The 57,671-nt window shown below is 54.3% G+C and carries 51 protein-coding genes and 1 riboswitch (2 of these 52 only partly in view); of the genes, 14 read left to right on the top strand and 37 right to left on the bottom strand.

From position 1 onward, the window contains the following. Both ACYQ8U_RS03255 and ACYQ8U_RS03250 read left to right on the top strand, forming a co-directional pair. Positions 1 to 757, top strand: the 3' portion of a protein-coding gene (locus ACYQ8U_RS03255; RefSeq protein WP_459944079.1) for a M24 family metallopeptidase. Its footprint begins 344 nt before the window's first position; the window shows 757 of its 1,101 coding nt (coding positions 345–1,101); the start codon falls outside the window, past its left edge; it ends in the stop codon at positions 755 to 757. A gap of 75 nt (positions 758 to 832) precedes the next feature. Next, positions 833 to 1,165, top strand: a complete 333-nt coding sequence (locus ACYQ8U_RS03250; protein ID WP_459944078.1) for a hypothetical protein — start codon at positions 833 to 835, stop codon at positions 1,163 to 1,165. A gap of 18 nt (positions 1,166 to 1,183) precedes the next feature. On the opposite strand, the gene thiE is transcribed toward ACYQ8U_RS03250, so the two are convergent. The 5 genes from thiE to thiS are packed head-to-tail and all read right to left on the bottom strand — an operon-like array spanning position 1,184 to position 4,494. Further along, on the bottom strand, positions 1,184 to 1,846 hold the full coding sequence (gene thiE, locus ACYQ8U_RS03245; RefSeq protein ID WP_459944077.1) for a thiamine phosphate synthase: 663 nt from the start codon (positions 1,844 to 1,846) through the stop codon (positions 1,184 to 1,186). Further along, a complete protein-coding gene (thiF, locus tag ACYQ8U_RS03240) occupies positions 1,843 to 2,391 on the bottom strand; it encodes a sulfur carrier protein ThiS adenylyltransferase ThiF (RefSeq protein ID WP_459944076.1) in 549 nt (182 codons plus the stop codon). Before thiF ends, thiE begins: the two co-directional genes overlap by 4 nt. Continuing rightward, positions 2,391 to 3,497, bottom strand: coding sequence for a 2-iminoacetate synthase ThiH (thiH, locus tag ACYQ8U_RS03235; protein ID WP_459944075.1), 1,107 nt, complete (start codon positions 3,495 to 3,497; stop codon positions 2,391 to 2,393). The genes thiF and thiH overlap by 1 nt, the downstream gene beginning before the upstream one ends. A gap of 19 nt (positions 3,498 to 3,516) precedes the next feature. Continuing rightward, the gene (locus ACYQ8U_RS03230; RefSeq protein WP_459944074.1) at positions 3,517 to 4,287 is read right to left on the bottom strand and encodes a thiazole synthase; all 771 of its coding nucleotides are present in this window, start codon (positions 4,285 to 4,287) and stop codon (positions 3,517 to 3,519) included. A gap of 3 nt (positions 4,288 to 4,290) precedes the next feature. After that, positions 4,291 to 4,494: a sulfur carrier protein ThiS gene (gene thiS, locus ACYQ8U_RS03225; RefSeq protein ID WP_459944073.1), complete on the bottom strand. Its 204-nt coding sequence runs from the start codon at positions 4,492 to 4,494 to the stop codon at positions 4,291 to 4,293. A gap of 93 nt (positions 4,495 to 4,587) precedes the next feature. Next, positions 4,588 to 4,686, bottom strand: a riboswitch (TPP riboswitch). Positions 4,687 to 5,030: 344 nt separating this feature from the next. On the opposite strand from thiS, the gene ACYQ8U_RS03220 reads away from it, so the two are divergent. The 5 genes from ACYQ8U_RS03220 to ACYQ8U_RS03200 are packed head-to-tail and all read left to right on the top strand — an operon-like array spanning position 5,031 to position 9,565. Beyond that, positions 5,031 to 5,519 carry a ferritin-like domain-containing protein gene (locus ACYQ8U_RS03220; RefSeq protein ID WP_459944072.1) on the top strand — a complete coding sequence of 163 codons (489 nt, stop codon included), beginning with the start codon at positions 5,031 to 5,033 and terminating at the stop codon, positions 5,517 to 5,519. Further along, positions 5,516 to 6,565, top strand: coding sequence for a 4Fe-4S dicluster domain-containing protein (locus ACYQ8U_RS03215; protein WP_459944071.1), 1,050 nt, complete (start codon positions 5,516 to 5,518; stop codon positions 6,563 to 6,565). Before ACYQ8U_RS03220 ends, ACYQ8U_RS03215 begins: the two co-directional genes overlap by 4 nt. Then, positions 6,566 to 7,468 (top strand): FAD/NAD(P)-binding protein, encoded by a 903-nt coding sequence (locus ACYQ8U_RS03210; RefSeq protein WP_459944070.1) that lies wholly within the window; start codon positions 6,566 to 6,568, stop codon positions 7,466 to 7,468. Beyond that, complete coding sequence (locus tag ACYQ8U_RS03205; protein ID WP_459944069.1) at positions 7,465 to 8,286, top strand: NADH-quinone oxidoreductase subunit B family protein; 822 nt, start codon at positions 7,465 to 7,467, stop codon at positions 8,284 to 8,286. The genes ACYQ8U_RS03210 and ACYQ8U_RS03205 overlap by 4 nt, the downstream gene beginning before the upstream one ends. Continuing rightward, positions 8,273 to 9,565, top strand: coding sequence for a Ni/Fe hydrogenase subunit alpha (locus ACYQ8U_RS03200; protein ID WP_459944068.1), 1,293 nt, complete (start codon positions 8,273 to 8,275; stop codon positions 9,563 to 9,565). The genes ACYQ8U_RS03205 and ACYQ8U_RS03200 overlap by 14 nt, the downstream gene beginning before the upstream one ends. A gap of 100 nt (positions 9,566 to 9,665) precedes the next feature. Here ACYQ8U_RS03200 and ACYQ8U_RS03195 read toward each other — a convergent pair whose 3' ends face one another. From ACYQ8U_RS03195 to ACYQ8U_RS03185, 3 genes are all read right to left on the bottom strand, one after another. Beyond that, a complete protein-coding gene (locus ACYQ8U_RS03195; protein ID WP_459944067.1) occupies positions 9,666 to 10,385 on the bottom strand; it encodes a LysM peptidoglycan-binding domain-containing protein in 720 nt (239 codons plus the stop codon). A gap of 251 nt (positions 10,386 to 10,636) precedes the next feature. Beyond that, positions 10,637 to 13,771, bottom strand: coding sequence for an efflux RND transporter permease subunit (locus ACYQ8U_RS03190; RefSeq protein WP_459944066.1), 3,135 nt, complete (start codon positions 13,769 to 13,771; stop codon positions 10,637 to 10,639). Then, a complete protein-coding gene (locus ACYQ8U_RS03185; protein WP_459944065.1) occupies positions 13,768 to 14,772 on the bottom strand; it encodes an efflux RND transporter periplasmic adaptor subunit in 1,005 nt (334 codons plus the stop codon). The genes ACYQ8U_RS03190 and ACYQ8U_RS03185 overlap by 4 nt, the downstream gene beginning before the upstream one ends. Positions 14,773 to 14,847: 75 nt before the next feature. Here ACYQ8U_RS03185 and ACYQ8U_RS03180 point away from each other — a divergent pair, with 75 nt between their 5' ends. After that, positions 14,848 to 15,033 (top strand): hypothetical protein, encoded by a 186-nt coding sequence (locus tag ACYQ8U_RS03180; RefSeq protein WP_459944064.1) that lies wholly within the window; start codon positions 14,848 to 14,850, stop codon positions 15,031 to 15,033. A 110-nt stretch (positions 15,034 to 15,143) separates the two neighbouring features. Here the strand turns inward: ACYQ8U_RS03180 and ACYQ8U_RS03175 are convergent, their stop codons facing one another. From ACYQ8U_RS03175 to ACYQ8U_RS03150, 6 genes are all read right to left on the bottom strand, one after another. Further along, positions 15,144 to 16,040 (bottom strand): alpha/beta fold hydrolase, encoded by an 897-nt coding sequence (locus ACYQ8U_RS03175; RefSeq protein ID WP_459944063.1) that lies wholly within the window; start codon positions 16,038 to 16,040, stop codon positions 15,144 to 15,146. Between the two features lie 14 nt (positions 16,041 to 16,054). After that, a complete protein-coding gene (gene ggt, locus ACYQ8U_RS03170) occupies positions 16,055 to 17,791 on the bottom strand; it encodes a gamma-glutamyltransferase (RefSeq protein WP_459944062.1) in 1,737 nt (578 codons plus the stop codon). A 165-nt stretch (positions 17,792 to 17,956) separates the two neighbouring features. Further along, entirely contained in the window at positions 17,957 to 18,394 is a 438-nt protein-coding gene (gene rbp / locus ACYQ8U_RS03165) for an RNA-binding regulator (RefSeq protein ID WP_459944061.1), read from the bottom strand. An 86-nt stretch (positions 18,395 to 18,480) separates the two neighbouring features. Then, entirely contained in the window at positions 18,481 to 18,780 is a 300-nt protein-coding gene (locus ACYQ8U_RS03160; protein ID WP_459944060.1) for a chaperone modulator CbpM, read from the bottom strand. Positions 18,781 to 18,783: 3 nt separating this feature from the next. Beyond that, a complete protein-coding gene (locus ACYQ8U_RS03155) occupies positions 18,784 to 19,746 on the bottom strand; it encodes a DnaJ C-terminal domain-containing protein (protein WP_459944059.1) in 963 nt (320 codons plus the stop codon). A gap of 176 nt (positions 19,747 to 19,922) precedes the next feature. Further along, positions 19,923 to 21,293, bottom strand: coding sequence for a dihydrolipoyl dehydrogenase family protein (locus ACYQ8U_RS03150; protein WP_459944058.1), 1,371 nt, complete (start codon positions 21,291 to 21,293; stop codon positions 19,923 to 19,925). A 160-nt stretch (positions 21,294 to 21,453) separates the two neighbouring features. Between ACYQ8U_RS03150 and ACYQ8U_RS03145 the strand changes: the two genes are divergently transcribed. Continuing rightward, the gene (locus tag ACYQ8U_RS03145) at positions 21,454 to 21,663 is read left to right on the top strand and encodes a hypothetical protein (protein WP_459944057.1); all 210 of its coding nucleotides are present in this window, start codon (positions 21,454 to 21,456) and stop codon (positions 21,661 to 21,663) included. Between the two features lie 678 nt (positions 21,664 to 22,341). Here the strand turns inward: ACYQ8U_RS03145 and ACYQ8U_RS03140 are convergent. The 6 genes from ACYQ8U_RS03140 to ACYQ8U_RS03115 all read right to left on the bottom strand — a co-directional run bounded on the left by ACYQ8U_RS03140 (position 22,342) and on the right by ACYQ8U_RS03115 (position 28,429). Next, the gene (locus ACYQ8U_RS03140) at positions 22,342 to 22,680 is read right to left on the bottom strand and encodes a tRNA-binding protein (RefSeq protein ID WP_459944097.1); all 339 of its coding nucleotides are present in this window, start codon (positions 22,678 to 22,680) and stop codon (positions 22,342 to 22,344) included. A gap of 27 nt (positions 22,681 to 22,707) precedes the next feature. Further along, a complete protein-coding gene (locus ACYQ8U_RS03135; protein WP_459944056.1) occupies positions 22,708 to 23,580 on the bottom strand; it encodes a DMT family transporter in 873 nt (290 codons plus the stop codon). 25 nt (positions 23,581 to 23,605) lie between these two features. Beyond that, positions 23,606 to 24,355, bottom strand: a complete 750-nt coding sequence (locus ACYQ8U_RS03130; RefSeq protein WP_459944055.1) for an esterase family protein — start codon at positions 24,353 to 24,355, stop codon at positions 23,606 to 23,608. Positions 24,356 to 24,389: 34 nt separating this feature from the next. After that, complete coding sequence (locus ACYQ8U_RS03125) at positions 24,390 to 25,550, bottom strand: ATP-grasp domain-containing protein (protein ID WP_459944054.1); 1,161 nt, start codon at positions 25,548 to 25,550, stop codon at positions 24,390 to 24,392. A gap of 175 nt (positions 25,551 to 25,725) precedes the next feature. Next, positions 25,726 to 26,979 carry a (Fe-S)-binding protein gene (locus ACYQ8U_RS03120; RefSeq protein ID WP_459944053.1) on the bottom strand — a complete coding sequence of 418 codons (1,254 nt, stop codon included), beginning with the start codon at positions 26,977 to 26,979 and terminating at the stop codon, positions 25,726 to 25,728. A gap of 37 nt (positions 26,980 to 27,016) precedes the next feature. Continuing rightward, positions 27,017 to 28,429 (bottom strand): FAD-binding oxidoreductase, encoded by a 1,413-nt coding sequence (locus tag ACYQ8U_RS03115; RefSeq protein WP_459944052.1) that lies wholly within the window; start codon positions 28,427 to 28,429, stop codon positions 27,017 to 27,019. A gap of 221 nt (positions 28,430 to 28,650) precedes the next feature. On the opposite strand from ACYQ8U_RS03115, the gene ACYQ8U_RS03110 reads away from it, so the two are divergent. Next, positions 28,651 to 30,426: a gamma-glutamyltransferase family protein gene (locus tag ACYQ8U_RS03110; RefSeq protein ID WP_459944051.1), complete on the top strand. Its 1,776-nt coding sequence runs from the start codon at positions 28,651 to 28,653 to the stop codon at positions 30,424 to 30,426. Next, positions 30,410 to 30,847 carry a hypothetical protein gene (locus tag ACYQ8U_RS03105; RefSeq protein ID WP_459944050.1) on the top strand — a complete coding sequence of 146 codons (438 nt, stop codon included), beginning with the start codon at positions 30,410 to 30,412 and terminating at the stop codon, positions 30,845 to 30,847. The genes ACYQ8U_RS03110 and ACYQ8U_RS03105 overlap by 17 nt, the downstream gene beginning before the upstream one ends. An 84-nt stretch (positions 30,848 to 30,931) precedes the next feature. On the opposite strand, the gene ACYQ8U_RS03100 is transcribed toward ACYQ8U_RS03105, so the two are convergent. From ACYQ8U_RS03100 to ACYQ8U_RS03050, 11 genes are all read right to left on the bottom strand, one after another. Continuing rightward, positions 30,932 to 31,594: a lysophospholipid acyltransferase family protein gene (locus ACYQ8U_RS03100; RefSeq protein WP_459944049.1), complete on the bottom strand. Its 663-nt coding sequence runs from the start codon at positions 31,592 to 31,594 to the stop codon at positions 30,932 to 30,934. A gap of 28 nt (positions 31,595 to 31,622) precedes the next feature. Next, complete coding sequence (locus tag ACYQ8U_RS03095) at positions 31,623 to 32,939, bottom strand: glycosyltransferase (RefSeq protein WP_459944048.1); 1,317 nt, start codon at positions 32,937 to 32,939, stop codon at positions 31,623 to 31,625. Then, complete coding sequence (locus ACYQ8U_RS03090) at positions 32,936 to 35,188, bottom strand: glycoside hydrolase family 15 protein (protein ID WP_459944047.1); 2,253 nt, start codon at positions 35,186 to 35,188, stop codon at positions 32,936 to 32,938. The genes ACYQ8U_RS03095 and ACYQ8U_RS03090 overlap by 4 nt, the downstream gene beginning before the upstream one ends. Positions 35,189 to 35,296: 108 nt before the next feature. Next, positions 35,297 to 37,033 (bottom strand): cache domain-containing protein, encoded by a 1,737-nt coding sequence (locus ACYQ8U_RS03085; protein WP_459944046.1) that lies wholly within the window; start codon positions 37,031 to 37,033, stop codon positions 35,297 to 35,299. A gap of 165 nt (positions 37,034 to 37,198) precedes the next feature. After that, on the bottom strand, positions 37,199 to 37,729 hold the full coding sequence (locus tag ACYQ8U_RS03080; RefSeq protein ID WP_459944045.1) for a YcbK family protein: 531 nt from the start codon (positions 37,727 to 37,729) through the stop codon (positions 37,199 to 37,201). Positions 37,730 to 37,796: 67 nt separating this feature from the next. Next, positions 37,797 to 39,341: a L,D-transpeptidase family protein gene (locus ACYQ8U_RS03075; protein ID WP_459944044.1), complete on the bottom strand. Its 1,545-nt coding sequence runs from the start codon at positions 39,339 to 39,341 to the stop codon at positions 37,797 to 37,799. Positions 39,342 to 39,763: 422 nt separating this feature from the next. After that, positions 39,764 to 41,011, bottom strand: a complete 1,248-nt coding sequence (locus ACYQ8U_RS03070) for a CapA family protein (protein ID WP_459944043.1) — start codon at positions 41,009 to 41,011, stop codon at positions 39,764 to 39,766. After that, positions 40,984 to 42,987 (bottom strand): MBL fold metallo-hydrolase, encoded by a 2,004-nt coding sequence (locus tag ACYQ8U_RS03065; RefSeq protein WP_459944042.1) that lies wholly within the window; start codon positions 42,985 to 42,987, stop codon positions 40,984 to 40,986. The genes ACYQ8U_RS03070 and ACYQ8U_RS03065 overlap by 28 nt, the downstream gene beginning before the upstream one ends. 41 nt (positions 42,988 to 43,028) lie before the next feature. Beyond that, positions 43,029 to 44,276, bottom strand: a complete 1,248-nt coding sequence (locus ACYQ8U_RS03060) for a lactate racemase domain-containing protein (protein WP_459944041.1) — start codon at positions 44,274 to 44,276, stop codon at positions 43,029 to 43,031. Continuing rightward, positions 44,273 to 46,369 carry a TRAP transporter permease gene (locus ACYQ8U_RS03055; protein WP_459944040.1) on the bottom strand — a complete coding sequence of 699 codons (2,097 nt, stop codon included), beginning with the start codon at positions 46,367 to 46,369 and terminating at the stop codon, positions 44,273 to 44,275. Before ACYQ8U_RS03055 ends, ACYQ8U_RS03060 begins: the two co-directional genes overlap by 4 nt. A 64-nt stretch (positions 46,370 to 46,433) precedes the next feature. Next, complete coding sequence (locus ACYQ8U_RS03050; protein WP_459944039.1) at positions 46,434 to 47,456, bottom strand: TAXI family TRAP transporter solute-binding subunit; 1,023 nt, start codon at positions 47,454 to 47,456, stop codon at positions 46,434 to 46,436. A gap of 313 nt (positions 47,457 to 47,769) precedes the next feature. Between ACYQ8U_RS03050 and ACYQ8U_RS03045 the strand changes: the two genes are divergently transcribed. Both ACYQ8U_RS03045 and ACYQ8U_RS03040 read left to right on the top strand, forming a co-directional pair. Next, positions 47,770 to 48,123, top strand: coding sequence for a hypothetical protein (locus tag ACYQ8U_RS03045; RefSeq protein ID WP_459944038.1), 354 nt, complete (start codon positions 47,770 to 47,772; stop codon positions 48,121 to 48,123). Between the two features lie 38 nt (positions 48,124 to 48,161). Beyond that, a complete protein-coding gene (locus ACYQ8U_RS03040; RefSeq protein WP_459944037.1) occupies positions 48,162 to 48,659 on the top strand; it encodes a hypothetical protein in 498 nt (165 codons plus the stop codon). Between the two features lies 1 nt (position 48,660). Here the strand turns inward: ACYQ8U_RS03040 and ACYQ8U_RS03035 are convergent, their stop codons facing one another. From ACYQ8U_RS03035 to ACYQ8U_RS03010, 6 genes are all read right to left on the bottom strand, one after another. Then, entirely contained in the window at positions 48,661 to 51,066 is a 2,406-nt protein-coding gene (locus ACYQ8U_RS03035; RefSeq protein ID WP_459944036.1) for a Lon protease family protein, read from the bottom strand. A 364-nt stretch (positions 51,067 to 51,430) separates the two neighbouring features. Then, complete coding sequence (locus ACYQ8U_RS03030) at positions 51,431 to 52,183, bottom strand: SDR family NAD(P)-dependent oxidoreductase (RefSeq protein ID WP_459944035.1); 753 nt, start codon at positions 52,181 to 52,183, stop codon at positions 51,431 to 51,433. Positions 52,184 to 52,358: 175 nt separating this feature from the next. Further along, positions 52,359 to 54,242 carry an aryl-sulfate sulfotransferase gene (locus ACYQ8U_RS03025; RefSeq protein WP_459944034.1) on the bottom strand — a complete coding sequence of 628 codons (1,884 nt, stop codon included), beginning with the start codon at positions 54,240 to 54,242 and terminating at the stop codon, positions 52,359 to 52,361. A 16-nt stretch (positions 54,243 to 54,258) separates the two neighbouring features. Continuing rightward, on the bottom strand, positions 54,259 to 54,567 hold the full coding sequence (locus ACYQ8U_RS03020) for a thioredoxin family protein (RefSeq protein WP_459944033.1): 309 nt from the start codon (positions 54,565 to 54,567) through the stop codon (positions 54,259 to 54,261). Positions 54,568 to 54,581: 14 nt separating this feature from the next. Beyond that, positions 54,582 to 55,511: an NAD(P)/FAD-dependent oxidoreductase gene (locus ACYQ8U_RS03015; RefSeq protein ID WP_459944032.1), complete on the bottom strand. Its 930-nt coding sequence runs from the start codon at positions 55,509 to 55,511 to the stop codon at positions 54,582 to 54,584. 59 nt (positions 55,512 to 55,570) lie between these two features. Beyond that, a complete protein-coding gene (locus tag ACYQ8U_RS03010; RefSeq protein WP_459944031.1) occupies positions 55,571 to 57,106 on the bottom strand; it encodes an SLC13 family permease in 1,536 nt (511 codons plus the stop codon). A gap of 251 nt (positions 57,107 to 57,357) precedes the next feature. On the opposite strand from ACYQ8U_RS03010, the gene ACYQ8U_RS03005 reads away from it, so the two are divergent. Beyond that, a protein-coding gene (locus ACYQ8U_RS03005) for a Crp/Fnr family transcriptional regulator (RefSeq protein ID WP_459944030.1) crosses the window boundary here: on the top strand, positions 57,358 to 57,671 show its start. It continues 367 nt past the right edge of the window; 314 of the gene's 681 nt are visible here — the first part of the coding sequence; the start codon lies at positions 57,358 to 57,360; its stop codon lies beyond the right edge, outside the window.

Below are 57,671 nucleotides of genomic sequence, written 5' to 3'. Positions count from 1 at the left end.
CAAGATGATGACCGCGCTGGCGAAACAAGGCATTAAAAGTGTGCCGACCGATGGCCTGGTCGAAGCAATGCGGCTAGTAAAGGACGAGGAGGAGATAGCTCTCATCCGCCAGGCCGTCCGCTTGAACGAGAAAGTCTTTATCGACGTTTACCGCACGCTCTTAGACTACCCGACGGAAATCGATGTCGCCCTGGCCATCGAGACGGCCATGCGCCGCAAGGGAGCCGAGGCGCCAAGTTTTTCGACAATTGTCGCCAGCGGCAAAAACGGCGCACTTCCGCACGCAGTCCCCGGCAGCAGTCTGGTGGAAAAAGATGGTTCGCTGACCATCGATATGGGCCTCATCCTCAATGGCTACTGCTCGGACATGACCCGCAATCTGGTGCCCGGCACCGCAGATAAACAGTACCTCCAGCTGCACCGGCTGGTGCGCAGGGCGCATCTGGCCGGAGTTGCAGCAATCCGGGCCGGGGTCAAGTGCTGTGATGCCGATCGGGCCGCCCGTCATATCATTGCCGAGGCCGGTTACGGTGACTATTTCGGCCACTCGCTCGGCCACGGCGTCGGCCTGGCCGTGCACGAGGGACCACGACTTTCCGGCCGCAGCAGCAAAAAACTGCAGACCGGCATGATCGTCACCGTTGAACCGGGCATCTATATTCCCGGCTGGGGCGGCATCAGGCTGGAAAATATGTATGTTGTGCGCGACGAGGGCTGTGAAAACCTGAACAGCGATACCACCTGGCTGGACATATGAAATCACCGACCACGGCACTTTATTTTTTATTCTTACGACCAGCAGCAGCTGCTGTTTTTTACGAGGATTGACCCTATGCGACAAGTTGTCATTGATGAACTCTCACCGATGGAGCGCGACAATATCGACTCCTACCTGAAAAGATCGCTCAAGCAGGGTCCGATGATCGGCCTGTACTGGATGCAGCTGCCGGACGACCTGCTTTCGCCAACCCAGCTGGATCATAAAGAACACGGTCCTTTTCACCTTGCCGTGGAAGTGACCAACACCGCAGTAAAATTTGAGCTTCTCGTGCGCAGTCAGGTCAATCTGCACTGCAGCTGCATCGCCCACGCCACTGCTGCCCAGCGCCAGTACGTCCTCGACTTTATCGATAAAATGGTCGAAGAAGAGTTCATTGCCTCATAAAAATTCGCCCCACTTTTTTCAGGACGTGGGCGGCAGAGCAAGGGCCACATGGACCTGGCGGATCCTGGCGACAATGTCCGGCGCACTGACGATTTCGGTGACCAGGCAGATAGATTTTGCCCCCCGCCGGACGATCTGGTCGATGTTGTGCAGCTTGATACCGCCGATGGCGACAAAGGGCAGGGAAATATTTTCCACTACCCATTCAAGATAGCTGCAGCCAACGGGATCACAGACATCATCTTTTGTCTGCGTGGCAAAGACCGGGCCTACGCCGATATAGTCGGCACCGGCCCGTACCGCGTCCTGTGCCTGGCTGGGCGAATGGGTCGACAGCCCGACTATTTTCTCTGGGCCGAGCAGCCTTTTCACCTCGCTGACCGGCAGATCATCCTGGCCGACATGCACGCCGTCGGCATCGACCAGCAAGGCGATATCGACATAGTCGTTGACGATGAAGGTGACTCCGGCCGCCCGGGTCAATGCCCGAATCTGCCGGCATTCTTCAAGAATGGTCCGGTAACTTTTCGCCGGTCGCTTTTCCCGGTACTGGATGATCTGTATGCCGCCCTGGATCATCTGTTCCACCACCTGGATATTGCTGCGCCCGTCGGAGAATTTTTCAGCGGTAATACCGTATAAACCCACCGGCAGTACTACGCTTTTTTCTTTATCATTCATAATCGGTATCCCGTTTTTATAACACAATCCGCCATCATGGCGGCAATGACTGCTATCTTTGGACCATATAAGCTGTCTGTCCGGAAATCGGATTGAAAATCGCCGATAATGGTACAACGGCCAAGCCGGTGCACCCGGATCGTCTCAAGTTTCCGGCCGGCGATGCCTGAAGCGGAAACAATCGGTATGTCCAGGTCGGCAAAGGTTTCCAGCAGCATTTTTTTCGCCTCCTGATCGTCAAAGCCCTCGACCAGAATTCGGCAATCTCTGAAGGTGTCGAGCATGTTCTCGGGCGCGAGCCGCACCAGCGCCGTCTCAATGGCCGCGTCCGAGTTGATTCTCAAGAGATTTTCCCGCAGCATATCAACCTTGTATTTCCCCAGCTGATCAATGAAATAGAACTGCCGGTTCAGGTTGGACAGTTCCACCCGGTCAAAGTCAACAAGCTTCTGGGTAATGCAGCCGGCACGGACCAGGTGCATGGCGACATTCGAGCCGATCCCCCCGACCCCGGCAATGCCTACCCGCATCAGATTATCATGCATCAGATCATATCCCAGTCTTTAAATACCGGTTGATACCCGGCATCGCGTATGGCCATGACCACCTCCTCGACGCTTCGCTCGTCGGTAATTTCAAACTGCGGCGTACCGGTGTCCTGCTGTTCACCATAACCGCCCACCCCAGTGCATGAACCGGCGGAAAAGCGGGTGGCCCCCAGGCGGATAAGGTTATCGCGAAAGGCGGCACTTTCCCTGGTAGACACGGTAATGCCGGCCCGTGGCAGAAAGCAGCGCAGTGCGGTCATGAACTGCACAAAGGTCCGGTCATCGGCGAAAAATTCCGGTTGATAATTCCCCTCCGCCGGATTCATGCGCGGCAGGGACAGGCTGATCTCCGTCTGCAGAAAAGTGTCGTCGAGATATCTGGCGTGCAGCCCGCAAAAGAACATCTCGCTGCGCACCTCGCCAAGACCGAGCAGCGGGCCGATGTTGACCATGCGCAAACCGGCTCGCGCGCCGCGCTCCGGGGCATCGAGCCGATAGCGATAGTCGGTTTTCCGGCCCCCCTTATGCACCAGGCCATATCGACCTTCATCGTAGACCTCCTGAAACAGCGTCAAACCATCGACCCCGGCGAGGCGCAGCCGACGATAATCGTCTTCATCGAGCGGAAAGATTTCGATGGAGACCGAGGCGAAATATTTCTTCAACAGCCGAACGGCATCTTCCAGATAGTCGATGGGTGTGACACCCGGCGCCTCGCCGGTCAGGAGCAACAGATGGCGTATGCCGGTCGCGGCGATCGCTTTGGCCTCAACCTCAATTTCCGCCAGACTGAGCTTTTTTCGGCTGATAGCATTACCCCGATGAAAGCCGCAGTAGACACAGAGGTTGGCACAGAAGTTGGAAATATAGAGGGGGATAAACAGCTGGATGGTGTGGCCGAAATACTGCCTGGTCAGCTGATGGGCCTTGGCCGCCATCTGTTCGAGAGAACCGGCGGCGGCAGGACTGAGCAGGACCAGGAAATCCTGTTCCGAGAGTTTTTCCCTGGCCAGCGCCGCCTCCACCCGATCCGGGGTAACCCCGAAGAAAAATGACTGGAAGTCGAAATGTGCATATCGCTTGATTTCATTATAAAATGACATAATTTTTCCCCACGCCCCTTCAGTTGAGAAAGCCGGTTAACGGTGACGAGGCCTGGGCGGTCGCGCTCTCCATGCCCATCCGCGCCAGATAGGCCATTCGTCCGGCCTGGACGGCCAGGGAGAACGCGCGACCCATCAGGGCCGGATCTTCCGCCGTGGCAATGGCCGTGTTCACCAGGACCGCATCGGCGCCCATTTCCATCGCTTCCGCCGCCTGGGAGGGCCGGCCAATACCGGCATCAACCACCACCGGGACCCGGCAATTCTCGATAAGCAGGGCAATCAGCGACTTCGTTTCAAGGCCTCGGTTGGTGCCGATCGGCGCGCCAAGGGGCATGATGGCGGCGGCACCGGCCTCTTCCAGTTTTCTGGCCAGGGTCAGATCGGGCAGGACATAGGGCAGGACGATGAAATCCTCACGGGCGAGAATTTCCGTAGCCCGCAACGTTTCGTAGTTATCAGGCATGAGATACTTCATGTCGGTGATCACCTCGATCTTGATGAAGTTGCCGCAGCCCGCCTCCCTGGCAATCCGGGCGATGCGCACCGCCTCTTCGGCGGTCCGGGCACCGGAGGTGTTTGGCAGCAGCACGACATTTTTCGGTATAAAATCGAGAATATTTTCATTGGTGCCGCCACTGTCGATGCGCCGGAGCGCCACGGTGATCATCTCCGATTCACTTGCCGCAAGCATTTTGGGAATCCAGCTTTTTGCGGCAAATTTTCCCGTACCGGTCAACAGACGGCTGGTAAAGCCATGTCCACCGATTATCAATTGTTCCTCCTGCATGGCTCAACCTCCTCCGACAAAATTTAACAATTCAAGGACATCTCCCGGCCTGAGCACCACTGTGCGCCAATCGGCCTGTTTGACGATCCGGCCGTTGTGCTCGACCACCAGGGAAGCGGCAGCCAGCCCCTTGACGGCAACCAGGCCTTCAATCGTGCACTCCTGCAGCTGCTCCTCCTGTCCATTGATACGTAGCGCAATTTCCATAGCTGTTCCTCTGGGCAAAAAGCAAAAAAAAATACCGCCTCCCCATACAACAGGAAAGCGGCATCTGGCCATTTTTCGTGCTCCGAAATTTCGGTTCCAAGCAGGCCGCTTCCCTTCGCCGGCATTACCCGGATCAGGTTCATAGGGTTGGATAGATTCCTCTCAGCATGCACTGCACCCCTAGCGATACAAACTTTTTTATTCGACTCGGCCGCATTTGTCAACGCCTGTTTGCCGATTGCCCTGCGAGAGTTACCGGCAAGACGATGCGGAGAGACCAAGAGTGCCTGGGCTTAAGGATGTGGCATGGATATTGTAAGGAATAGAGCAAAGGTGGGGAGATTGTGGCTCCTCCGCCTCTTTGAAGTGGATTCCGGGTCAAGCCCGGAATCCATACATCCTACAGACAAACTGTGTTTTCAAGTCGCCGAAGGATTGCATGATATTCCTATGCAACAAGAAATTGTCCTGCAGGGCAAGACACCATTGTTGATTCCCTGTCCTGCACATTACAGAACAGGAGGAGACAGCTGGTCATGACCACATCGACCTTTCGGGCCGGAGAAGTTCTGGATATGGCGATCCGCATTGAAAACCAGGGAGTTGATTTCTATAAGGCCTGCCTGGATACAGCATTGCCCCCGGAAGTGAAAAAGGTCTTTCAGTATCTGCTCGACGAGGAACACGACCATATCCGAATATTCGAGATTATGCGCCAGGACCTGTCCGATTATCCGCTTCCCGAGAGTTATACCGGTGAAACCGAAAGCTATATGAAATCTTTTGTCAGCGGCAAGGTCTTTACCCAGCCTCACAAGGCTGCCGGAGCAGCCGAGGGCATCACCGATCCCTTCGAGGCGATCGATTTCGGCATTGAATTTGAAAACCGGTCGATCACTTTTTATCAGGAGATGAAAAAGGTGGTACCGAAATCGGAACAGGCGGCCATCGAGGAGGTGATCGGCCAGGAGCTGATGCACAAAAAACGTTTAGCAGCACTACGCCAGGAGATCGCAGGGAAATGACGGCAAGAGACATCCAGGTCATCTCAGGCCCGAACTTCAACCGGTTGCTCGAGGCAATTATGGCCGATCAACCGGTCTATGGCCCAAAGGAACGTGGTGACCAGCCTGGATATTATCTGTTTAGCCGACTGCAGCGAGCGGAAGATTTCGCTCCCGGCTACCAGACGACAACCCTTCCGCCCAAAAAAATCCTCGCCTCGCCAAAGGAAAAGCTTTTCGACTTCACTTTCGAGAAGCCGCCCAGGCTGCGTCTCCATGTCGACGCGTCGCCTTTGGTCCTGCTCGGGGTTCATCCCTGCGATCTCGCCGGCATTAACGCTCTCGATCAGGCCTATGCCCAACCTCCGGCAGAGGTGCGCTGGAGTGCCAACCGCCGGCGGGCAACCATCATTGGTGTCGATTGTCAGCCGGATGCCTACTGTTTCTGCACCAGCGTCGGCACCGATGGCGCCCGCATCCCCTGCGACCTCTTTCTCACCCCGATCGATCATGGCTACCTGGTAGAAATCCACTCCCATACGGGCAGACACCTCCTCAAAAAAGCTGCTACCCGCCATGCCGGAGCAGAAGAGCTGGCTGCCGCAAAACGTTGGCGGCAACAAAAGGCCGAACGGATCACGGCAAAGTTCGATGCACCTATAGAAAAACTTGCCGACATCCTCGAAACGGGTGGCTTGACGCCGATCTGGAAAGAAACCGCCGAACGATGCTACAGCTGCGGTTCCTGCAATACCGCATGCCCGACCTGTTTCTGCTTCGACATGGTCGACGAATTCGATGCTGACCTCCATGGCGGCGCGCGATACCGCACCTGGGATTCATGCCAGCTCCTTGATTTCGCCGTGGTCGCCGGCGGACACAATTTTCGGGGAGAGAGGTGGCAGCGGGTCAGACACCGGTGGCAGCGAAAATTTCTTTACCTCTTCAAGCAGTTCGACCGTCCCTACTGCACCGGCTGCGGTCGATGCAGCCGCGCCTGCACGGTCGATATTAATATCGTCGATGTGACCAATCAGCTCATCGCTGCCGCCAAAATGGAGGGATAAATGGCTGAGCCGGATCGCCAACAGGCCGCTGATACCATGCGTATCTCCTACATGCCGAAACGAGCGAAAGTGGTCAGCACGTACCGTGAGCCTTCCGCGACAACTATCGAACTGGTTCTCGAAGACGGACGACCTCTGCACCACTCTCCCGGCCAGTTCGTGCAGGTGTCGGTCTTCGGCTACGGCGAGGCCCCGCTGTCGATCTGCTCGTCGCCGACCAGACCAGGGAGTTTTACTGTCTGCGTCCAACCGAAAGGAAATGTCAGCCGGGCAATCACCGCCCTCTCCTCCGGCGACTGGGTCGGCATTCGCGGGCCGTATGGCCAGGGCTTTTTTCCCATCGATCGAATGAAGGGCAAGAATGTTCTGCTGGTGGCCGGCGGCATCGGCATCGCTCCCCTGCGCGGCCTGATCCATTTCATCTGCGATACGCGAAAAGACTATGGACGGCTGCAGGTTGTCTACGGGGCAAAAACTCCGTCGACTCTGCTGTTCCAACAAGAGACGGCGCAGTGGACCGAGAACCCTCATCTCGACTTCTACCTGACTGTCGACAAACCGGACGAGGCCTGGCAAGGCCGGACCGGCGTGGTGACGGAACCGCTCCGGGAGATGGATCTTGACCCCGATAACACCATCGCCGCCATCTGTGGTCCTCCGGTAATGTTTCGCTTTGTCGCCATGGAGCTTTTGCAAAAAGGAATGTCCGGGCAGGACATCTATTTTTCCCTGGAGAGGCGTTGTAAATGCGGCATCGGCAAATGCGGCCATTGCCAGCTCAATGATCTCTATGTCTGCCGGGACGGTCCGGTGTTGCGGTATGCCGACCTTCTCACTCGTACGGAAGCCGGGGAAGTCTGGGTTCCGGAAAAAGATCAGGACGCAGCCAAAGAGGAGAAATGATGATACCGTTTGCAAGAAAACCGCGAGTGGCCTTTTTCGATTTCGCCTGCTGCGAGGGCTGTCAGCTGTCCATCCTCGAACTGGATGAGAAACTTCTTGATCTCCTTGCCCATGTCGAGGTGGTGGCCTGGCGGGAAGTGATGTCCGAGACAAGCGAAGAGTATGATATCGCTTTTTGCGAGGGGTCCATCACCCGGCAACAAGATAGAGACAGAATCAAGGCCATCCGTGATAAAGCCGAAATTGTCGTCTCGTTAGGAACCTGCGCCACCATCAGCTGCCACAACGCGCTGAAGAACAAATGGGCTAGGAACGAGCTGTTGGCACTGGTCTACGGCGAGCACGGCGACCATATCGACACCATTCCCGCCAGGCCGATCGCCGATGTGGTCAAGGTCGATTATCAGATTCTTGGTTGTCCGGTGAGTCTGCCGGAGTTTGAAACGGTCTTCAAGCGGATTCTGACCGGCCAGGCTTATACGCCACCCAATCAGCCGGTCTGTGTCGAGTGTAAACGCAACGACAGCCTCTGTGTCCATGAAAAGGGCATGGTCTGTCTCGGGCCGGTGACCCGGTGCGGCTGCAATGCCATCTGCACCGCCTTCGGCGACGCCTGCCGGGGGTGTCGTGGGCTGATCGACGAGGCCAACCTTGAAGCACCCGCCCGGGCACTCTTCAGGGAAATGCTTCATCCGATAATGGCTGAGGTAGCCCGGAATAATCGGCTGACCCGGGAGGAAATCATGGCCGGATTTTCTCTATACAACGACACACGCCGTGTCGACAAGGAGGAAGAAGCTTCCGATGGCACAACATAAATCCATTGATGTCCACCATGTCACCCGCGTCGAAGGACACGGCGATATCACTGCGAAAATCAAAGACGGAATACTGCAGCAGGTCCGTTTTTCCGTGGTTGAAGCACCGAGGTTTTTCGAAGCCTTTGTTCGCGGCCATCACTTTACCGAGGTGATCCATATGGCCACGCGGGTCTGCGGCATCTGTGCGGTAAGCCACAAATGCGCCGCCCTGAAAGCCACCGAGTCGGCTCTGGGATCGACGATCAGCCGGCAGACCAGGCTGTTACGGCGCCTGGCCTACCACGGAGAAATACTGAGCAGCCATATTCTGCACATCTATTTTCTGGCCGGCCCGGACTTCTTCGGTGTTCCGAGCATCCTGCCGCTGGTGGAAAGGGAACCGGAATTGGTCCGGCGGGCCATGCGACTGAAAAAACTGGGCTATGATCTGAGCGCAGTGGTGGTCGGCCGCCACACCCATCCGATCGCCATGACGGTGGGAGGCTTCACCTTCACCCAGGAAATCGCCCACCTGGCCAAGATGCAGGACCGAGTGACACAGGGGCTGGAAGATCTTCACGACACCGTTCGAACCCTGCGCAAGATCAAGCTGCCGCATCTGGAACGGGAAACCGAATACGTCTCCCTCACCCATGCCGATCGATACGCTTTCTATGACGGCGAGATTCTCTCCAGCGACCTGGATGAACCACTCTCCCCCGACAAGTACAGAGAGGTGATTAAAGAATACGTCGTCGATTATTCCACCGCCAAGTATGCCAGGTGGAATCGACCGGAATACATGACCGGAGCCCTGGCCCGTTTCAACAACAACTATGACCAGCTGACCGACGGCGCCAAGACAGCGGCAGGCGAACTGGGGCTGGTGCATCCCTGCCACAAACCCTTCATGATCACCATCGCCCAGCTGGTGGAGTGCGTCCATTGCCTGGAAGACGCCGGCGAAATTCTGCAGACGCTTTTGGCTCAGGGAATTCAGGTTGATACAGAACATGAAAAGGTAAAGGAACGTGCCGGAACAGGAGTAGGGGCCGTTGAAGCTCCCCGGGGCATCCTCTTTCATGAATACCAGTACGATGAGCGCGGCAAATGCCTGTCGGCCAACATGATCATCCCGACTGCCCAGAATCTTGCCAATCTTGAGGCGGACATGCGCGCTTTTGCTCCGACCATCGCCCATGAGTCTGCCGAGACCATTACCCATCTGCTGGAGATGCTGGTTCGGGCCTACGACCCGTGCATCTCCTGTTCGACCCATGTCATAGATCGGAGATAATCGAGGTATCGACGAGGCAACTGCTGTGACTGGAGTGACGGGAAATCAGCGCCGCAAGAGGGGGAAAGACATGGTCGCAAGGCAAAGGGATGCTGCGGAATTATTTCACCAGCAGTTTTTGATCGGGCTGAATTGAGGCATCGGCGGGAAGATTGTTTAATTTTCTGAGCTGATCGACCGTAAGGCCGTACTTGAGGGCGATGCGATACAGATTTTCGCCTTTTTGGACAACGTGATAAACCGCCTCGGCCGATGTGGCCACCTCGGCTTTTTTGATTACCTCGATTTGTTTGATCACTTCAGCTTGTTTGGCCGGTTTGGCTGTTTTGGTAGCTTTGACTGCTTTAATTGTTTCCCTGACGGCATCGGTTTTGTCTATTTTGCGTGGCTCTGCTGTTTCTAATGGTTCTATTTCTGCAGGTGTTTCGAGTGGTTGAAGCATTTCAGGTTTTTCAGGTGGTAGAGCTGAGTCCTCGATAGATTCCTCGATGGCGATGCGAAGTAAAGCAAAATTTTTATCCTGGGTGTTCTGCAGTTCCGTTCGCAATTGTTCAACTGCCGTCACCGTGACAAAATTTTTCTTCATATTGGACAATTCATCGTAAATACTCTGCAGTTGTTCTTCTGTCTTGTCATCCGATGCTGACATTTCTTTGAGGATTGTCAATTGTGACTCAAGTGCTGCCAACCGACTTTCCACTGCTGCTATTTGTTTCGGATCAACACCCTTGCCCCTGCTCGCGCCAATGGCATAAAAAATGAGGGAAAAAATAACAATACCGATGAGCGAGTAGCTCATATTTCGATTAAGACTTTTCATGATGGGGGATTTTATCTCGGGTTCCTTATAATTTTTTTGCCATTCCGGCGCCAACCTCAAACATCAGCCATATATTTCCACTGCGCTTCCAGCTCTATTTCATGCAACATAGACATACAGGTTTCTGATCTATGCCTTAATTAATCAACAGGACAATGCCAATTTTTGCAATGATATAACCGCAAGAAGCACGATTTAATACCTCAACTCCCTCTGGACATCACCACGGCCGTCCCGGCACATCTTCTCGCTCATTTCGGCAAAATCCTGTTTTTTGCCCTCTCAGCCGATAATGACTCTTCCTGATGCAGACGTCTTGCCACTGAACCGGGCAAGCTGGTTTGTCGGGAAAGCAGGGCGTAGGCAACCGGCACGACAAACAGGGTAAAAAGAGTTGCCGACAAGACCCCGGCCAGAACGACAACCCCGATGACCATCCGGGTCTCTGCCCCGGCTCCGGAAGAAAGAATCAAGGGGATCGTTCCGGCTGCGGTGGTGATACCGGTCATGACGATAGGACGCAGCCGGATTTCCGAGGCTTTCAGGACGGCATGATAAAAAGACAGCCGCTGCTCGCGCAGCTGGTTGGCAAACTCGACGATGAGGATGCCGTTTTTCGCCGCCAGGCCAATGAGCATGACCAGGCCGATCTGACTGTAGAGATTCAATGTGCTGCCGGTAAGATACAGCCCAAGCAGTCCGCCGACTATCGCCAGGGGAACCGTGAGCATGATAACCAAGGGATCAATATAGCTCTCAAACTGCGCCGCCAGAACAAGAAAGACGACGAGAATTCCGAGGAGAAAAACGAAGATGACCGACTGGCCCGATTTTTTAAAATCCCGCGACTGCCCTTTATAGTCGATGATAACCTTTCCCGGCAGATGCTTTTCAACAAGCTCCTCCATAGAGGTCAGGGCGTCGCCGAGGACCAGTCCATCGTCCAGATTTGCCTGCAGGGTTATCGCTCTGACCCGGTTATATCTGTTGAGTGCACTCGAGTCGGCAAATTCCTCCAGGGTAACCAGGTTGGCCAGCGGAATAAGATCGCCGCTGCGTGAGGAACGTACATAAATATTCTGCAGGTCGGTCGGGGTGCGCTGCGCATCGCGCTCACCCTCGAGTACCACATCGTACTCTTCACCATCATTGATATAGGTCGTTACCCGGCGGGAGCCGAGCATTGTTTCCAGGGTCCGGCCGATTACCCCGATGGTCACGCCCATTTCCGCCGCACGATCATAATCGATGTTCACCTGCACCTGGGGTTTGGTTTCCTTATAATCCCAGTCAATCTCGATCAGGCCGGGATTATCCGCTTCGATCTGTTCCAGGAGGATGTCCCGCCACTGCGCCAGCTCCTGATAGGTGCTGCCGCCGATGACAAACTGCAGCGGTTTTTGAATAGCCGCCCCGAAACCCTGCCGCATCACCGGAAAGGCGCGCACCCCGGGGAGACCTGCGAGCCGGCCGCGCACCTCCTGCATTATTGCCCAGGCCGGCCGTCTTTCGCTCCAGTCACTCAGAACGAAGATGGCAATGCCGGAGTTGAAATTGGCAATATTTGCAAAACCCCGCGGCGCACGCACCAGCAGGCGGGTGGCTTCACCGCTTTCGATAAACGGCATGAGACGCCGCTCGATTTCGTCCATATATTCTTCCATGTAGTCAAAGGTCGCACCTTCCGGCCCGTTGACCAGGACAAAAAAGGCCCCGCGGTCTTCCTTGGGCGCGTATTCGGACGGAATCTGCCCCAACAGCCAGAGTGTCGCGCCGAGCAGCAGGACAAAAACGCCAAGGACCACGACCGGGTACCGTATGGCTTTTTTCAGCACCCGCCGGTACCGCTTGCGTATGCCGCGGTAAAAGCGGTCGATACGCCGATTGCTTCGTTGCTCGCCGGATCGCTGCTTGAGAATTTTCGATGCCAGCATCGGACAGAGGCTCAGGGCGACGACACTGGAAAAGAACACCGCTGCGGCCATGGTCAGAGCAAACTCGGAAAACAGCCGACCGATATCCCCCTGCAGAAAGGCGATGGGCACAAACACCGCGATCAGCACCAGCGAGGTGGCGATGACCGCAAAACCTACCTGGCGGGTCCCTCGGTAGGCCGCCACCAAAGCGGACTCCCCTCTCTCATCCATGCGCCGATGGATATTTTCCAGCACGACAATGGCATCATCGACGATCAACCCGATTGCCAGAACCAGCGCCAGCAGGGTGAGTAGATTGACCGAAAAACCAAGGGCATCCAGGGCGATAAACGTAGCGATAAGAGAAATCGGCACGGTCACGGCAGGTACCAGCGTGGCCCGAACGCTGCCGAGAAAAAGAAAGATGACCAGAACGACCAGACCAATGGCGATCAACAGGGTTTTATACACCTCGTTGATCGCCCCTTCGACAAAAACCGAGGTGTCATAACTCTGTCTGATTTCCATGCCCTCGGGCAGGCTCGGATTGAGGCGAAGCATCTCCGCCCTGGCGGCGCGGGCCACCTCAATGGTGTTGGCCGTCGATTGTTTGATGATGCCCAGGCCAACCATGGGCACGCCGTTGCCCCGAAAGAAGGTGCGATCCTCTTCCGTTCCCCGCTCGACCCGGGCGATATCTCCCAGACGAATGATATGCCCGTCGTCGCCGCGCTTCAAGGCCAGGCGCTGAAATTCCTCCGCCGTTTGAAAGGCACGCTGGACACGCACCGTGAAAGCACGTTTGGCCGATTCGATGCTGCCCGCCGGCAGTTCGAGGTTTTCGGTGCGCAATGCGTCCTCAATATCGCCTACCGTCAGCCCTCTCGCTGCCATGGCCTGGCGGTCGATCCAGACACGCATGGCAAAGCTCTGGCCGCCGCCGATTCGCACCGTGGCAACTCCGCGCAGCACAGAGAAATAATCGACCAGATACCGGTCGGCATAATCTGTCAGCTCCGGTACGGTCATACGGTCACTGGTCAGATTCAGCCACATGATGACATCGTCGTTGGAATCGACTTTCTGTATTTCGGGCGGGTCAGCTTCATCCGGCAGGTCATCGAGGATGCCGGAGACCCGGTCGCGGATATCGTTGGCCGCCCCGTCGACATCCCGTCCGGTGGTAAATTCGATGGTCACCAGGGAGCGGCCGTCTTCACTGGTTGACTCGATAAACTGAATGTCTTCAACGCCGGAGATCCGTTCTTCGATGAGCTGGGTAATCTGCGTTTCGACCACGTTCGCCGAAGCGCCGGGATAAATGGTCTCAATGGTGACAACCGGCGGATCGATATCCGGATACTCACGCAACGGCAGCCTGTTGAACGCCACAAGCCCAAAAACCACCAGGAAGAGGGAGATCACCGAGGCAAATACCGGCCTTTTGACGGAGATATCGGATAAAATCATGTGCCCGGACCTCCGCTCCCCTGCTGCAGCAACTGTTCCAGTGATTCGTCGGCCGTGGCCACGGCGATAATCCGCACCTGCTGGCCCGGACGTGCGTGAAGGGTGCCATGAATAACGACAAATTCACCTGCCTTGAGACCGTCTCGTATCTCCACTTCCCCGGGCCGGCGAGCACCGATGGTCACCTCGCGGCGTTCGGCAACCAGGGGGTCGGTGGAGCGATCGACGACCAGCACATGGTTTTTCTGTCCGGTCGGAATCAGGGCTTCCTCGGGAATAACGACCACCTCGCGTGGATTTTTCAGGAGTTCTACATGCATGAGCAGACCGGGCTTTAACAATCGGTCCGGATTAGGCAGAATGGCTCTGGCGACAATGGAACGGGTTGTCTGATCGATTCGACTGTTAATGGCGGTAATCTCTCCGGAAAATGTACGCCCGGAAAAGGACGGCGCCCTGGCCTCTACAGGCACACCTGTTTTCAGTGTCGCCAGATGCATCGCCGGCACGGTGAAATCGAGCTTCATGACGCTGTCGTCATCGAGAGTCGTAATGATGTCTCCTGGCTCAATAAGGGCACCGACACTGATATTTCGCAGGCCGACCACCCCAGCAAAAGGTGCAACAATCAAGCGGTCCTGCAACCGGGACTCGATCGCCCGGTAGCGCGCCCTGGCGGTGTCATAATCGCGCCGCTGCTCGTCAAGCTGCGATCTGGCCGCCGCTCCCCTTGCGACCAGGGGCTTCACTCTGTCATATTGTTTTTGTGCCTCGAGCAGGGTCGACCGAGCCTCTTCCAGCAATGCGTGCTCCTCGGTGCTGGTCATCTCGATTAAGATATCCCCCGCCTGTACCCGCTGACCGTCGTCGAAATGAATGACTGTTACCGTATCGGTGACCGTTGCCGAGAGATCCACGGTTTCGTTGGCCCGCAGGGTGCCGAGAGCGGCAACACGGTCGACGAAGCGATCGATCTTCGCCTCCTTGACGATAACGGGCACTGGTTGCCCCGGTTGCTGTCCTTCTGCGGAAGAAACGCATAGAAGCACAAAAAGACAAAGGAAAGGAAACAGAAAATGGTGCTGAAAATACAACTGGATATGTGTCATTTTCAATCCTCCGAAGCTCCCTGGAACGCTGACCCTGAACGCGGTGAACTGCATACGAAAATCATCCAACATTGCACTGCCGCCGTACGATACACCCGGGACAATACGGTCTGGTTCATCAGCTCTACCTGCAGCCACGACAGCTGCAATTGAGCATTAAGATAGAGTCGATTAACAGAAAAATCCAGAAAAGCTGAAGGGATAAACAGGAGAAAATTTTTATGCTGGCAATGAAGTGGACGGGCAAATTACAGAGGGATGCTTCAAAGAAGTGACTGCACCGCCGCGGCAAAATCGCCGGGCGCCTCCTGGGGCACATTATGGCCAATCCCGTCAAGCATCCGGCTTTGATACCTTCCGGTGAAAAAGGGCTGGTGGTGTTTCGATCCGTCCGGGGGGAGGACCCCATTAGTTTTGCCATCAAGGGCAACGGTCGGTACGGATATTTTCGGTTGTCTACCCAGGCGCTGCTCTATTTCCTCCAGGGCAGGATCACCGGGTACGAGGGCAAAGCGATGCCGGTAAGAATGGATTACCACGTCGATGAAATCAGGGTTATGAAAAGAGGCAGCGGTACGCTGGTAGGTTTCTTCGGAAAAGTTCCAACCGGGAGACCAGAGCCGCCAGAGGAGCCGACAAAAATCCTGGCGATGTTGCGTCAGGCCTGCCCGCCCGCGCTCGGAATGAAAATAATACTGGTACCATAAGCGGTATTCGTTTTCCGGTAAATCAGGGTGTATCGATTTGCGAATATTTTGAATATTGTACCCTCCTCCCGACACAAGCCCGCGCACGCGGTCAGGCCAAAGAGCGGCGACGATGCAGGCGGCACGCCCTCCCCAATCATATCCAGCGAGGACGGCACTGGGCAGCGACAGGGCATCCATAAAGGCACGCAGATCATAGGCCAGTGCCGCCTGCTGCCCCGAGCGTGGCGTGTCCGCCGAAACAAAGCGTGTCGGACCATATCCGCGCAGATAGGGGACGATCACCCGACACCCTGCTGCAAGCAGGAAAGGACTTACCTCGTCATAGGCATGCACGTCATAAGGGAAGCCGTGCAAAAGCAGCACCGGGGTACCGTCTGCAGGCCCATTGTCACTATAGGTGACATGCAGAACTCCCGCTTCAATGGATTGCAACGAGGTATGTTGCGACATATCTGATCTGCCGATCAGAGCCCGGCGGCAAGCGCCGTAGACCTGCGCGGATCGGCGCCGCCATACATCATGCCATCCTTGACCATAATCGACTGGATAGCGCCCATTGCCGATTTCTGCTGCACCGCGTGCCCTTGCTCCTGAAGTATTTTAATGGTATCGACACTGATGCCTTCTTCTATACGCAGCTCATCGGGAAGCCACTGATGATGAAAGCGGGGGGCCGCGACAGCACTCTGGATATTCAGACCGTGGTCAATGACATTCATGATCACCTGAAGGGTGGTGGTGATAATTCTTGAACCGCCCGGGCTGCCGGTAACCAGGAAATTTTTGCCATGCTGTTTGACGATAGTCGGCGACATGGAACTGAGCATCCGCTTGTTGGGTTCAACTTTGTTCGCCTCCCCGCCGATTAGGCCGTAGGCGTTCGGCACCCCGGGTTTTGCTGAAAAATCATCCATCTCATTGTTCAGCAGAAAGCCGGCGCCTTCGACGACAATACCGGAACCATAGCTGAAATTGATAGTATAGGTGTTGGAGACGGCGTTGCCGAATTTATCGACTATGGAAAAATGCGTAGTCTCGTGACTTTCAAAGGGTAGCGGCTTGCCGGGTGCAATGGTGCTGCTCGGGGTCGCCTTGTTCATGTCGATACCTTCACGGATTTTCCTCGCGTAATCTTTGGAAGTAAGGCCTTGCAAGGGAACTTTGACGAAATCTTCATCGCCCAGATAAAAGGACCGATCGGCATAAGCCCGTTTCATCGCCTCGGCCATCAGGTGAATGGTCCGGGCGGAATTATGGCCATATTCCGCAATAGGGTAGCCTTCGAGAATATTGAGGATCTGCACTATATGCACACCGCCCGAACTTGGGGGTGACATGGAGTAGATATCGTAGCCGCGATATTGGCCATGCACGGGTTTACGCATGGTCGGAGCGTAGTTTTTCATATCCTCCATGGTGATCAATCCGCCGTGTCTAGCCATTTCCGCCACGAGCAATTCAGCGGTTTTTCCCGCATAGAATTCCTGTGCACCCTGTTCGGCAATACGCTTTAATGTTGCGGCGAGATCTTTCTGCACAAAGAGTTCCCCCGGCTCATAAAAGCTGCCGTCCGGCTTATAGAAAATTTTACTGGAGGAATCCCATTTTTTGAGCATTTCCTGCTTGTCTTTCAGACCGTCACTAAAACGCGGCGTAACAACAAATCCTTCCTCGGCAAGTTTGATTGCCGGAGCCATCGCCTCTTTTAAACTGATGCTGCCATACATCTCGAGGGCTAAAGCCAGCCCGGCCACTGTCCCCGGTACGCCGGCCGCCAGATGGGAATACCTTGACAACTGGCTATCGGCATTGCCCTCTTTATCGAGGAACATGTCGACGGTTGCCCCCGCCGGCGCCTTCTCGCGATAATCAACGGCCACCACCTCGTTTTTTTGCTCCGAGGAGATGAGCATAAAACCGCCACCACCGATATTGCCCGATCGAGGCTGGGTGACAGCGAGTGAAAAGGCCGCGGTAACCGCCGCATCGATGGCGTTGCCTCCTTTTTTCAGAACATCCTGGGCGGATTGGGTGGCGAGGAAGTGACTGGTGACGACCATTCCTTCCCTGCCCTGTACCGGTGACATCCTTTCGCCTTCAAGGATCGCCGCGGCATGGGCCATGGTGCCTAGCAGCAACATCACTCCCGCCATGATGACGACAGCTTTCTTCCGGCTCAACCGATTAAGTAGTGTGCACATACAACTTACCCGATTCTTAAATGAGGCAGCATGATTTGCTGCAGTGAGAATTGCTTACAACGACAATAAATGAAAGAATGACACCTCAACCTGCCAAAGCTGGAAACACCAGCAATTTCGGCAGGTCGATTAGTTGAGGAAATTACTACGAGGTGTTTACCCGAACTATCTATCCCCGCCGCGTCCCCGGCCACCGCCGCCAAAGCCGCCGCCTTTTCCACCGCCGGCACCACCGGCACCACCCCGACCACCGCTGAAGTTCCCTTTATTGCCCTGCCCGCCTCGGCCTCCGCCACTGCCGAAGCCTCCCTTGCCGCCTCGGCCTCCGCCGGCGCCGCCTCCCCGATCGTCCCGGGTTTTTGTCTGGGGCTTGGCTTCATTGACGGTAAGCGCCCGTCCCTTCAATTCCTTGCCGTTCAAACCGCTGATGGCAGCCTCCCCGGCTTCTTTCGTCGACATTTCAACAAAACCAAAACCTTTCGATCTGCCACTGAATTTATCCATGATTATACTGACTGAGTCAACCTGGCCAAATTCGCCAAACGCCTGCCGCAAATCGTCTTCTTGAACATCATACGACATGTTGCCAACATAGATTTTCATTTAATACTCCTTTAAAAGTGGTACTCCAGTTCACCATCATTAAACAGCGAGGTACAGCATGCAATAAGGTTGTTACGTTATTTTTTTCAAGATATCTTTCTCAGCTGGGAGCGCAATTCCTCGAGCTCATCCAGCAGATCAAGCGCCAAGGCGGCGCCCGGGAGATTGACTCGAAGATCTTTTTGCAATCTGAGCGTTACTTGAATTCTTTTAATGGCCACCGCGCTAAAACGCCATGTTTCCGGTGATGTTCCCTCCGGGATCAGTACCCCTTCGTTGACCATCTCGTTGACCAGTTCAACACCTACCCGGCAAAGAGTGCAGATTTCGTTTACTCCCAGAGTCATGCTGTCGTCCAGGACGATGTAGTGAAATTCCTGGTTCATATCTCAACCTCCAAGCTCGGACCGGGGATTATAGGGCATGATTTTTGCCATCTTTTCATACAATTGCTGCTGTTCAGCTGTTTCTGCCGGCGGTGTATAAACGGCAAGAGTGACATATTGATGCCCGGCCTGGGTTTTCGATGAAAGGCCACGGTTTTTCAGGCGGAGTTTTCGACCGGTCTGGGAGTTGGCCGGCAGTTTCAGATCGACCTTGCCGCCCAGTGTCGGTACGGCAACGGTTGCTCCCAGGGCGGCTTCCCAGGGGGTCACCGGCAGGACCAGGAAAACGTCGCGTTTACTGACGGTGAAAAGCGGGTGCGGTTCAAAGACAATCTCCAGGAACAAATTACCATGCGCTCCCCGACCATAGCCGACATTGCCCTGTCCTTCGAGCCGGATCTGCTGGCCTTCGATTATCCCTTTAGGGATAGTTACCTGCAGCGACTGGGGCTGGATGGTCAGATGACCTCTGCCGTCATCCGTCGTTCTGTTTAAGGTGATGGTTCTTTTGGCGCCGTGGTAACTGTCTTCCAGGGTAATGGAGACCTTCGCATGCAGATCATCGCCTCGCGCATGTTGCTGACGGCCGAAAGAAGAAAAATCTTCCGCCCCAAAAGGACTCCGTCCTCCGCCGAAGAGCGACTCGAAAAAATCGCTGAAATGCTCAGTCGATGCCCCTTCCGGGCCGGTGCTTGTTCTATGATAACGACTTTTCCAGTTCGGCGGTGGTTTAAACTCCTGATCGGCCCGCCAGTCGCTGCCGAAGGTATCGTAGGCCTTGCGTTTTTCGACATCCTTCAATACCTCGTAGGCCTCACTTATCTCCTTGAATTTTTTCTCGGCATCGACATCTTTATTTACATCGGGATGGAATTTACGAGCCATTTTTCGATAAGCTCTCTTCACCTCCTCCTGCGATGCGTCTCTGGAAATATTCAAGGTCTTGTAATAGTCCTTGTAATCCATACTTTTTCCCACCCCAACCGGTTACGACTCGTTGAGTTACATTGATTTGTCGACCTTCTGCGGTTCTCTCCGCACCCTGATCCGTCAATTCAAAAATTTGTCAGAAACATTATAAACATTCCTCCCCATCGGTACACTGATAATTTAACAAAAAATCTGCAGGCGGCTCATTATATCTAATCGAGCAGCGGTTCCAGCATATAGACGATATCGCTCTCCCGTGACGGATAAGGGCTCATGATGTTCGCCTTATGCAGTTCGGCCACGGTCGTGCCGTCGAGCATTGCCTGTTTGAAGGTATTGATCAGGCCGGTGGCGTTGTCGGCAAGGATATGTGCACCAAGAATTTTACTGTCGCCATCGACAAGAATTTTATAGGCGGCATGTTGCATACCGACGCGGCGATAGGTGGGCCAGCTCACCTCTTTGGCAAAACTCCTCCAGTATTTTATCCCTTCTTTGATGAGCTCAGCCTCTGTTTTGCCGACCAAGCCGAGCATGGGGTAGGTAAACAGCATTGCCGGGGCGGCGCGGTAGTCAATGGACGGTGACGGTTCCCCATTGCCACGACCGATAATCGCTGCTGCCGCGACATGCGCCTCCTGATCGGCAACACGGGCCAGCTGGAGGGTTGCCGCGGAATCGCCAACGGCAAAGACCCGGGGATTGGAGGTGGTCATATGACCATCGACCTCTATACCGCGCCGATTGAAGGTTATCCCGGCGGCCTGCAGATTGAGACCCTCGATATCGGCCACCCGGCCGGCGCCATGCACGACCAGATCCGTTTCAATCGTTTGTCCGGATGCAAGATGCACGACAAAACCCGCGGCTGCACGGGCAATGGACTCGATGGAGATGCCGGTGCGTACCTGTATCCCTTCGGCCCGGGTTGCCTTGACAAGTTCCACGACCATGTCCGTATCAAAGGGACCAAGCGGTCGGTCCATGGCTTCGAGGATGTTGACCTCCCCTGGATCAACACCCAGACGTGCGGCAAAATGGGCGAATTCAAAGGAAATAAAGCCGCCGCCGATGAAAGTGATCCGTTTCGGCAAATGCTCCAGATCGAGAAAATCGTTGCTTGTCGCCAGGAGTTCATGGCCCTCTATCGGCAGGGGCATAGGCATTGCACCCGTGGCAATGATGGTATAGCGCGGCTTGTAGGCAGTCCCATTGACCATGACGGTATCGGGGCCGGTAAAGACCGCTTCGCCTTCAAGATACTCCACGCCGTTTCCTTTCAGGTTGGCCACCGTGCTTGCTGGTACCTGGGAGGTAAAACTGTTTTTTGCCTGAAGGATCGCCGACCAGCTGACCGTGGGAGGCACTGTGATGCCAAGTCCCTGCAAATGTCTGCTCCGGGCGACAATTTCAGTCACTTCGTAAAACCATTTCTTGGCCTGGCAACCATACAGGGCGCATACCCCGCCTGGTTTTGCACTCTTTTCCACCACTGCGACACGGTATCCTTCGGCGACCAGATCAAAGGCGGCGGTCTGTCCTGCCGTTCCAGCACCGATTATCAGCACATCCAGTTCCTTCATGATTTCTCTCCTTTTATAAAAAAAATGAAAATCAAAGAATTTCCAGGTGGTGCACCGGGCTTAGCCAGCCCGGCACCTTGCTCAGCCTTCCAATTACAGTAAGCTGTTTTATTGTTGATGGTAAAGGAAATGCAAAATACCCAACAATAAGTGGAGGTGAATGATGAAAACTGTCGTGCAGGATATGTATCGAGGCTGGAATATTACCGTAAAGGCTGAGGAGCAATTGTGTTCGAATTTTAGTTTTGAGATTACCGACCCAACCGGTCGCAGCCAAATTGTCACGCTGGGCGGCGACAATGAAAAACGCGCCTTGGAAAGAGCCCGGGAAATGATCGATATGGAATGCGATTTTGCCGAAGAAGAATAACCACAATTATTTTTAAACAGGCATCAACGTCGCCATGCCGATCAACAGCGCGGATTAGGCAACCAGACGTATAATCCTGCAAAAAGAGTGTGCCGGTTTATTTCTTTTTTTTAGGCTCCGACACATACAAGAGACAGTAGTCCTTGATCAGTTTAATTCGGTTATTCGGTGGTATCTTAAAATATATCGGGCTGAGCATCAGTATTCTGATCGCTTCTCTTGCAGTCATAACCACCTCCATGTCGAAATAGCATTTGAGGTGTAACATGAGAATATTTGGGTAAAAATATCGCTGTTACTTTTATTTATTCAGCTTTTTTTCTTCACTTAACAATGACTATTCAATTATCATGCCACTTCCTTACCAGGGATAAATGCGTACAGCACGTCGATTCCCTCTGCTGAGGATGCACAAAAGACCACCCTGGCGCAGGTCGGCGCAGACGACAAAGAGCCAGGCTATCTATTGTTTTCATTGAAAAATATTTTACTCTGGAGGGGATAAAGATGCTCACCGGCATGTCGTCTGCCCGGAGGCCGGATACTTCCCTCAGCACCTCGTTCCCGTATTGAAGAAAGCTGCACTCTGTTTTCATTCCGGTAATCTGAGCGTCATTCCGTTTTTCTGGAAAATATCTCAAAAATTTCCAATCAAGGTCTCCTGCCACTCTATCGCGTTCAGCACAATTTTGCCCCGAGGGGAACATCCATGTCCGGCACACAGAGGGTGACCGCACCGGCTGCATTATGGAACCCGGTGATCAGGCATTCGGACATGACCGGACCAATCTGTTTCTTTGGAAAATTGACCACGCCGACAACAAGCCGGCCGATAAGATCCTCGGGGCTATACAACTCGGTGATCTGCACACTTGATTTTTTCAGGCCGATTTCCCCACCAAAATCTACTTGAAGAATATAGGCAGGTTTTCGTGCTTCCTTAAATACCTCTGCCGTGACAACCCTGCCGACACGCAGGTCGATCCTGGCAAAATCCTGCCAGGTAATAGTTTCCATTTCTTGCATCAATGTCTCCGTGACGTTTTATGTAGTTTTCTTTTTTCCACTGGCGGCAAGGCTCATTTTACCGCCAATCGCCGCAGCGAGAATAATGACCATGCCTAAAATTACCTGGGACGAGATTTTTTCGCCATGGATTATCGCCACCATGAACACCGCAAGAGGCGGTGTAAAATAACTGAGGAACCCGATAATCACCATATTCCCGCCGGTCAGGGCACGGTTCCACAGAAAAAACGACAGGCCCAGAGGCACGCAGCCGAGATAGATGGCCGAAAAAAGAGCCGCCGGTGACGGCAGGTCATGGGGCATGGTTACCAGGTAGAGAACGGTGGACAGCAGGGCGGCATAGATGGTGAAGATGGTCATCGGTTCTCTCTTGATCGGCACATGACCGAGAGCGACCGAAAAACTCGACCAGATTAAACCACAGGATAAGGCCAGCAGATACCCGGGCAGGGCGTCCATGGCAAAACTCAGGTCTTTGCCGGAAGAAATAACCAGTGCGGCGCCGATCATTCCGACCAGGGCGGTGATAATTATGGCGATTTTTAATTTCCGGTAGAGGAGCAGCGAGGAAAAAACCACGATCCAGAACGACCAGGTCGTTGCCAGGATGGCCCCTTCGGCAAGGGGGGCGCGGCTCAACGCCAGATAGTAGATATAGTGATAGAGGAAAATCCCCCACACCCCCAGCAAGGTGACCTTAAGGTCGGGGATAAAAACGGCAAACGAACGAGTCAAAAGGACATCCTGCAGATAGAGATAGATAGCCGCGCTGGTAAAACTGAAGAACATCAGTTCTTCCGAGGTAAGACCGGCCAGACCAGAACCGGTAGCCGCGGGCAGACTGGCCCAGCAGAGGATGGCGCCGATTGCATAGAGATAATGTTTCATTTCACGTCACATTTTCCAGTCGATATTACGCATACAGACAGCCGAGAAAATAGTTCATCTGTTTATACCACCATGGCCAGTCATGATTGACGTCATGGCCCCAGTAATTGATCCAGGCCCCGACCCCCTTGGTCCGAAAGAGATGGTCCAGGGCCCGGGTATCATCGATGGCCTCCGACTCCCAGGCGCCCTGGCCGACACAAACGATGATGGTACTCTGCCGATAAAGATCGAGATAGCTCGGATCGGAAAGCCCGGCCAGGTAGTGCACGGGCGAATTGTAGTAGACGGCGGCCAGATCTTCCCGGCCCATGCCGAATTCAGGGCAGTCCAGCCGGTACAGGCCGCTCAGGGCGATAGTCCCGGCAAAAAGGTCGGGATGGCGCAGAAAAAAATTGACGGCATGAAAGGCGCCCATACTGCAGCCGCTGGTCATGATACGCAGGTGGTCGTCCTTGCAGTGGCTGCGCACAAATGGCACCACTTCGCCCGTAATGTAGCGGTCATAGTGTTCGTGGCGACCGTTTCGTTCCGCCGGGGACACGCCAAAATCGTACCAGGAGGAGGCATCAACACTGTCGACGCAAAAGAGTTTGATACGACCACTTTCAATAAACGGCGCAATGGCGTCGATCATGCCCATACCTTCATAGTCAAAATAACGCCCCCTGGAACAGGGGAAAACAATAAACGGCTGGCCCCAGTGGCCATAGACCTTAACGGCCATCTCCCGGTCGAGGTGGGGGCTGTGCCACCGGTGTTCTTCAATATGCATCAGGTATTCCTTGTCAACTATTCCGAAATATTCGTTATTCCGCGGCCTGGATGAATTGGACAACTTCGTCAATCCGCCGCATGTCCGGCGAGCGGAAAATATAGCCGAAATCACCCAGGGCACTGCTGAAAACCCCCGGTACGACGACGGTCTGCACGATGAATTGACCATATCGGGCCATAACCTCGTCATGACTGTAGCGATAGCTGTAGCGATTTTTTCGGCTGGCATAGCAGCAGTGGTATTTGCGTTGGTAGTGCAGCGGAGCAATGCCATCGACCATGACCTGCGCCCAGAGCCGGTAGACGTCGATGTCGCAGGCAAAATTAAACATGTCGGTGGTAAAACCTCCGGGCGGGCGCATATTTACTTCCAGGGCGACATAATTACCCGGCGCGGTTTCGAAGAACTCGATATGGAAAAAACGTGCCCGCACCTGAAAAGCGGCAACACAGCGGCGTCCGGCCTGCTCGAGGGCGGGTGGAATATCACGCAGAGAGGTGTAATGAATGTGCCGGACCTCGTTGACGGTTTCCATGATGCCCTGACTGAACCGATGGGCGGTATAAAACACCAGGTCGCCGTTGGCGTCGGCAAGCCCGTCGAAGGAGAGGATGGTGCCCTGGACGAATTCCTCGATAATGTAGTCCACCTCGGCTTTCGTGGCAAAAAAGGTGTTGAGGTCTTCTTTATTTTCGAGAAAAAAGGTGCCCAGGGCCCCGACGCCGACATCGGGTTTGGCCACCACCGGATAACCGGTTTCTGCTATCAGTTCTTCGGCCTCGTTGACAGTGTTAACGACTCGACCGGCCGCCACGGGGATTGCCGCGGCCTGAAAACGCACCTTCATCTGCGATTTTCGCTTGATGACGTCAATATCCGCGCCGCGCACACCGTCGATATTGAAATCATCGCGGATGCGCGCCTCGGTAGCCAGCCAGTATTCATTGAGGGATTCGAAACGATCGATTTTGCCGTAGCGGTGGGTAAAGTAGCCGCAGGCACGGACCAGCTGATCGTAGTCATGCATATCGCTCAGGTAGTAGTACTCGGTCAGGGCGTCTTGTATCACCGGGTCCAGGTTACCAAAAGGCATATCCCCTATGCCGAGCACATTGGCGCCGAGTTGCTGCAGATTTTTGCAGAATTGATGGTAGTGATGAGGAAAGTGGGGTGACAGATAGACCAGATTCATAGCAACACCTGACAATGTAATAAACAAAGGTATGCACGGGAGCTGTGCGACCGTATATTAATGCCGCTGCCGCGTTCTTGCAGCTTGCACTTTCTACTCTGTTTCTTGGCAATTGTCCTGTCTAACTTTTCGCATTCCGACAAAAAACTACCGACTTGGCGAAGAGCTGCAAAAATTATTTCAGTGCCTCGGCAATCAACTCCAGAATATGTACCGCCCTCACCTTCAAGCCCGCGTGGTTGATGATGTCCTGCAGCTGCATGATACAGCCGGGACAGGCGGTGGCTATCAGCTCCGCTCCGCTCTCCACCAGGCCCGGGATCTTCCTGGCGCCGATTGCCTTGCTTTCCTCATAGTGATAGACGGAAAAAGTACCGCCCAGGCCGCAGCAGGTGGACGCACTTTCCATTTCGATAAAAGCAACATTGGGCAAAGCGCGCAGCAGTTCCCGCGGCTCTTTGGTTATGCCCTGGGTTTTCAGGTGGCAGGGATCATGATAGGTGACCTTGATTCTTTCCGGCCATTTGTCCATTGCGGCCAATTCGGCAAACAGTCCCTGCTGTTTGAGAAAGACGCTGAAATCGATGACCTTGCCGGTAAAGTCATGGTAATCCGTTTTCATGGTCTGGTAGTATTCACCGATCCCGCCGTTGCAGGAGGCGCAGGCAGTAATAATCTGCTGCACCTCTCTTTTTCGAAAGGCGCCGACATTGGTCTCGGCCAGCTGTTCGACCAGTGTGCCGTTGCCCGAGGAAAGAGCGGGAATGCCGCAGCACTGCTGGGCCCTCGGCACATAGACCGAAAAACCCATCCGCTGCAGGATGGCAACCATCATCTCCCCTATCTCAGGGTAGGCATAGGTGATGGCGCAGCCGGCGAAAAACCCGACCACCGGTTTATCGGGCCGGCCTTCGACAAATTCCGGCACCCGGTCAAAGAGGTTACGAAAGGAAATGTGCGGTATGGTCCGGCCCTTCATGATCGGACTGGGAAAACGCAGCCGCAAGCCGCTTGTTTCCGGCACCTTTTTCAGCAGCAGCGGCGAAAGCATCGCGCCACTCTTGCTCAGGGTCTTCATCAACACCGGCGAACCGAGCAGGGTCGACACCCCTTTGCCGATCAGGGACAGTCCCTGATTGTCGGTAATTTCCCGGCGGATCGCCCCGACGATGTCATGGGTCGGCACCTTATTCGGGCATTTACTCACGCAGGAACCGCACATCAGACACATGCTCATATCCTGCTGCAATCGTTCTTCCAGACCGGTTTCCCCATCGAGAAGCGCAGCCGCCAGGGCAATTTTCCCCCGGGCGACCGCCCCTTCTTTTTTCGTGACCTGATAGGTCGGGCAATGGGCCTGGCAGACACCGCACTTGACACATTCGCGAATCACCTGTTCAAAATCTTTTAAACTCTTATTCTTGTTCATTTAGCTATCTTGTAATACGACTTTTTCCGATTTTATCTTATTTGGTGTCCGCCACTGCCGGTGTTTGGGGATAGTTATCTAAAAAAATCTTGCCGGGATTGAGGATATTATTCGGATCCAAGGCCGCCTTAATCCGCTGCATGTAGCTAATGGTGGCGATATCCAGCTCCATATTCATGTATTTGGCCTTGGAAGTGCCGATGCCGTGTTCGCCGGAAATAGCCCCGCGCAGCTTGACCGCAGCACCGAATATCTCATCCATCACCTTGTCAACTTTAGCCGCCATGCCATGTTCCTTCAGATCAACCATCACATTGACATGGATATTGCCATCGCCGGCATGGCCGAAATTGACAATGGGAACATCATAGTCCGCGGCGATCTTTTCCAGGGCACGGATCATATCCGGCACCTTGGAACGGGGGACGACGATATCCTCGTTAAACTTATCGGGATTGACCTTACGCAGACTGGGGCTGACAATGCGCCGGACCTGCCAGATCTCCTCCGACTCCTCGTCGGTCTCGGCTATTCTGGTGTGCAGAATACCAAAGGGCTTGATAATGGCCAGAATCTGCTCCACCTGCTTATCGAGCAGCTGGGCATCGCCGTCGACTTCGACAATCAGCACGGCCTGACAGTTTTCCGGCAGGGGGATGGTACTCACCTCGCGGATACAATTGATGGTCGCCGCATCCATGAATTCCAGTGTTGTCGGGATAATCTTGGCGCCGATGATCGCCGAAACCGATTGTGCCGCGCCATCGATGGTTTCAAACTGGACCAGCATGGTCTTCTTCGCCGCCGGTTTGGGCAGCAGTTTCAGGATGATTCTCGTGGCAATGCCCAGGGTGCCCTCCGAGCCGACAAAGAGTTTGGTCAGGTCATAGCCGACCACATTTTTCAGCGTCCTGCCGCCGGTCCTGATGATATCGCCGGTGGGGGTGACGACCTCAAGGCCAAGCACATAGTCCTTGGTCACACCGTATTTCACACAGCGCGGACCACCGGCGCACTCGGCCACATTGCCGCCCAGGGTACTGAACTCCTTCGAGGCCGGATCAGGCGGATAAAAAAGGCCCAGCTTCTCCACCCGCCGCTGCAGTTCGGCGGTCACCACGCCGGGTTCCACCTCGGCCGTGAGATTTTCCGTATCGATATCGATAATCCGGTCCATCTTCGTCAGCACCAGCACAATACCGCCGCGCACCGGCAGGGTTCCGCCGGTAAAGCCGCTGCCCGCGCCTCGGGGCAGGATCGGTATCTTCAAGCGGTTGGCAAGCTTCACCACCCGGCTGACCTCCTCGGTCGACGCGGCATAGACGACGACATCGGGGAGATGCTTTTCCTGGGTGGCGTCATAGGAATGGGTGATCCTGTCGGACATCGCCGTCAGCACATTATCTTTTCCGACAATAGCTATCAGTTCTGCAACAAGCTGGTCATGCATGTATAGTCTCTCCTTTGGCAAAAACCCGACACCTTGACAACAGCTCTCAGATTATAAGAAGTATGATGCAAATTGAAAGCCGGAATGTAGAGATGAGCAATTAATGTCGGCAGAGTCGGCCGGGACGGAGAAAATATTGCATATTGGCCGCATATACGTTTGTATTCCAGCAGGATTATGGTGCCAGAAAATATCACATGTTTTTTATAAGGATGCATAACATGTCCGATGAAAAAGTCTATTCAGCGTACGAACAAACCAGGACCTCTTATCGCCCGGCTGTTCGCGGTCGAAAACAGATGGTCGTTTCCGGTCACCATCTGGCAACACAAGCGGCCACACGTATCCTCGACAAAGGCGGCAATGCGGTCGATGCCGGGGTGGCGGCGGGGTTCTGTCTGGCGGTACTCCAGTCGGACATGGTCAACTTTGCCGGAGTTGCCCCGATGATGATTCATCTTGCCGCATCTGGAACGACAACGACCATCGACGGCCTTGGCGTCTGGCCGGCGCAGGCCGATGTGGCTTTTTTCCAGGAAAACCATGGCGGCCGGATTCCCGATGGCCTGCATCGCTGCATCGTCCCGGGGGCGCCGGATGGTTGGCTGACCGCACTGCGCAGATACGGCACCATGGGCTTTGCCGAGGTCTGCGCCGATGCCCACGATCTGGCGGAAAACGGTTTTCCCATGCACCAGTTCATGCGCAACTCCCTGCATGAACTGAAAGACAAGTATGCCGGATGGCCAACCAATAAAGCAATCTACCTGCCTAACGGCAGGCCGCCGGAAGTCGATGAACTCTTCTACCAGAAAGACCTGGCGAAAACCATGCGGCGCATGATCGCCGCTGAAGAAAAAGCTCTTGAGACCGGCGATCGCCGCGCAGGTCTTCGTGCCGCCCGTGATGAATTCTACCAGGGATCGATTGCCGCGGACATTGTCGCCTTCAATGATGCCAACAATGGGTTGCTGCAGGCCAGGGATCTGGCCAACTACTCCTGCAGCGAGGAAGACGCCCTTGCTGTCAGCTTTGGTGAATACACCATCAAGGGCGCCGGTCCGTGGTGCCAGGGACCGGTCTTGCTCCAGACCCTGAATATACTCGAGCATTTTGATCTTCGGCAAATGGGCCATAACAGCGGTCAGTATATCCACACCATCACCGAAGCCCTGAAGCTTGCCTTTGCCGATCGAGAAAAATTTTATGGTGACCCAAAATTCGTCACCGTGCCGATCAGCGGTCTGTTATCCAAGGAGTATGCCGCACGCTGTGCGGCGCGCATTAAGGAGACGACCTTTCCGGGGATGCCGGATTTTGGTAATCCATGGCCGTTTAACGACACGCCTCTGCCGCAGGATTACGACATGCTGTACCATACCGTCCAGCCGAACAGGGAGCAAAACGACAATCTTGACACCAGCTATGTCTGCGTCGTCGACAAAGACGGCAACTGTATTTCCGCCGTGCCCAGTGATATGTCCTTCAGCGGACCGGTGATCCCGGGAACCGGCATGGTCGTCTCCACCCGCGGCTCACAGTCTTTTGTTGACGAAAAGCACGCAAGTTCGGTAGCCGGCGGCAAGCGGCCCCGACTGACGCCCGCCCCCTTCATGATCTTTAAAAACGACAAGCCCTACATGCTTATCGGTACCCCCGGCGGTGATACCCAGTGCCAGACCATTCTGCAGACCTTTTTAAATATCGCCCTGTTCGGCATGGAGGTGCAGACAGCCACGGAGCAGCCGCGTTTTGCAACTTTCTCCTATCCTAATTCCTTTGCCCCCCACGACTACCACCCTGGTTTGCTGCGAGCGGAACAACGTATCGGTCGTCAGGCGCTGCTGGAACTGGAAAAACGCGGGCATCAGGTGAAGATGTGGCCGGACTGGGCCTGGAAAGCCGGCGGGGTCTGCGTCATCGTCATCAACGAAGACAAAAAAACACTGGTGGCCGGTGCCGACCCGAGGAGAGAATCCTATGCTCAAGGCTGGTGAGAGACAGGCTGGCACTCCAGGCACCAGCGATTCTCGCCGGCAATATCGCATTTTTCCGGCCGTCATCCTGGCCATGCTCCTGCTGCTGCCGGTACATTTCGCCGAGGCCGGGGAAAACCCCCTGCCGCCTGAGACGCTGGCCACAGGAGATGGCCCTGATGCGGCAAGGGGGGTCATCACCCATTTCTCCCTGCCAGTCTACCAGAATTACCGGGTTGACAGCTGTCTCTATCTTGACCGGCAATGCGGTGAACCGGCGGCCAACGCCTGGTGCCGGGCCAAGGGGTTCGCCAAGGCGATCGACTGGGCGGTGGACCACGACATCGGCGCAACGGCGCCGACCTATCTCATGGGCGATCAAGGGCTCTGCGACCATGCTCTGTGCGACGGCTTTCTGTATATCACCTGCGCTCCAAAATGACCGCGCCCGCGGCGACTGAACCAATACAGGCCGAGCAGGTCGAAGTCGCCACCAAACTCTCCTGCCTGAGGGGATTTTGAGGCGTTATTTAACGGTCAATACGTTGTCGATCATTTGATCCGTTTCTTCAATATTTTTCTGTATCGTCTCCATCCACGCCTCAATCCCATCCGGCTGCACGTCAGGGGGAACCTTGAAAGGTTTGCCAACACCGAACAGGACGCGGCTGCAAGGCAGGGGGATCTCCATTTTATCCCACCTCCTGCGCATGACGATTTTAGGCTGCGCGGCAACCGAGAGCGGCACCACAAGCAGCTTCAGCTGCGAGGCGAGACGGACCAGGCTCGGCCGCACGCGATGCAGGGGGCCCAGCGGGCCATCGACCGCGATGGCGAGACAGCGGTGTTTTTGCAGTAAGTCATCGAGCAGCTGCTGCAGTTCCTGACCGTGCTTATGATCAAGGAAAATACTATGATAGCCGAAGTGCCCGGCTAGGGCGGCGATCACCTGCCCGCGGAAGGATCTATTGGTAAGAATCCAGGCATCAAATCCCTCCACCAAGGGGAAAAGGGCGATATGCTTGGTGTGCCAGAAGACAACCAGCAGACGTTCCTGCCGTGTCAAGGCCTGGTCGACGACTTCCATACCGATACCTTGCCGGCGCCAGGAAGCTCTCGCCAGACGCAGCACAACAGCAAAGACTGCCGCCACCGCACGGGCTATAATCGATGCAATGTCTGTCGGCATGAGCAAGGTGTCTCCACTGGGTAACGGGTTAGAGGTCCTTTTTTGTTTCGACCGGTTTTTCCTCAGCCTTTATCAGCGGCAGCCAATGGATGGTATCTTCTATGGCATGGCCATAATTTTTCAGGATCTCGAATTCCTTGCTGATTCGTTTTCCCGCCTTCTGCCACCGGCTCTCGGTAATTTGCAGCAGTGCCGATTCCGCACGAATACATCGGTCATACAGCTCAAGCATTTTCCGCACACAGTTGTCAACGGAAAGAGCTTCGGCGGTGTGCAGGGCATTCTGCCGCAGTTGCACCCGTCGTTCCGCCGAAAGCTGGGCCACCCAGGCCAGGGCTTCGACAAAACTGTCGATCACCTCCAGCGACAGAAGCCGGCCGTTATGGGTGTCGACGACAAGATCCCGAACCCCCGGCGCATCGATGGCCACCACCGGCGTCCCGGCGGCCATCGCCTCGGCGAGCACCAGCCCCTGGGTTTCCGATTGCGAGGCGAAAGCAAAAACATCCATGCAGTGATAAGCGCTGGTCAGGCTTCGCCGATCGAGGATACCCTGCAGGTGCAGCCTCTGCTGCAGGCCCTGGCGGTGAAACTCGGCAACCATTTCCTCCCTGGCGCTGCCTTGACCGATGAGCAGGAAATGGGCGGCGGGATTTTTCAGCAAGAAGCGACAAACCGCCTTACCGAGAAAGGGCAGATTTTTTTCCGTAGCCAGACGACCGACATGGCCGACGACAAAGGCATCCTCCGGGATACCCAGACGATGGCGCCAGGCACCGTCTTCCGGTTCGGCGAAATAGAGCGGATCGACGCCGGTGGGGATAACCTCAATCGGTGACTGCACCCCCTGTTCGAGCAGCATATCGGCAATCGACCTGCTCGGTGCGACCACCGCGTTACAGAGATTGCAGTAGCCGTTGACCAGGTCAATGACGAAGTGCTTCAGTGGCGCGGAATCCCCTGGCAGGTAATGCGTGTACTGTTCATACCGCGTATGATGGGTAAAGACGACGGGCGCATCACAGGAGACGGCAATGCGCAAGGCCGTCTCGCCAAGGAGAAAAGGATGATGACTGTGGACAATATCCGGCTGGAAATCATGCAGAAGGTGGGATACTTTTATTGACAGCAGCGGCATGGGCAGGGAAAAATCGCTGCCGTTAAAGTGCTGTACCGCCGGGATGCGCAGCACATCGGTTTCATCTGCAGCAACATTGTCAAATTCCGGCGCCACCACCAGAACATGGTGGCCAAGACGGCGCAGCTCATCGACCAGGCCCTGGACACTGCGGGCGACCCCACCGATATGCGGGGTAAAGGTATTGGTGAACATGGCAATTTTCATCTTCGCTCACTCCTTTTCAGGGTCACGGTAGAGGCTTCCGCCTTCGCGGTCAGCACGGGAAAATGAGGCAGGCAGACCCATATTTCCGGGGCCGCCCCACGCCATTCGCCTTGCCAGGCAACGGTAATCTGGTCATCCTCCGGGCTGACCCGGACGGTTACCGGACCAAAGGGCGTGGGTGTCGGTCCAAAGGATAACGGCTTCGTCTGGGTCAGCCATTCCGGAAAGATGCCGGCCCCGAGCACCAGACGCTCTCCTTCTTCGCGAACAAAACAGTTTCGCTGCATGACCACCCACTCCGCCGAGGCCCAGACATGATGCCCGTCCCCCATGCAGCCGCCAAGGGTGCGCGGATGGATGGCTTCCGGCCACTGACCGGTCGGCGAGGCCAGTTCGGCGACGGTACGAAACAGTTCCAGTGCCCGCATGTCCCCTGCGCGCAGCAGGACTTGTGCCATATGCAGCGTCAGGTAGGCGTTAATCCCGGAATGGATGACATCTTGAAAAAAACCGCCGCGAAAGGTGCATTTTTCCAGGAGAAAATCAACAGTCGCCAGCAGCCACTGATCATCGGCGGCAAAAAGCTGCAACGGATACCCGGCCACCAGGGAGCCGATAGCCCCCGGATCCATCCTGCGAAAAGGAGAAGCGGGCATCCCCTGCTGATTCAACCTCTGGGCGGCATCCGCCAAACTTTTCCGCACGCAGTCAAAGAACTGGTCGGCCTCCTTGCGATAACGCTCGGCCTGGGCTGCCTCCCCGGTCCGGTGAAACCATTCGGCTGCTGCCCGTAAACCAGCCACCCCCCAGAAATCATCCCAGTAATAGTAATCGTTCGGCCCGAGATGTTCCGCCGAAAATCCGGCCGGTAACAAACCGGAATAGGGTGCATCGCCCTCCGCCGGCAACCGTTTATTGACGATCCATTCCGCGCCGCGCTCAATAGCCTTGCTCCACTGCACCCGGGGGGCTTCCCCCGACAATCTGCAATATTGCAGGAACATCCACAGAACTTCGCCATTGGAGTCCCATTCCCCCTCCTGGGAGTGGAAAAATCCGCTTGCCGCCTGACGGTCGGGAAAACTGTCAAGCAACCGTCCGACCCGGGAGAGCAGCCCTGCCGCCAGCATGGCGTGCAGGGCAAAGACCGCATCGCGGAACCAGAATCGTTTATAGGTAAAGGGACCAGGATAGATTTCCGCCGGAGAATGCAGCACCAGGGAGCGGAGGGCGGCATCATAGAGATATTGGAACAACGGTTCCGGGACGTCCAGCCTCGCCGCCTCGGTAAGTACCCCGGACCAGCCGGCCGTCAATTCCATAGAGGGTTGTTTGTCCTGGGTCAGGGGAACTGCCGTCTGGACGTCGGTACTCCCTTCAGAGACCCGAAACAGCGCTGCGGCAGTGGCCATCCCGACCCGGCAATGGACGTCACGCAGGTCGGGAGAAGTGAACAGGTGGGTTTTCACATCCCCCTGGCGGTAATAGGAAAAACTGGTCTGATCCGGAAGCCGGGAAAACCTGACCTGGCGCTGTTTGTCCACCAACCAGCCGTTATTTTCCGGCAGAAAATTGATATCACTGATAAAACTCACTCCTTCCGGATTATAGGGCCGCAAGGCGACGACCAACCAGGCGGGATTTGGGCTGCTCACCGACAGATCGATGACACAGGCGGGTGTCCCATCTTCCTGCAGCAGCGCGGTCACCCGGGAAATCAGCTGCAGGCTTTTGTGGTTGGCAACCGTCACCACCGCAACACGACCGGCCATATCCAAATACTGGGTAACAAAAGGGAGTCGCGACGGATAGACGTTTTCGCCCTGGTCCGTGACAATCCAGGCATCGAGGGACCAACTGTCCCAGAAGGGGGTCACCAGGCCCCGGGGATCGACGATCGGCAGTTCATCGAATCCCGGAATGCCCACGGCAGTCCAGTTCCGGCTGGTAAGGTTCACATGGGTTATGGAAAACGCCCGGGGAATAAAGGCATCATCGTGGGGATTGTACTGACGTTCGACCCAGTACGGCCAGACCCAGTCAAGATTGTGCTGGATGGCACCGGTGTTGAGCAGTCCACGGGCATGAAAGACCAGACCGGCGCGCAGCAATTCCAGCGGCTCACGAATCTGCAGCGGCTGCCCGAAGCCCTCGAGGCGGGACAGCAGCGAAACCGGATCAATAAATCCACGGGATCGAGCAAGCGAACTGATTATATTTTTCCAGGGAAACCATCTGCGCAGCATCATGGCAACTCCTCCCACAGCAAAAGGAATCGGTGTTTTTCTTGTGCTTCAGGGGTCAGTTCCCCCAAAGGGGCACTAAAAAGAGCAAGGCATATTTCCCGTTTACCGGGGCTAGAGAAAAACCGGGCAGACATTCTCAGAACAAATGTCTATTTTTTTCTCATTGATAAGGTACAGACAGGCATCAACGCTCGGGGCGTGGTAGCGGGTTCCCCTGCCTGAACGGATTTCGTCAAGGGCCATGGTTATACCCAGTGAAGGCCGATAAGGACGGTGCGATGACATGGCTTCCACCACGTCGGCTACGGCAAGAATCTTTGCTTCGAGAAGTATGTCTTTGTCGACCAAACCCCTCGGGTAACCCGAGCCGTCCAGATGCTCATGGTGCTGGTAGACGATTTCCGCCACCGGCCATGGAAAGTGAATAGTTTTTAATATTTCATAGCCCACCTCGGGGTGGCATTTCATGATGGCCATTTCCTCTTTGGTCAGTTTTGTTGGTTTGGCAAGGTATTCGGATGGCAGGGAAATCTTTCCTATATCATGCAGCATGGCGGCAATATGGAGTCCCTCAAGCTGCTTACCAGAAAGTCCCATGTACTTGCCAATTGCGCAGGCGAGGAGGTCCACCCGCATCTGGTGCCCGGCCGTATAGGGGTCGCGTTTTTCGGCGGTGGACGCCAGCGATGCCACGGTTTCTTCCAAAGAAGCGTGCAGGTCATCCCGGTTTTTCCTGATCGTCTCCATGGCAATTCTTCTTTCCGTGACATCCCTGGCGATACCGCGATAGCCACGAAAAATCCCCTCACCATCGAATATCGGCACCGCGTTATTCTCCAGCACGACAACCTGACCACTTTTACCGAGACAGGTGTTCTCCAGGCCGTTAATAGGTTTCTGGGCGCCCAGCAGTTCTTTATAGGCAGTCTGAAAAGTTTTTTCCTGCTGGGGAGAGACGAGATCCATCAGCGTCTTATTGAGCATCTCTTCCGGCTGATAGCCAAGCAGATTGGTCACTCTGGGACTTGAATAGATATATTTGCCGTTGCCGTCGCATTCCCATATCCAGTCACTGGTCGTCTCGATCAGGTTGCGGTACCGCTCTTTGCTCTCCTCCAGGGACTTCAGCAGGCGTTCCCGTTCCAAAAAAATGGCAAATCTTTCCCGATCAGCTTTCATGGTCTGGCGAATAGAATAAAGAGACAGCAGGGTGACGAATAAGAGAATACCCAGGGAAATGGTGGTGAGCTTTTTACCGATTCTGCCGATCTCGGCCTGGACATCATCGATATACATGCCAGTGCCGATAATCCACCCCCACGGCTCAAAGCCTTTGACGTAGGACATTTTCGGGGCTATTTTGCCGGGGTCATCTTTCCACTGCCACATGTAGTCAACATATCCCGCATCCTGCCGCCGCACCACCTTGACCATTTCAGTTAAAATGTATTTGAGGTTTAAATCCTCAAAGGTCGAAACATCCTTACCCTCGATATCAGTCCGATAGGGGTGCATGATCATCCGCGGCACCATATCGTTAATCCAGAAATAATCTTTTTTTTCCGGTCCATAGCGCAGATTGCGGATGCGCAGGAGGGCCCGCTGCTGCGCCTCACTCCTGGTGAGTTCGCCGGATAGCTCCCGTTCATGATAGTTCTCAAGCAGGCTCCAGGTCGTTTCCGTCAATTCCCGGATCATTTCCTGTTTTCTGGCGAGAAAGCTTTCCTCAAGCTGCGGCAGGAGAACGAAAAAAATAGCGGTGACAAAAAGGAGAATCGTGCAGATGACGGGCAAAGCTATGCGGCGGGTAGTTTTGTTCGACGATACTTTTATTTTTTTTTCAAGCATGGTGGCACCCCGGTTAAGGATACGCAAAAAAACAGGCCAGCTTGTCGATGTGGTGCGGAGCAGATTGACAGATAACCCTGGTGCAAAAGAATTACTGCTATTAATTAATAATTATAACCTATTTCTTCTTCGTCAACAGCATTATCGGCAGCCAGATGCCGCAGGCTACCAGGACCGAACCTTTCCGGTATCTATGTGGACAAAATCCGACTCGGCGTAATACCCGACCCCGCCGGCGTTAAGCGAAATGGCGACATCCCGCAGCTCAGCCGTGGGCAGGTCGGTGAGGCGAATATCAATCGCCTTGCCTTTGAGATGCAGACTCTTTTGCGCTACCCCTGTGCTGTGGGATCGTAAAGAGTTGTTGGTTTTTGGCGACCTGTACCCGGAAATGACTTCATACACACCTTTGCTGCCGGTCTTTCGCTGAATTTTAGCAAGTATTTCCATAAGACGAAAATCAATGGGGTGCACATCACCAGTGCGAAAATCGCGCAGAAAAGAGAACAGTTTTCTTCTCGCGGCAGGAGGACACCTTGGGCCGTTATAAGGCAAGTGGAAATGCTCACCGGTATGGGTATGGAAAAAGGATATCCTGTTGTGGGGAATGGTTTTTGACAACACCTCAAAGGGTGAAAGAACACTGAGGCCAACCACTGCCTTTGCGGCTGAGAGGAGAAAATTTCGACGATTCATAAGATATAAGCGGCTCTGTTTGGTCATTTGGTGATGCCTTTGAGTCGTTTTTTAGTTGAAAAAGACATCATAACAATGCGTTATGCAACAAGGCATCACGCAGATAAATGTCCCTGTTAAAATGCACTACGCCGCTTTGGTCAACCCACGTCGTCAGGTAGGTAATATACACCGGGAGTGGGGACGATAATCGTATAACCTTGCGTAGCTCTTGCTTGTAGATTTCCTCGATTTTTTCCCTGGGCCAGTCATCAGGCTGGGTTTCAAGGACAAAAATCGCCAGAGCGAGTGGGTCACTGACCCGAATACAGCCGTGACTGAAATCTCTCTGGGTTCGGTTGAACAGGTTTTGCGCAGGCGTACCATGCATGTACACCGAATAACGGTTTGGGAAAGAAAACTTTATTTTCCCAAGGGCGTTCCACGGACCTGGCTCCTGCCTGAGTTTGTAGCCGGCCATCTGGCCCCTAGAGACATTGTGCCAGTCCATAACGGTAGAGTCAAGCTCTATAGCGTCGGATTGCCAGCTGGAGAACAGACGCACATGTCGATCAACGAGATAATTTGGGTTTTCACGAAGCTTTGGTAATTCCTCCTCCTGAGCAATACTCGTTGGGATATTCCAGAAAGGATTGAAGTCGAGGTACTTAATTATACTGCTGAAGACCGGCGTCTGGTGCTGCTCCTTCCCAACGATGACCGGCATGTCGAGGACGATGTTCTCCCCCTGAAATGCTTTCAGGTTAAAGGCGGCGATATTTACCAGCACATACTGCTCGCCGAGATCGTGGTCCTGCCAGCGCCAGCGAGCCATGTTGAGACGAATCGAGTTCACCCTGTCAGCCGCGGAAATATTCATGGCGGCAAGGGTATTTGACCCGATTATGCCGTCAACCAAAAGCCCGTGCCGCCTCTGGAAGGCCTGAACGGCCTGTTTAAGGAGCGTATCGTAATACGTTGACTCGGTATCGAATCCTGTTCCCGCTGGATCCTCGGTGACTCGAAGACGTTGTCTGACCAGGATGATCCGCGGGTCGGTATCATTGGGGCGAAGGCTTGGGCCCTGGGGGATGGACTGCCAGCCCCCCTGCTCGGCTATACTGCGATAGCGTTCAAGGGCCGCCTGAAGGGCCGTGTAATGATAATGCTGCGGCGGCAGACCTGCGAGGAATTGATCAAGGTCACTGGTTGAGAGGATATGCTCAATGGTCAGCAGCGGATTGAAGCTCATGTCTCCTGCCTCGGCAAACAACGCAGGATCCGACGCCAGTGGTTTCAGCTGCCCATACCCGATGTCATGAACATATTTCACCAGGTTGTATGTCAGAAGAGTTTCAAGCATAGCAAGTTCATCGGAATCCTCCGAGTCCCACAACTGAAGTATCCTGTCGACCTTGTATTCGTTTGGATCGAGCCCATGCCGGTAGGAATCTTTCAGGTAGCCGAGGATGATTTTTCCTTGCCCGGTCGGGCCATCGCCGGTTACCCAGAGCGGATGAACACCTGTCCTGTTATAAATTGCCGCCAGGCACAGATCTTCCGTTGTCAGGATCGGCAGCTGCTTTTCCATCTGCAGCCATTCCAGCGGCGTGCACCCGAGGTATTTCGCCATTGATGCCGAGATCTCGTCATGGCTAGGACGACCGTGCCCGGTGGTGGCCGATATCAGGAGAAAAAACAGGCAGCAACTTAGAGCTTTTACGAAAAACAGCTTGCCGACAGATGGATACAGCTGAGGAGCAGAAGACATAATTTCTCAATAGAATTAGAACAGATTAGCCCAAAAACAAATGATGACCCAAGCTTTTGTACCATTGCCAGGCAAATTTTGCAAAAAAATGATAAAAATTAACAGATAAATCGACACATTTAGTCAAAATAACGCGTTGAATTTTACCACGGATACGGTTGATTCCAGCAGTCTGCCGAAATCTTCGATACACTTGCAGGGGAATTAAGGAAGTCGGTGACAAACAAGGGGTGATGGGTGAAGTTTGTCCTGAGAATATTTTAAACTTAAAGGTTTCCTTGCTGTTACTCCCACTTGAGAAGAAAAGAACCATCCCTGTCCGAAAGCAGCCGGGTACCAAGCTGTTTGCCCTCCCTGTTCAACATCTCCATCAGCCACTTGCTGTCATCGGCTGCGGCATGGATGGTCTGAAAACGTCGGATCTGCATGGGGAACAGGCGCATCTCGACAAGCCTGCCGGTCGATGGTGCGAAACTCGGGAAATACATCAGGCTGAGGTCGCCGCGATATTCCTCATACCCGCCAATCCCTTCGTAATCGTTGAGAAAGTCGCCGCAGCCGTAGAGGATCAGCCGGTCCTGGTAGACCTCGATGCCCTTGGCATGGTGCGACGAGTGACCGTAAATGACATCAACCGCCGCATCATCGATTAGTCTATGTGCAAAATGTCTGTCCATGGGCGAAAGAGCATAGCCCCAGTTCCCGCCCCAGTGTATTGACACCACGGCCACATCGCCCGGCTGTTTTATGGCGGCGACATCCTCTTTAATCCGTGCCACCGTCTGGGCGGACAGGTCAGTGAGCAGATTGACGCCCGGCCTGTTATCCCTGGCCGCCCAACTGGGTGGAACACCACAGGTGTCGGTGGCGTAGGCAAAAATGAGCACCCGGCCCTTACCCGAAACGTGCAAAACCGCCGGGGCCTGACTCTGCCGCCTGTCCCGTCCGGCGCCTGCGCTCGATATTCCGGCCTGCTGCAAAACGGCCATCGTCTCGACCAGGCCCGCATACCCCCAGTCAAGGACGTGGTTATTAGCCAGTACGCAACAATCGAGGCGGGCAGTGCCGAGGCAGCCGATATTGCCTGGATGCATGCGGTAGTTGATCCCTTTGCCCGGCCAATATGCGTCACTCGTTGTCACGCTTGTTTCCAGATTGATAATGCGCAGATCCGGTTGTATCGCCTCCAGCACCGCCAGGGCATCGCCCCAGATATACCCATCGTCGACCGGTTTTCGGAGCGGACCGTTTTTCTTTTCAGCCAGCTGAACGTAACCATAGGCACTGCGCATATACGGTTCGAAAATCACTGGATCCGATGGATGGGCCAGCACCTGGTCGATGCCCCGGCCGGTCATCACATCCCCGGCGAGAAACAGGGTTATATTTTTCGGGGACATTGCCGCTTCTTCGGCTGCCGACAGCTCTTTATCCATAACGCACCACCCCCCGGTTAAAATTGTCATCAGAAAAAACAGGGTGAGATGCCGCAGCGCCAATGGCTTCAGCCAACCCTGTTTCGTGTTTCGCATGCCACACCTCTCTTTGAACAGAAATTTCCGAGAATCCGTACCGGTCCGGCAACAGCGAGGAGTTCGTCATAGACGACCTGCGGATCTCGTTCGTATCGTTTTGAAAAATGGAAAGGGACCAGCCGCTCCACCCCTGCATCGCGAGTAATGCCGATGGCGGCAAGGGTGGTCAGATGCTGGGTATTTTCAGCCTTGTCACCATCAGCGGCCATGAAAGGCGTCTCGCAGAACAGGGTGTGCGCCGACTGGGCCAGCGCGATGACTTTGCGGCGATTGTCAGGGGTATCGGCCAGATCAGTGACATAGGCGAGCTTTTTGCCGGGCAAAATGATGAGCAGCTCGTCTATCAGCTCTGCTGCGCTTTTTCTGCTGCCGTCCGGCAGATCAATCATTTTATCCAGCCCGCCGCTGCAGACGCACAGCTTCAGTCTGCCGAGCCAGGGACCGGGCAGCCAGCCGGCTGCCGCCAGCCGTTCCTTGCGCACCTTGATCTCCCGGTGGAACTCGAGGCTGTACGACACCGAGGGGATATTATGGTCGCAGACTACGGCCCTGACGGTGTAGTCCTTCTCCAGAAGGATTTTGCCCGCCACGATCGGCTGGTCGGCAAGGCGAAGGAGCGCTTTTCCAGGTTGCAGCCTGGCCCGTCGCAGCCTGTCACCGTCAATTTCCGCGACATCAAAGACCGGTCCATTCTCTTCTATGCGGTCCCAGGTGATGGCGCCAATAAAGTTTTCCAGTCGTTTGATCGTCTCTGCCGGGCCGAAAACCCTGCAGGGTGGAAAGGGACCGATTCTCGACCGGAGCAGCCAGAGAAAACCGCCGATATGGTCAAGATGGGCATGACTCAAAAAGACACACTGTACCTGATGGGCCACTTTGGCGGCCAGGCGCGCCGGATCGCCGAGATCAAAGAGCAGGCTCTTTTTCCGGTGGCGCAACCGCACATGCAGCAGCGGATCACCGAAAACCCCGCCGACCAGGGTGGCCCAGGCGGGACCGAGATGGCTGGAGACTGGTGCGGTGGCTGTCGTTGCCGGGATCTGCGGGGCAATCATTTCTGCAGGGGCGCTTGGTGCTGCCTGGGCCTTGACGACAGGCGCCAGGGTTGCCAGCCTGCCGGCACCATCCCGGCCGCAATCGCGAACCAGGAGCATCGCCGCTTTTCCCGGAGCGCATGATGTCATCCGCAGGGTCAGCTTTTGTCCCTTGAGGCAGACGACCTCGCCGATGCTGATCGTCTCACCTGCGCCACTCAGCATTGCGGCCTGTCGTCCCGTCCAGGCGGAGGGCACCTCAACAGGTGGCGGTGTGCCGACAACCGGCAGGGTATCAAGGCCGATAAAAAGTTCGCCGCTGCTGCCGAGAAATTCCTCCCATAACCGGTTGCGATGCTTTGCTCGTTCTGTTTTTGGCGGACGCCTGGCGGCGGAGGAGGCAGTGACGGTGATGAGTTGCCCGTGCAGGGTGCTCAGTTCGACGGCCAGGGGCAGTCCTTTTTCCTCCGGGTGGATTGCCAGTACGGTATCGATATGCAGGGATTCGGCCAGGGCCGTCAGCAGTTCGGCCCCGCCCACGCCGCGCACCACCCCCGGTGGATCGACAAGCAGCGGGCCTTTGCTTTCCGCCTGATCGGCAAGTGCGGCCAACCTGCCGGCGGCGAGGACCAACGGCAGGCGAAAGCGGCCGCCGTTCAGCGTGCACAGGGCCTGGACATCACCGCACTGCAGGCCTTCCCTACCCCACCAGGACCGGCATAGTGTGCCGGGAATGCCAAAAGGTGGCGAGCCGGGATCGAGCTCGAGCAGCTGACCATGACCGGATAAGCAGTAAAACATCTGCAGCAGCTCAACCGCCAGGGTCGACTTACCGACGCCCATTTCCCCCCAGAGGAGAATACGGCGGCAGCCGGCCAGCCTTGCCAGCAGGGTTTTCGTTTCCTTGTCTGTCCAGCACGGGGGTGCAACTGTCACCATGTTAGCTCTCCTGCTGTGTGCAGGACCTGTTACGAGAAGTCCTACCTCTTTACGGTCAGGCTGGCATTGGCAATACAGGCAATGATCTGCTCTTTTCCCTGCCCGGCCAGGTGCGCTGCAACCTGGTCATGGGACCAGCGCTCCATACCGATCAGCCTGCAGGTTGCCGCGTCGAGGCGGCTGACCATGCCGATACGTATCCGCTGCAATTTGCTCATCATGGCCAGCGCCGTTCCGCCATTACCTTGATAATGCTGGCACAGCTCCTTGAACGCGGCATCGAAGGAGTCCATGGCAAACCATGGTAGAAAGGTCGTGGAACCTATCCCGTCGCGGCATTCTCCATAGAGCAGCAGCAGGCCGCCATCCCGGACAAACATTGCCGCATTGTGAATAGCCTTATGGCTCTGGATAAAATTAATATCCTTGGGAAAGCCGCCGCAGGAAGCAACGACGAGATCAAAGGTCGGGGAGCTTATCTCGCAGTTTTTACCGTGGCGCCTGCAGGCCTGAAGAAAATTTTCCCGTCCGTGGCCAACCAGCAGATCAACGAGACCGCCATGGGAGTCGAGGATGCCGTGAATGGCCAGGTCGGCGGGCAGTTTTTCTTCAATTTCAAACAGATCCTCAGCCAGCGGGTTGCCGTCCAGGATGCCCGGCTGGCACCCTTCAGCGATGGCTCCGGCTGCACTGTCGAGATACAGCCCGTGGTTTATATAGATGGCATCACGCTCGCCACAGCCGGGAAAGACCAGCTTTCTGCCGCCGCCGTAGCCGGCGAAATAGTGGTGGGACACCGCGCCCATGGTCAGGATGGCACTGGCTTCGAGCAGGTCGCGGCGAAAGCGGATGGGGGTGCCTCTGGAGGTACGACCAACTTCCTTGAAACCATCCTCCTGCTGACACTCATGATGGATAAAAGAAAACCGGTCGTACACCACACCATACGCCTGCCGGCATTCGTCGTCACTTTGACGGGCATGGGTACCGTAGCCGATAATAATTTTCAGGTTCGCCGAATCCATGCCGCCGTGTTGTTCAAGGCCGCTGATGAGCAGAGGCAAATAGTCCGGATAGCCGCAGAGCCGCGTTTTATCGGCTACGACCAGCACCGGCCTGGACAGATCCAGTGGCGTCTGGCGCAAAAAGCCCGCCAGTCTTTTTTGAAAAAGGGCTGGACTGATCAGCTGTTGCGGCTCCTGCAGCTGCAGTTGCCTGGTATGGGCCGGCAGAGAAAGAGCAAGTCGATCAGTACCGTAGGCGATAGAGAAAAGAGTGTCTTGACTCATGGCGATGCTGTTGTAAAGGAGACGGCTGACTGTTTAAAATTATACACAAAAAGGGCGACAAACACCACTGTCGCGGCGGCATGGATCAGGTTCGGCAACGGCGCGATGAGGAAAAAGGCCAGGGCAAGCGACAGGATACGCAGAAAGGGATTGAGACGATTTTCGAGATAGCCTTGAAAAGCGCCGGCAAAGGCATACAGGCCGATGAAGGCAAAAAAGAAGATGGTGAAATCATCTGCCCAGCTGCCACCGAGCATCGGTGTGTAGGCAAAGAGAATCGGCACGATATACAGCCCCTTGGCAAGTTTCCAGGAATAGAGTCCGGTCTGCATCGGCGGGGTCCCGGCAATGGCTGCGGCGGTAAAGGCGGCCAGGCATACCGGCGGCGTGACATTACTGTCCTGACTGAGCCAGAAGATGATCATGTGCGCCGAAAGCAGGGCAAAGGTTGCGGCATGCGGAGAAATGGCCATGTCGCGTATGGTTCCCAGCAGATCGACAGGTACCGCCTCGAGGATTGCCCTGGCCTGCTCAAGGGACATTGCCTGGCTAAGCAGGACGGCTTTTTCCGGCAGGGCGAGCAGGAAAATGGTTTTCGCCTCCTCGGAGAGAAGCCCCTTGGCGATAATTTCAGTTATCTGGGAATCAACAATCAGATTATAGAGGGCAGGGGCGGACAGGGTACCCAGGACGATATAGGCGGCAGTTACCGGCAGGCCCATGCCGAGAACCAGCGAGGCAAGAGCAATCAAAGCAATGGCGATGATCAGACTGCCGCCGGCCCACTCGGTTATCATCAGGGAAAAGGTGTTGCCGATGCCGGTGGTGGTGATGACATTAACGATCAGGCCAACGCTGCACAGCAGGATGCCGGTCATGACCATATTCCGCGCACCAAGGGCAAGGGCCTCCATGATCGCCCTGATGCCCATCCTGTTCGGCGTGAGCCAGGAGGCGGCAATGACGGCCAGGATCGAAATCCCCGCCGCATAGGTCGGAGTATAGCCGAAAACGAGCATGCCGATCAGGGCGGCGATCGGTAACAGAAAAGGCAGGCCGCCTTTCTTTAACACATCGAGGAGTTTGACGTCCTCATCGTCGATCATGCCGACGTTGCATTTCTTGGCCTCAATGCGCACATAGAAGGCAACGCTGGCAAAATAGAGGATGGCCGGCAGGATGGAAACGGTGACGATTGTGGTATAGGGAATCTGCGTATAGCTGGCCATGACAAAGGCACCGGCGCCCATGATCGGCGGCATGAGCTGTCCCCCGGTCGAAGACGCCGCTTCAACCCCGGCGGCAAACTTTGCATCAAACCCGGCCTTTTTCATCAGCGGGATGGTTATTACCCCGGTGGAAGCGGTATTGGCAATGGCGGAACCGGAAATGGTTCCGGTCAGGCCCGAGGCAAAAACCGCCACCAGGCCCGGTCCGCCAACCGTTTTTCCGGCAACCGCCCGGGCCAGATTGATAACGAATTCCCCGGCCCCGGAGCGAAGCAGAAAGGCCCCGAAAAGAATGAACATGAAGACAAAGGTAGACGAGATCAGGGCAATACTGCCGAACAGGCCGTCATCACCATAGACGGAACGAAAGAGCAGGGTTTCCGTGCTCAGTCCGCTGAACCGGAACATACCGTCGAGCATCGCCCCCCACCAGCCGACATAGGTGAGGGCAATAACGATAAGAGATGGGATGACCCAGCCGGTGGTCCGCCGGGTAAACTCCAGAGCGGTGAGAATCAGCACCGAACCGGCGATCCATTCGGCAGAGGACAGATGGACCCCCCGTGCATAGATGGCATCTTCCATGGAAATCATATAGACCGCTGCCGTCGCGGCCGATATACCCAGTAAAAGGTCGACCGCCAGAAACCACTTCGGTTTTTCTTTGCTGCCGCCCAGGGGGTAGGTCAGACAACAGAGCAGGGCAAAACCCGAGTAGTGCAGCGCATTTTGCCAAAGGCTCGGCAAGACGGTGAGGATATTGAAATAGACATGCAGCAGGGAAACCGCTACCCCCAGCACAAAAATTACCTTTTCCTTCCTCCCCGCTGTTTTGTACGTCTGAAAAATCTCGTTTGTTTCCACAATCGCCCTCCTGCACTATCATCCTCAATTACCATTGCCCCTGCTGCCGGTCTTTGACGCCATCTTATTTGACAATAAGGTGTTCGGGAATAGTCATGCCGATTTCCCGGTAGTAGCGAGCAGCTCCAGGATGCAGCGGCATGGGCAGCCCGGCGAGTGCCTTGTCTTTACTCATGTCCGTGGTTGATTTATGAATTGCATTGAGGAAGGGGAGGTTTTCATAAATGGTCTTGGTAATGAGATAGACGGTTTCCTCGTCAATATCCGCGCGGACGGCAAGAAAGTTGGGCTGGGCGATGGTCAGGACATCTTTTTTCAAACCGGGGTAGGCCGTGGCGGGAATGAGATAGGGCGTCCAGAGGTTAAGGCCGCCATCTGCCTGTTTGACCTGCTCCTCGGTAAAACTCAGCAGTGTCGCTTTATCTCCCATGGTGGCCAGGGCCCGGGTGACAGCACTGGCCGGGACACCGGCGGGGGTGGACATGCCGGCAATCTGGCCGTTCTGCAAGGCATCGGCGCTGGGCCCATACCCAATGTAGACCAGGTCGTAATCCTTTTCAATATTCACGCCGAGATTGCCGAGAATGACTTCGTTGGAACCAAGGGTGCCGGAGTTCTTTGTCCCAAGCGACATCCGCTCTCCTTTCTGATCGACCATATCGGCGATGGTGCCGGTCTTGGCCTTGTCGGTGAGAAGGGTGAAGTGTTCGACATTCTGCCAGAGCATGGAGATCGAACGCAACTCCTTCTGTGGTCCGTCCTGGGCGAGAGGTCCTTTACCGTTCCAGGCGTAGTACCCATACAACCCCTGCAGGATGGAAAACTGGACCTCATTGTCACGCATCAGTTTAATGTTTTCTCCGGAACCGGCAGAGCTGATGGCCGACATGCCGATTTTGTGACTCGGTTGCAGTTTGACCTTGGTCAGGGTGGACAGAGCAACACCCACCGGATAATACGTCCCTCCGGTACTGGCTGTGGCCAGCAGAAAATTTTGATCCTCGGCGGCCTGGACGTTTCCGGTACAGAAAAAGCCAACTGTCAAAGCTGCAACTGTCAGGTGTTTCAGATACGATGTCAGTTTCATTCTTATCTCCTCTGTTAAAAACAACGATTAAGGGTAGCTGGAATTGGTAGACCGCTCTACCAGGCAATAGAAAAGCAAAAAACAGACCATTGTTCACAAGCAATTCATTACTTATCCCCAGACAGGGCTGCCGGCAACAAAAAAGATGACAGAAATGTTTTTCAAGATTTGCTGCACGGCCTTTGTCTCCGAAACATTGCTTATCCTTCTTTCTATGCTTAATGAATACCGAAGAAACAAAACTCCTCCAATGTAGCATTGAATTTGCAACATGGGGCTCAACCAAGGACTCAATACTTCGGGACACTTCATTATGAAAATACCAGCCTCCATCATTGCCGTGTATAGCCGCTTTTTCTTTCTCTGCTGTATCTTGTTCCTTGCCGCACCCGCGCAAGCAGCCCAGTTTGAGGAAGAAGTCTCGACAGACGAATACCTGTTCGTCAAGGGGATGATTCAATCCATCTCCCTAGACGAGCAAAAAATAACCCTCAAACAGAAAAATGGGGAGAAGATTTCCTTTACCATCGCCAAGGATACTCTTTTTGAAGGCTTTTATAAACTTACCGAGCTGCAGCCTCGCCAAAAAATCAAGGTGTGGTACCAGCCGAAGGGACAGGGAAACAGAGCCTTGAAAATCCTCAAGCCATTGGAGCTCGGCTGCTGAGCTTCATACATCCTCAGCCTCAACCAAGGTACAAAGATATGCATAAGATAGTTCTTCTAGTTGCAGCACTTGTTTTTATCTCGGCCGGTTCCCATGCAGAAGGACAAAGTGAGCTGTTCAGCAATGGCAAGGCATTACAGGGAGTGACAAAAACCAAGGCCTATTTTGACGTTACCATCGGCGACCCTAAGGAGCTGCTCATTCGACTGCAGCTTATTGAAAAGACCTATCAGCAACTTGTTGCCGCTGGGGTCAGCCCCGCTATGGTCATCGGGGTACGAGGCAAGGCGAGCGGTTTTTTCACCAAGGGGAATGGCTACGTTCTCGATAGTGACTTACCGGAAAAAGAGCATATCGCCGCCATGGTCAAAAAACTTACCGGAATGAAAGTTGGCATCGAGCAGTGCCGTATCGCCGCAGGATTCGAGGACATTGACCCTGCCGATTTCCTCCCTGAGATGGAGCTTGTCGCCAACGGCTACGTTTCGATGATTGGCTATCATGCCCAGGGATATGCCTTTATCCCCATGGATTAAATTATTCCTCTTTGAATTCTTTTTTTTCAAACATCTGGATGGTTACGGCAAATGATCGCAAGGTCAACTCTACCCGGCCATTGACCGAGTCTTCTGGATATTCGCCGTCATCGCCCCGCTCGCCGGCCGGCAGGGAGGTCAGCAGGGAAATGGCCTCATCAACCGTGGTAACCGACCAGAGATGAAACTGTTGCGCGGCAATGGCCTCAACCACTTCGTTTTTCAGCATCAAATGGGAAACATTGGCTGCCGGAATGATGACCCCTTCCACCCCGCTCAGGCCACGTGCCGTGCAGAGATCGAAGAAGCCTTCCACTTTTTCATTTACCCCGCCAATGGCCTGAATTTCACCCTGCTGGCTGATGGAACCGGTTATGGCTATGGCCTGGCGGATCGGGGCGTCGGCCAGGGATGACAGCAGGGCGCAGAGTTCGGCGCAGGAGGCGCTGTCACCCTCGACGCCGCCATAGGACTGTTCGAATACCAGGCTGGCCTGCAGACTGAGCGGCACTTCCCTGGCATACCGGCTGCTGAGAAAGGAATCGAGAATAAGCACCCCTTTTGAGTGCAGGGGGCCGCCCAGTTCGACCTCTCTTTCAATATCAAGCACCTCGCCTTTACCGGGCCTGGTCAGCGCGGTAATGCGCGTCGGCACGCCGAAGGAGTCGGCATCGAGGACAATCACCGACAGACCATTCACCTGCCCGACACGTTCACCTGCCGTTTCAATATGCCGCAGCCCTCGCCGGGTCGCCTCAAACAAAGTGTCTCTGATACGTCCACCTCGTCGTTTTCTGGCCGCCAGGGCTGCGTTCACATCCTCTGCCCCGGTTAAGGTCTTGTCCAGCTGCCGGGCGATATAATCGGCTTCCTTCATCACATCGGCGAGGTCTTCCACCGCCAGGGAGAGCTTGGTTGCGTCCCCTGCCGCCCTGGCTGAATATTCGATCAGCCCGGCCACCGCCTTTCGGTTCATCGGCAGCAGCTTCTCCCTGGCAATCACTGTCGCCAGCAGTGAGGTAAAGAGATTGATATTTTCCGGGGAACGATCCATGCTCTGCTCAAAATCGGCCTGCACCTTGAAAAACGAATGAAATTCAGGATCATAGTATTTGAGCAGATAGTAAAGCAGGGTATCGCCAATGAGGACGATCTTTGCGTTCAAGGGAATCGGTTCCGGCTCTAAAGTAACCGTACTCACCAGGCCAAGCAGTCGATCAAGCGGCTCAATGATGATCTGTCTTGAACGTAACGACCGTTTCAAACCCTCATAGGCATAGGGCTGCATCAGCAGTCTGCGGGCATCAAGAATGAGGTAACCGCCATTTGCCTGATGCAGTACTCCCGGCTTGATCAGGGTAAAATGGGTTGATAACATGCCCATTCTGGCAATATGCTCGATCCGGCCATGCAGCTTCTGGTACGTCGGCATGTCCTCAAAGATCACCGGTGCCCCGGCGGCGTGGTTTCCCACCAGGATATTCACTTCATACCGTTCAAAAGACGGCGTTGGAACATTGAAAACCCGGGTGAGGATGTCCCGTTCCCCGTCGCCTTTATGGAGAAATTCATCGGCGTGGATAATCATGTCATCTTCCACGTCCTGCAGATACTCTATTATTTCCGGCCGTTTTTCATATTTTGTTTTCAGGCGGCGCATCAGAGAGTTCACTGCCTGGCTGACGGTATCAAATTTCAATTTGCCTCGAACCTCTCCCGCCTCCCTTTTCAGCACGGCTATCTGGGCCACCACGTCCTGCAGGGCATTCTGATGTCTGGCGACCATCTCCTCCAGCTTTTTCCGGGTCTCCAAGGGCAGATGCTGGAAGGCCGCCTGATCAAGGGGTTGCCTGTTACCGTCCATGGGCATGAGAATTATACCCTCTTCACCTTTGACCAAAGCGATACTATCGGCGTTAGCCTTCTCTTCCACCTGATGGATCAGCGCATCTATTTTCCGCCGCAAATCTTCATTGATCGCCTTGATTTTCTCCTTAAAATCATCGGCTTCGATAACTATGGGCAGGGTTGCCCTCAAGGCGGCAACCACCCCATATATCTCTTTTTGGAAGACGGCACTCTCGCCTGAGGGAAACGCAAAGGCCTTAGGAAGATGTGGGCGTTTAAAGTTGTTGACATAGCACCAGTCAGACGGAGCGGGTTCCGATGCCGCCCTCTCTCGCACAACTGCGTAGGTCATCTCGTGCCGTCCGCTGCCCTGGGGCCCGGTGACAAAGAGGTTGAACCCCTGGTGGTGTATGCCGACACCAAAGGTCACCGCTTCAAAGGCTCGGCCCTGACCGGCAAACCCCACCGGCTGAGCTATCCCGTCAGTCGTTTCAAAGGATAACAGTTCCAAATCACATCTGGAACAAGCCTCCGCCGGTGAAATCTTGCCTATGGCCATACGCTGACTCCTGTTTGACTGCTACCATGGATGGAGAAAGGACATGTCGTGCATATCCCCAGTGTATAACCCAGCTATTGGGGTGTCAATGCAGAAGAGAGGAATTGCACAAGGTTTGCCGATGCTTAACGAGAAGAGCAGTGGAAAAGGAGGGAGCTACATGTAGCGACCCGCAATGATAAGCGTCCGGCCCCGCAATGACAAAGAGGTTGAAAACAGCGCCTATAAACCGCAGAGAAATGTAACCCAACTGAAGAGGAGGATCGGCATCGGCAAAATCCGGCGGTCACAAGACCTCTAACCGGAAATTTTGCCTGCCAGGATGAAGGCACGGAAAACAGGCCCTGTCCGATGTGATGCGAATTTAGCTTGTAACATTAAATATCTGCCCGGTTATGTTCTGGGTCAGGTCAGAGCAGAGATAACAGACCATATTCGCGACATCTTCAAGACGCTGGGCCCGTCCGAGAGAAAAATTACTCACGATGTCGTCATCAAACGAAAGTCGCTGCGAACCATCTTTTATTTCCAGGTTATCTATTGACCAGAGTTTCGTGGCTACAGCGCCGGGACAGACACAATTGATGTTGAGCCCGTATGAAGCATACTCCAGGGCGACAGCCTCGGTGAAGGCAATCAGCGCGGCTTTCGAGGCTGAATAATGGGCATAGGTCGGCATAGGTTTTATGCCGCTTTGTGCCGCAATATTGACAATCTTCCCCTCCTGCCGTTGTATCATCTGGGGGAGAACTGCCCGGGTGGTCAGGTAAGGTCCGAAAGCGTTTACTTTGAAGACATGATCCCAGTCTTCAGGCTCCATGCTGAGCAGGGTCAAGCGACGGCTGACACCGGCATTGTTGACGAGGATATCGACCTGCCCCAACTCTTTGGTAACTTTGCTGATACCGTTTTCCACACTGGTTTTGTCGGTAACATCCATATAGACAAAGGAACTGTTCGCACCGATTTCCCTGCAGGATTTTTCCGCCCGCTCCTGTTCGATATCGGCAATAACCACTCTGGCACCTTCTTTCACGAGGTGGCTGACAATACTCTCGCCAATCCCCCGGGCACCACCGGTCACCAAGGCAACTTTGCCATGCAGGTTTGTTTCCATGTTCTTTTTCTCCACTCTTCTTGAAGGCTGTCAAAACACACCAAGGTGTGTTGCCACCTGTGGTCACAGCCTGGTGTTGTAAGTAATTAAAGGTGTTTCCGTGGTCTGGCAACAAACATGCTGTCTTTCGTTGCCAGACCTGAGTTTTATCTGTCGTGAGACAGCTGCAAGAAAATCACGGACAGAAAATTGATACACCGGTCTGGTATTTCTTGTCGTTAATGATCAGCTTGACCTGGAATATGCCCTGCAGTCCTTTTTTGCTGATATGTATCTTTACCTCACGTTCATCCTTTTCGAGGAAGGCGCCTGAACACATAGCAAGCTGAATTACTGCAGCAGTATTGATGAAATAATTATGGCTCTCGCCATCCTTTTCCAGACACAGCATCGCCAGTGTTCCTTTCTCGAAACGACCATGAAAAACAAAACGGTCCTCGTCCTCTTCGATAAAGACGTTATGCCAGCTGTCGGGCAAAGCCATTACCTCTTCCGCATCAGGTACAGTATCAAATTCTTCGGTAATCTCCAGGCTGCCGAGCAGTTTACCCTCCCCGAGGACGAGGTTGTCACCGTCATGATACAGCGAGAGTTTCTCGGCCCGGTAGAAATTGCCTTCTGTCTCAAGTTCGTAAAGGACCACGCCATCCTTTTCTTCGACGGTCTTTGAGCGTAGTTCGACGTTCGGGTCTGCCATGTCGAGGAAGGCACCAAGTGATTTTGAAGCATAACCGTTTTCAAATCCGATGCCGCCGGAATGAATCATGTAATGGCCTTCGTCGTAGTATTCCACGTTGCAAATGTATGCGGAGAAGAATTCCTGCCCGCGTTCCTTTCCGTACTGCCAGACCTGTTCGATCTCTCTTTTTTCGGGGTCTATCCTGTACCGTACTCCGCGGGAGAAGTTATCGCGGTTCGCGATATATTTTTCCTTTACTTTGGAGCGATACTGACCGTTGTCAAAACACATGACATCGCCGTCCGGGCAGACGACACAGGCATGCTGCTCATATTGCCAGTCAAACTTCGACAGATCCCCTACCGGTTTGAAAAAGTATGTATCAACCATCTCGGCAGGCCAGCCCTCCGGGTCGCCGATAATCCAATTCAGTTTTCCGGTTTCGTAATCAAGGTTTATGATTGCATCCTGGTGCCGACCGGAAAGGGTCAGACTATGGGTCTTCTTGTCGTACCAGACCGCGTTGTTGTGGAACCAGTCGTGGGCATCCTGGGAGCCTGATCCGCCGACATCTCTCGGCAGCACTTCACGATAGTCCCAGGATCGGAGTATTTCCCCGGTATTCCGGTCAAGCAGAACGCACATATCCTCGACAGTATCCCTGGTGAAATCCTGGGTAAGGGCAAGCAGATTGCCGTCTTCCATCTCGAAATGATCGTGGTGGTAGTTGCCCGGCATGCGGTATTCCTTATAGATCTTGCCGAGCAGGTTGAGCTCAATCATGCCGGTGCTGTTATACGGCATATGGCAGAATCGGCTTGAGCCGGTGACGATGTTGCCGTTGGCCACCCGCTTGATATCAAACATGGTGTTTTCGGTGAGCAGCCAGCGAATGTCCCCCTTGTAATCATAGCCGGTGGGCAGATTCTTTCCGGCCGGAGTCAGGAACATGATGTTATTGCCGAAATAATCGGCGGAAGTGGAAATATTCAGGCATCGACAGACATCCGCCGGCAGTTTCTCCGTCGTTATGGTCAGTGTCGCGCTGCGACCGTCGGATAATGCAACCGTCACCTTGTTGGCAAAATCCGCATAGAGACCAAGTACCGGCAGGATGTGCTCAGTAGCCGCCTTGAAAGTATGGCTGATGTCCTCCCGTTCGTAGCGTTTGCCGTGAATAGTTACCGTCGGGGTTACCTTTTCCTGGGTGGTAAAAAAAATCAGGGCACAGAGCGGGTTGATGAGGTAAGGGTTAATTTCAACCTGAGGGTTTTCAAAGGTCGGTTTGTTCGCGGCAAATGCGGCGAGAAATTCCTTCTCAGCCCTGTTTTGCCGGGTAATAAGATGATCCTGGCTGATGTAGCGTACTTTGTTACTCATTGGTCAATTCTCCCTTTTATAAAAGTTCGTCGATAGCCTTGATAATTGCCGGCTTTTGTTTCAATCCTTCCAGTCGGCTGATCTCTTTGCCGTCCTTGAAAAACAGCATAGTGGGAAAGCCCTTGACGCCGAGATGCTCTTTCAACTCGCGGTTCTCATCGAAGTCGATGGTATACATCGGAAAATCCGGCTTCTGCTTATTGATGTCCTTGAGAACAAATGCCAGCATTTTGCAGGGGCCGCATGTTTTTGAGTAGAATTCGATGAGTTTCGGTGCCGTGTGGTCGAGCGTCTCGTAATCTTTCTGGGTTATTTCAGTTATCATTTTCATATCCTCCGTTATTCTTTGTTCGCTTCGACGTAGGATGCGGCGCTGTTGGCCGCGATTGCGCCGTCGGAGCAGGCGGTGACAATTTGTCTCAGGTGTTTGACGTTGATATCTCCCGCACCGAAGATGCCGGGAACAGACGTCCGCATATGCGAATCGGTTTTTATGCAGCCGGTGCGGTCGACGATACCGAGTCTGGCAAATGGCTGAGATGATGCCTGGAAGCCGATGTACTCAAAAACACCGTCGCATGGTACATACCGTTCCGTGGCGTCTTCACCGGTGGACCTGAACCTGACGCCTGTCAGACGGTCGGTGCCGGTGAACTCGAGAACTTCCTGATACGGGTAGATGGTGACATTGTCCATCTTGCGCAGCAGATCGCAGGCCTTGGGGTCTGCTGTCAGATCAAACATCGTCACGATGGTCAGTTTGGTGGTGATGCCGGCGAGATATATAGATTCCTCAACGGCCGAGTTACCGCCGCCGATAACCACGACCTCCTTGTCCCGGTACTGGATCCCGTCACAGATAGCACACCAGCTTATTCCCGAACCGGCCCACTGCTCTTCTCCCGGAACACCCAGGCGGCGAGGCACTGTCCCCGTAGCCAGGATAACCGCTCGCGCCTGATAGACGGTATCGTCTTCTTCGCAGGTGATGGTTTTCAACCTGCCTTCGTCACTGATATCGACGACAGTCTTGTAGTCGAACTCAACACCCAGTTCCTGGGTATGTTCGAACATTTGAATGGACAGATCTGCACCGGTTAACTTGCCTGCACCGGTGTAGTTTTCAATCTCGTTGGTGTTGATCATCTGCCCGCCGGGTGAGAGCCGGTCGAGCATCAAAACCTTCATGTTGGCCCGAATCGCATAGATTGCTGCGGTCATGCCGGCAGGGCCGGCCCCGACGATGACTATGTCATATATATTTTCCATTGATATCCTCCTTGGCCGGCTGTTCCGGCCTGAAAATCGATTGATGGCTGTTAATCTCGTCAAAACATGATTTTGGCCATCGGAATGCCAGCCAGGATGAGAACTCCCATGATTATTCCTGAACTGACAAGGGTGTTAACGGCAACATTTCGGCGGCTGATCCAATCCGGGTTATCGTAAAGAATCGCGGCAAACGGTGAGGCAGCAGGCGTCACCGCGGCAATCAGCACTATAAAGAAAAAGCAGACAATTATTGGCGTGGCGGCAAAACCAAGACCGCTGCTCAAGGCGAGAATGACAGGGGTAAAGATGAGACCGGCGACAACCGAGTTGCAGAAGTTCGTGACTATGATGGCCAGGATGACGATAAGAATGGTTAAGGCGAGTTCGCTGAGCCCGGAAAGGTGCATTTTCAGGAAAAACTCCATGAAAATGGTGACATTGGTTATCGGTGACGTCATGGCGTTGCCAAGCAGAAAGGCGGTTGCGATAAGAATGAAGGTACGCCAGGGATACGACTGGTTGGTCACCGGCAGGTCAGCCAGCGGTTTGCTGGTGACACGAATCACTGTGGCAAGGAAGATTATGAACATCGACGCCCCAAAGGTATTGGCGGCAAGGAATGCGCCAAGACCACTTTGGCGGCCAATAATGCCAGGCAGCAGCATCCACATGGCATAGATGAAAAACAGGGCGAGAATAAGCTTCTGTTGCAGGCTGAATGGCGGCAGCTCATCCTGGCTGAGGATCTCAGGGTCGATTTTTTGCAAAGGCGAAACATCAACTCGGTAAACGTAGCGCATGAAAAAGAGGATGGCAGCAATACAGAGAAATGAGATAGTGACGCTGAATACCAGGTATAAGGCGATGTTGACGTTTTCGATTTCTCCCACCGAGCCGCTGGCAGCGAGGTTATTCATGTTGTTGAGCAGGTAAAACGCCCCGCCTTTGAACGGGTCGGTGGCAAAACAGAGCAAGGCAACCATCATGGTATTGACTATCATCAGGGTCACGTACTTGTCGCCCTTTTTGAATCCAACATGGTCAAAGACGATATAGAGTGCCGGCCACATGAGGAAACAGGCTGTGGTCTGCTCAAATATAGCGACGCAATAGGTGCCAACCAGTATCATTGCCGTAAAAACCCACGGCCGCCCTCTGACAATACGGTGTGTCATAAACCATCTGGCGAGATAAGCGGAGATGTTGCTGCGCATGAGAATAGCCGCGAACATAAACAGGAAAAACAGCATGACCGTCATAGGATTGCCCATAAATTGATTCAACGCCTGGGGCATAGGCACATGGCTGGTCATACCGTACAGGATAACCCCGAGGAAGCTTGGCCAGAGGGCGTCGACAAAAGTCCAGAGGTAGACAACCCCGAAGAAAAGGCCGATGATCACCATTCCCTCGGGGCTGATAGAGAGCAGGTGCTGATCACCTTGAAAAGGAATGCCTGCAGCCTGGAGTTTTTCATTGAACGGAACAGAAATGCTTGGTGGGGGCAGGAAACGCCCAAACAGCATCATTGAGATACCGACGATGGAGTGGACGAGCATTCCGACATTGAATTTCTGATTCTGACTCTGCATAATATTCCTTATCTGGCTGAAAACTTTTTCATGAAAAAACTGGTAACACGACCATTCTCTCTGGAAATGCATCGGATTATCTGTTGGCATTAATATCCGTTTTTCTGTTCTGCTAAAATAGTCTGGACTAGCTTTGTGAATTTTTTTGTGCTGGCTTTTCGAAGTTCTTACTTATATATGAAGGGAGACAGGTATATGGGGGCATAGTACTGGCTGATGTTCAAAACGGGAGCGGGTGAGGGGAGACACAAATGCTGTGGTTAAAACACGATTACCAGGAAGATATAGCAAGAATCGCTGTCAAAGAGAGATTGCCGAAAGGTGTTATTCTCGACCCCGCCTGTATCTACTATCTGCAACAGGGACTCTGTGTGCTTAATCATCTCACTGATGATGGAGAGGAGAAATCCATTGTCTACTTTCAGGAAAAGTCGCTGATGGGCTTTATGCCTTTTCTCCTTGAAAGTTTAGTCGACGATAACGATGAAACCGAGGGGGAGTTCCTGTCGGATGAATATCTTATAAAAACACGCAGCGTATGTGATGTTCTCAAAGCTGACGGCGA

This window comes from Desulfocastanea catecholica, assembly GCF_054657295.1.
This window is presented reverse-complemented; position numbering and strand designations above follow the sequence as displayed.

Bases quoted from the DNA above. Each gene is read 5' to 3' on its own strand.
- ACYQ8U_RS03250 (WP_459944078.1), top strand. From the start codon at position 833: ATGCGACAAGTTGTCATTGATGAACTCTCACCGATGGAGCGCGACAAT.
- thiE (WP_459944077.1), bottom strand. From the start codon at position 1,846: ATGAATGATAAAGAAAAAAGCGTAGTACTGCCGGTGGGTTTATACGGT.
- thiF (WP_459944076.1), bottom strand. From the start codon at position 2,391: ATGCATGATAATCTGATGCGGGTAGGCATTGCCGGGGTCGGGGGGATC.
- thiH (WP_459944075.1), bottom strand. From the start codon at position 3,497: ATGTCATTTTATAATGAAATCAAGCGATATGCACATTTCGACTTCCAG.
- ACYQ8U_RS03230 (WP_459944074.1), bottom strand. From the start codon at position 4,287: ATGCAGGAGGAACAATTGATAATCGGTGGACATGGCTTTACCAGCCGT.
- thiS (WP_459944073.1), bottom strand. From the start codon at position 4,494: ATGGAAATTGCGCTACGTATCAATGGACAGGAGGAGCAGCTGCAGGAG.
- ACYQ8U_RS03220 (WP_459944072.1), top strand. From the start codon at position 5,031: ATGACCACATCGACCTTTCGGGCCGGAGAAGTTCTGGATATGGCGATC.
- ACYQ8U_RS03215 (WP_459944071.1), top strand. From the start codon at position 5,516: ATGACGGCAAGAGACATCCAGGTCATCTCAGGCCCGAACTTCAACCGG.
- ACYQ8U_RS03210 (WP_459944070.1), top strand. From the start codon at position 6,566: ATGGCTGAGCCGGATCGCCAACAGGCCGCTGATACCATGCGTATCTCC.
- ACYQ8U_RS03205 (WP_459944069.1), top strand. From the start codon at position 7,465: ATGATGATACCGTTTGCAAGAAAACCGCGAGTGGCCTTTTTCGATTTC.
- ACYQ8U_RS03200 (WP_459944068.1), top strand. From the start codon at position 8,273: ATGGCACAACATAAATCCATTGATGTCCACCATGTCACCCGCGTCGAA.
- ACYQ8U_RS03195 (WP_459944067.1), bottom strand. From the start codon at position 10,385: ATGAAAAGTCTTAATCGAAATATGAGCTACTCGCTCATCGGTATTGTT.
- ACYQ8U_RS03190 (WP_459944066.1), bottom strand. From the start codon at position 13,771: ATGATTTTATCCGATATCTCCGTCAAAAGGCCGGTATTTGCCTCGGTG.
- ACYQ8U_RS03180 (WP_459944064.1), top strand. From the start codon at position 14,848: ATGGTGCTGAAAATACAACTGGATATGTGTCATTTTCAATCCTCCGAA.
- ACYQ8U_RS03175 (WP_459944063.1), bottom strand. From the start codon at position 16,040: ATGTCGCAACATACCTCGTTGCAATCCATTGAAGCGGGAGTTCTGCAT.
- ggt (WP_459944062.1), bottom strand. From the start codon at position 17,791: ATGTGCACACTACTTAATCGGTTGAGCCGGAAGAAAGCTGTCGTCATC.
- rbp (WP_459944061.1), bottom strand. From the start codon at position 18,394: ATGAAAATCTATGTTGGCAACATGTCGTATGATGTTCAAGAAGACGAT.
- ACYQ8U_RS03160 (WP_459944060.1), bottom strand. From the start codon at position 18,780: ATGAACCAGGAATTTCACTACATCGTCCTGGACGACAGCATGACTCTG.
- ACYQ8U_RS03155 (WP_459944059.1), bottom strand. From the start codon at position 19,746: ATGGATTACAAGGACTATTACAAGACCTTGAATATTTCCAGAGACGCA.
- ACYQ8U_RS03150 (WP_459944058.1), bottom strand. From the start codon at position 21,293: ATGAAGGAACTGGATGTGCTGATAATCGGTGCTGGAACGGCAGGACAG.
- ACYQ8U_RS03145 (WP_459944057.1), top strand. From the start codon at position 21,454: ATGATGAAAACTGTCGTGCAGGATATGTATCGAGGCTGGAATATTACC.
- ACYQ8U_RS03140 (WP_459944097.1), bottom strand. From the start codon at position 22,680: ATGGAAACTATTACCTGGCAGGATTTTGCCAGGATCGACCTGCGTGTC.
- ACYQ8U_RS03135 (WP_459944056.1), bottom strand. From the start codon at position 23,580: ATGAAACATTATCTCTATGCAATCGGCGCCATCCTCTGCTGGGCCAGT.
- ACYQ8U_RS03130 (WP_459944055.1), bottom strand. From the start codon at position 24,355: ATGCATATTGAAGAACACCGGTGGCACAGCCCCCACCTCGACCGGGAG.
- ACYQ8U_RS03125 (WP_459944054.1), bottom strand. From the start codon at position 25,550: ATGAATCTGGTCTATCTGTCACCCCACTTTCCTCATCACTACCATCAA.
- ACYQ8U_RS03120 (WP_459944053.1), bottom strand. From the start codon at position 26,979: ATGAACAAGAATAAGAGTTTAAAAGATTTTGAACAGGTGATTCGCGAA.
- ACYQ8U_RS03115 (WP_459944052.1), bottom strand. From the start codon at position 28,429: ATGCATGACCAGCTTGTTGCAGAACTGATAGCTATTGTCGGAAAAGAT.
- ACYQ8U_RS03110 (WP_459944051.1), top strand. From the start codon at position 28,651: ATGTCCGATGAAAAAGTCTATTCAGCGTACGAACAAACCAGGACCTCT.
- ACYQ8U_RS03105 (WP_459944050.1), top strand. From the start codon at position 30,410: ATGCTCAAGGCTGGTGAGAGACAGGCTGGCACTCCAGGCACCAGCGAT.
- ACYQ8U_RS03100 (WP_459944049.1), bottom strand. From the start codon at position 31,594: ATGCCGACAGACATTGCATCGATTATAGCCCGTGCGGTGGCGGCAGTC.
- ACYQ8U_RS03095 (WP_459944048.1), bottom strand. From the start codon at position 32,939: ATGAAAATTGCCATGTTCACCAATACCTTTACCCCGCATATCGGTGGG.
- ACYQ8U_RS03090 (WP_459944047.1), bottom strand. From the start codon at position 35,188: ATGATGCTGCGCAGATGGTTTCCCTGGAAAAATATAATCAGTTCGCTT.
- ACYQ8U_RS03085 (WP_459944046.1), bottom strand. From the start codon at position 37,033: ATGCTTGAAAAAAAAATAAAAGTATCGTCGAACAAAACTACCCGCCGC.
- ACYQ8U_RS03080 (WP_459944045.1), bottom strand. From the start codon at position 37,729: ATGAATCGTCGAAATTTTCTCCTCTCAGCCGCAAAGGCAGTGGTTGGC.
- ACYQ8U_RS03075 (WP_459944044.1), bottom strand. From the start codon at position 39,341: ATGGCGAAATACCTCGGGTGCACGCCGCTGGAATGGCTGCAGATGGAA.
- ACYQ8U_RS03070 (WP_459944043.1), bottom strand. From the start codon at position 41,011: ATGCGAAACACGAAACAGGGTTGGCTGAAGCCATTGGCGCTGCGGCAT.
- ACYQ8U_RS03065 (WP_459944042.1), bottom strand. From the start codon at position 42,987: ATGGTGACAGTTGCACCCCCGTGCTGGACAGACAAGGAAACGAAAACC.
- ACYQ8U_RS03060 (WP_459944041.1), bottom strand. From the start codon at position 44,276: ATGAGTCAAGACACTCTTTTCTCTATCGCCTACGGTACTGATCGACTT.
- ACYQ8U_RS03050 (WP_459944039.1), bottom strand. From the start codon at position 47,456: ATGAAACTGACATCGTATCTGAAACACCTGACAGTTGCAGCTTTGACA.
- ACYQ8U_RS03045 (WP_459944038.1), top strand. From the start codon at position 47,770: ATGAAAATACCAGCCTCCATCATTGCCGTGTATAGCCGCTTTTTCTTT.
- ACYQ8U_RS03040 (WP_459944037.1), top strand. From the start codon at position 48,162: ATGCATAAGATAGTTCTTCTAGTTGCAGCACTTGTTTTTATCTCGGCC.
- ACYQ8U_RS03035 (WP_459944036.1), bottom strand. From the start codon at position 51,066: ATGGCCATAGGCAAGATTTCACCGGCGGAGGCTTGTTCCAGATGTGAT.
- ACYQ8U_RS03030 (WP_459944035.1), bottom strand. From the start codon at position 52,183: ATGGAAACAAACCTGCATGGCAAAGTTGCCTTGGTGACCGGTGGTGCC.
- ACYQ8U_RS03025 (WP_459944034.1), bottom strand. From the start codon at position 54,242: ATGAGTAACAAAGTACGCTACATCAGCCAGGATCATCTTATTACCCGG.
- ACYQ8U_RS03020 (WP_459944033.1), bottom strand. From the start codon at position 54,567: ATGATAACTGAAATAACCCAGAAAGATTACGAGACGCTCGACCACACG.
- ACYQ8U_RS03015 (WP_459944032.1), bottom strand. From the start codon at position 55,511: ATGGAAAATATATATGACATAGTCATCGTCGGGGCCGGCCCTGCCGGC.
- ACYQ8U_RS03010 (WP_459944031.1), bottom strand. From the start codon at position 57,106: ATGCAGAGTCAGAATCAGAAATTCAATGTCGGAATGCTCGTCCACTCC.